Genomic DNA, 57,448 nt, shown 5'->3' with positions numbered 1-57,448 from the left:
ATCACGTATTACGTGTAAAGCCTTATTCATATGGCTTTTTACCGTATGCCTGGAAATGTGGAGCGTGGCCGCTATTTCTTCCTGGCTCAAACCATGATACCGGCTTAGTGAATAAATAGTACGTTGTTGTTGGGAGAGATGTTCAACGGCGCTGGCCACCTGTCTTTCCAGTTCATTGCACAGCAAATGCCTGTCAGGGGTATCCGTTGTGGCGATGGTATCCTGTGCATAGTCTAACAAATGCTCGGTAAAAGCCGCTGTTTTGATTTTTTTCCGGAAGGCATTAAATATATGATTGCGGGCGATGGTAAACAGGTATCCTTCAAAATTTTCAACACCGGCCAGTTTTTCCCGTTTCAGCCATAGCTTTACAAAAACGTCCTGTGCCATCTCTTCAGCCATACCGGTGGATTTAGTGAGTGCCAGGGCTACCCCGTACACCGTGTCCCAGTATTGGTCAAAGAGGATCCTGAAGGCTGCTTCGTCGCCCTCCGCCACTTTCTTAAAAATGGACATTTCATCGTATAGCCGAATAACTGACAATAAGTCTGAGTAATTTTTTATGGAATCAGTTGGATGCGCAATCGTTTTGGTTGTGTTTATGCCGTGGCCCTAAATGTAAGCGTAAATAGAAGGGGTGGCTTTGCAAAAATTATCCTTTTATCATCAGATATTAACCGTGTAGGTAAATTAGAGAAAGCCAATTCACCCCAATTGAGCCAATTACTTCGTTATTCCGGCGGCTGCTAATATCATCGCTCCCATATTTTTCTTATCAGCTTCAATACTTGAGGCACTTTCTTTTCAGTGTGGTTATCTAATGTTGTTTCATTGTCGTTAGCCGGTACGGCACCAGTTGCGTCAGTGTCTTGCTTTTCCTCATACTCCTTCATTTCCAATTCAAATTGTTCATTATCGTCTAGCGGTTGTTTTAAGTCGCTTCCTCCTTTATGCAGAATCTGAACATAATTTTCTGGCGGCTTAGGCAATTGGTTTTCGCAATTCTTTGAACAGAGGTTTGCTAGCAATGGCAGCACATCAGTCCCAACCCATAGTGAGATCCAGCGTTGATTTGTTTCGTCATAATTCATTGGTTTGCCACAAACACTACATTTAACGGTTTCTCCGGGATATCTCACTGGATTGTGATCCAAACGAGGAAATCCCATTCTGTTTTTTTTATTGCCATACAAAGCCCTGGTGCTTACTCTGCTGCTTTTAAGATTTTTGCACTTGGTGATTTCGTAGGGAAACCAATGTAAATCATATGAAGTGTAGGGATCAAAGAATTCAAGCGCTTCCATCTCTCCTATTTCCGGAGGAATCCGTTTTAACTTGCTTCCGTAGAGCCAAACTTTCTTAACTTTTTTCAGTTTTGAAATACTCTCCGGTAGCGTATGTATTTGTGCAAATAGTTCCCAGCCAAGCTCCTCTGCAGGCGAGAATTCTTCACGATTTTCTGCGGCAACTTTCTCAATATAATCACATAATTTTCTCCAGGCCACTGTGTTCCTGTCCTGTACCTCGTTTTCTATTTTAGAAATTCGGTTGTTCATACTTTGGTTGTTGATATAGTCTATTTATTTGTCGGATAAACAAAACCCGTTTCAGCTTCTTTTGTCTTCACTGGTCGTACTTCAATGGTGGCGGAGGCAACATATTCAAACTCAGGATTGTCTTTCGCAATTTTAATGGCTTCATCCATGTCATTCGCTAAAATGTGATAGTAGCCAACCTGGGTTTCTTTGTCGGTATTAATGTCTTTTTCTATCCAACCGTCATTGTCTTTTTTAAGCACTACGCCTTCTCTTACAATGGGCTGCGCCGCAATTAGTTTATTTTCACCTTTGAGTTTGCTGATGTAAACTTCACATTGTTTTATAAATGCGAGGTGTTGCACTGCTGTCAGGGAATTTTTTGCATCCCTTTCGTTCCGGATGTAAAACATAAATTCTTTCATGGCTGTTTATTTTCATTGTCAATTACATTTCCTGTTGCCTTTATATTCAGGCATTTTACAATCATCGCTGGCTTATAAATATACGTAACATCTGGTTGTCATCTCTCTAAATTATAATGATCGGGTTAAATCCGCCGGCTTGCCTATTTTAATATGTATATACATATGTCTGGTGAGGAATTATATTAATAAGCGCCTGGTATTCTTTCCTCCAAAATTCGTTTTTAATCCACTGCTTTCCTTTGTTTATCATCTTTTAGCGTATGTATCCTGTTTTTGTTAGTGATTGTATTCCGGTCCCCGGCTGCCGGAGAGAAAAAAGTTGCAACTTTCCCTAAATAGTCATATGTTTGAACATATTACCGAGTGTTTATCCACCCCGGAATAGATGGAGCAGAACAGTGAACAATGGAAATAAGTAGTGAAAGCATTGTAAACTTATCCTTAACAGGATTTACTTAACGTATTAAATATATGATCAACAAAAAAAACCTTTCCCTTATTTCCTGCCTGCTTTTCCTTGGATGCTCAGGCAGTGTTCCTTTATTGGCACAGGGTAAGCGGAAAGTGCCCGTCCGGGTGGTGGCTGCAGGGGCGCAATTTCCTGATGCAATAGACTATAGAGTACAATCATTTTACCGTCACCGCCCCGATGGAACACCTGGCAGGGAAGTGATGCTATACTTCAAAGGCGCCGCCTTCACCGGGAACGGAACGGTAAACATAGTATGCGACGGGAAGAAAGAAACAGTACCGGTGGTTGCCAACAGTGGGATGGACAGCCTGGCGGTTTTACTGCCTGATGGCGCCGGCGTAAAATCAGCCGCTGAAGCAACGCTGACTTTCCGCAGTGGAAAAAAGGAATTAACGAAAGTGATCATGGTACCGGCGCTTCGCCAGTGGACTGTATATATCTATCCGCACTCGCATGTAGATATTGGTTATACCAACACACAGGAAAATGTGGAGTTGATACATAAACGGAATTTGATCAATGGTATTAACCTGGCAAAGGAAACGGTGAATTACCCTGCCGGAGCGCGTTACACCTGGAATCCGGAGGTGTTGTGGCCGGTGGAAAGATATCTCAGGAAGGCTACATCTGCTGAAAAGAATACGATTATAGATGCGGTGCAGAAAGGATACCTGCACCTGGATGCCAGCTACGTAAACACCAACACCAGTGTGGCAGCAGATGAAGAGATGTTTGCGTTCTTCGGACATTGCCGGGAAATGGAGCAGTTAACCGGAACAAAAATATCCACCATGGTGCAGGTAGATGTTCCGGGAATGTCGTGGGGAATAGTACCGGTAGCGGCAGCACAAGGGATCAGGTATATTTTTGCAATGAACAATGGATCCGACAGGGTAGGACGATCCACTGAGCTAAGTTTCAAACCATTTTGGTGGAAGAGCCCGGACGGAAAATCAAAGGTGCTTTTCTTTCAGCCCGGCGCCTACACCCCCGGCGAAAATGCCAAAGGGCATGACTACTGGCCCAGAATGGCGGGACAAACGGATACTTCCAAATTGTTGCAGATCGTAAAAACAAATGCCCCGCGCGAGCATTTTGTAGATAAGTACCTGGCTAAAACATTACCTGCACTGGAGAAAGCGAGCTATTATCCGTATGATATTTTTGCTATGTCCTGGGCCATGGCAGACAATACGCCTATCGATGCAGATTTGCCGGACGCTGTTAAAAGCTGGAACGAGGACTACGCCTTTCCTCACCTGGTTATTTCCGGCGCAACTGAGTTTATGTCCACATTTGAAAAGAAATATGGCGATCAGCTGCCGGTATTGTCAGGCGATTTTACAGAGTATTGGACAGATGGCCTGGGCGCAGCCGCTAAGCAAACCGGCATGAACCGCTCTACCAAAGAACGGCTGATACAAACAGAAACCCTGTGGACCATGCTGCATCCGGGAGAACCGGCGCCACGCGCTGCCATTAAGGAAGCCTGGAGAAATGTAAGTATGGGTACAGAACATACCTGGTGTTATATGGATCCCTCCAAACAACCTATCACCAATAATATCTTACAGGTTAAATTCGGTTATTTCCAACATGGAGCAGATATAAGCGATTCCTTACGGACATTGGAATTGTCGCCGGTTGTTCAAAATGCCAATTCAACAGTCGCCGTTTTCAATACCCTTTCATGGGAACGCTCGGGGTTAGTACTGCTTTCCAAAGAGCAAAGCGAAAAGTTCAACAGCATTAGTGATAACAAAGGTAAGGCGGTATCATCGCAGCGCCTTTCAACAGGGGAGCTGGTGTTTGTTGCGAAAGATATTCCAGCCTTAGGTCAGCGGAATTATTTCCTCAAAAAAGGAAAAAGTAATACTTCAGGAACATTCCTCCACGACAACATATTGGATAATGGATTGGTTAAGGTGGTGATTGATCCGCAAACGGGGGACATCTCCAGCTTAATAAGCGGTGCAAAAGAATTTGCGAATGCAGCATCCCCCGGGAAGTTAAACAGCTATAGATATCTGCATGGAGACGAAAGCCCGGAAAAAGCAAGCGGTACTTCGAATGCGAAGATTTCCGTTAAAGAGAACGGCCCGCTGGTAGCCACCATTGCAGTGGAATCATCTGCCGAAGGCTGTAATAGCTTAACGAGGGAGATCACCGTTATTGCCGGACAGCCATATGTTGACATAAAAAATATTATAGACAAACAACCAGTTCTTAAGAAAGAAGGTATTCATTTCGGATTTGCATTTAACATCGACAATCCTGCTACCCATATGGATATTCCGTGGGGAATTGTGAAAATAGACAATGATCAGCTCAGCGGCGCAAACCGCAACTGGATAGGATTCCAGAGATGGCTGGATGTTTCTGGCCAGGACAAGGGAGTTACCTGGTGCTCGCTGGATGCACCTGTTTTTGAAGCAGGCAGTATGACGGCTAATATTATCGGTAGCGCCACCAATTCGGAAAAGTGGATGAAGAAAATTGAACCAAGCGCCACTATTTACTCATGGGCACTGAACAATCACTGGCATACCAATTTCCCATTGAGCCAGGATGGGAAAATCTCCTTCCGCTACCGGTTGCTTCCACACAATACCGGCTATGATGCAGGACAGGCCAATCGTTTCGGACTTGAACAGTTGCAGCCGCTAATTGTTAGCCCGGTGAAAGATAATAAGGAAACTGCGCCGCTCCTGTCTTTAGCGGGAAGCCAAAAAGTAACGGTTTCTATCCTTCAAACAAACAGCACCGGCGATGCTGTTCAAATAAGACTTCGCTCGGTATCCGACAAAGATGAAAACGTAAAACTGAATTGGCTGAGCCGCAAACCTGCATCTGTAGCTTTGTTGGGCGATAACACAACCGCGGATAGAAATCTTCAGCAGGAAATACTCGTGCCTGCAATGGGATTTGTAACATTGGAGGCGAAGTTTGTGAAGTGATCCCGGTATGAGTAGCTAATCCGACAGATCCACCTGATGGGCCAAACCGGTGTGTGCCGGCTGTTTCATAATCCACTGCTGCAGCATTGTTGCCAGGATGCCACCTGATATATCATTCAGGTGAATGCCATCCGTCAGTATATGTAACCGGTTGGCCCCGGAGATCTTATTATAGCTTTGCCCGAGATAATATTTTTTGAAAGCGGCCATGAGCAACCGGGAAATCCGCATGGAAAATTCGCTGTCATCACTTTGTGGCTTGTCGCTTAAATAAGCTTTCAATGTTTCATTGAACGGGAGGTAGGATATCTTAAACGCTGCTGCCAGCTCTGACAGTACCTGGTTGAAACGGTCTACCTCCGCGTTTCTCCGGCTGCGCAGGTTTTCACCCAATGGCGGAAACGATACCAGCGCGATGGGAATATCTTTCAGGGCTTTGACTTGCTGAATGATTTCCGATAAATAACTGGAATAGTTTTTCAGTGTAGTTTTCTGAAGCACATCGTTGGTGCCTGCATAAATAATCAGCAGATCCGGCCGGCAGGGCAAAACATCCCTTTTCAACCGATGCAGTAAACCTAAGGCGGTGTCACCGTTTTTACCTGCATTAATTACATGAACAGGCGTTTTGTTCAGCACCGACCGTAGCATGGAGGCATAATCGCTGCTGAGCGTACTGTGGGTTTGACTATCTCCAAACAAGACTAAACGTTTCCCGGGAACATCAGTTGCTTTTTTCAAGAAGCTTTTGGGGTTATTAATGGCTTTACGGCGAAAACCAAGGTAAATCAGCAGTCCAAAAGCGATCAGTAACAAGGCGGATATAAAGGTGAGCAGGGCCATTTTATTTTTTTATAAAATTGTCCCTTTATTTGTAAACGCTTCCGTGATAATCGTCACAAAATCATGACCGCCCTCTTTTGTTGCGCATCCGGGAAAGTGTTTCCCGGGATACGCCCAGATAAGAAGATAATTGTGTTAACGATACCCTTTGCAACAGCCCCGGCATATTTTCTTCCAGGTATTCATATCGTTTCTGAACGGTTAACAGCCGGAAAAACCTGATCTGTTCTTCCTGTTTGGTGGCTACCAGCTGCATTAGTTTTTTGCCAACAGCTTCACTCTCCGGCGATAAACGATTGATGACGGCCAGCGCTGGTTTGTCGAACCGGATCACTGTTAGCGCTTCACAAGCCTGGATGCTTAATGTGGCCGGTTCATTTTTATGAAAGCTATTGATGTCAGTAACAATATCACATTCAAAATAGAAACCGGTGTTAATATCCTGTCCGTCCTGGTCGTAGGATGTTTTACAATAGCCTTTACTAATAAAGAACAAGCTGTTACAAACTTTCCCTGGTTTGAGCAGGTAGGCTCTTTTACCAAATTCCTGTTGGGTTACATGAGCGCTCAGCATCTCCCAGCTTTGGTCGGAGAAGGGCGCTAATGAACGGATATAGGCTAGAAGGTTAGTCATGTGATGATATTGAGATAAATTTATCCCTTTTACCGGTACTTTATCTCAAAAAAACTAAATGCTGCCTCTTCTTTACCAATTAAGCTCAATCCCGGTCTGGGGCTCCGGTCCCAGGGAGGTAAGAAGTTAATGGTATAGGGTTGTTTTTCAGGACTGAGTTCTTCCCACTCCTTTTGTTGTTTCCAGTATACCCTACAGGTGAAATCCGGGAATACGGACAACTTCAGGTATACCGGCAAGCGGGTGTCGGATATTGTTTGTTCATTCAGCACGCTGCGTTTTCCATCTTTCGACATCCAGCATACTACTTTATTACCGCAAACGGCAATCCCGGTGGCGGCGCCGGCATCGCCATAAACTACCAGTCCTTTGGACGATTTGTTATGATTGACCACTGCTGTGCTGATATCGTATGCTGCTGAGTAAGGCCGCAGGGTGAGTGCAATACCGGAAGGGTTTTGCATGCTGTATTTACCGGATAAATACAATTTCCCGTTGGCATAACGATAAAGCGGCTGCATATTCCTGAAATCCCATTGCCAGAAAATATCATTGTTTACCCGGGCAAAATCATAATGATACCGCATAAGGGGCGACCGATTCTCCAGCGCGGTGGAATGGCTGAATACGGGCCACTGATCTGTATTCCACGATAGAGCGGATATCAGGCCTTCCCTCCCGGTAAAAACATGACTGTTTTTATTATAGGCATGGTAGAGGTAGAATGCAGCGCCCTGCGTATCCTGCACAAAAGTACCGTGGCCGGGACATTTCCAGTTCCCTTCATCTGTCAGCACCGGGTTGTTGCTATAATGGGTATATGGCCCGGTGATGGCGGTAGCGCGGGTTACATTTACATGGTAACTGCATTCGGCGCCGCAACAGGCGCCGGCGGAGTAAAAGAGATAGTAATATTGCCCTTTCTTTAGGATGCTTTGTCCCTCCATCCCTTTCCCGTCGTTGTCTTTGAGCAGGGTAAAAGGTTGGCCGGTGAGGGAAAGGCCGTCGTCGGCGAGTTTACTGCCCAGGAGCTCAATGGGTCTTTTATCAAGACCATACGCCTTCCAGGTAATATATAGTTGCCCGTTATCGTTGAACACAAACGCGTCGATGGCTTCTTTGCCGTGTTCGATGAGAATGCCATGGTCTTTAAATCCATGATCCGGAAAAGCAGAGGTGGCCACGCCTATGCAGGATACGCCATCGCTTTTTCTCCTGGCAGTATAATAAACAAAGTAGGTATGATGGTGATAAAAAAATTCAGGCGCCCAGAAAGATCCGGAAGCCCAGGCCGGTGAGTGATCAAATAAAAATCCCGTTTGCTCCCAGTGCCGGAGATCAGTGGAACGGAAAATGGGAAATTGAGGCCCCCATTCGCTGGAGGTACCAATGGCATAATACTGATCGCCCTGGCGTATAACAGACGGATCGGCAAAGTCGCCGGGAATATTGGCTGGTTGCTGTTGAGCCAGCAGCGGAAAGATTCCTGAGAGTATCAGGGAAAGTATGACAACGATAGATTTCATTTACCGGAATTTTTAAATGTACTGCGGTCGGTGTGTCGATGCCGCCGCATGAGCCGGCAAAAATACTGGTTCATCTGCGTCTCCGGTCGCTGTAATGTCTCATAAATTCTCTAATTAGTCTCACCAGTGGAATATTCCCGCCGGATTATCTGTTTATTGCCGGTGAAAATTGCTGTCTCCTCCCTTTTTAGATATGTTATGTATTGTTTTTATAATGTGCCAGCAATCCTTACCTGTAGTGGGTTTCTATATTGACAACGATCAGCGGTTGTTAAAAAACAACTACAAGTAGTGTAGTTACAACCAGGAGTATAGGCCCTTTTGCCGATGCTGAAAATGAATTCGAATACCTTTGGACTATCAATAAAAAACGACCGAAGTATGCTAAATACGAAGACGATCGGTAATAAAATTGCCGAAGCACGAAAGAGGATAAATATCTCCCAGGCGCAGCTTGCTCAGCGCTTGTTCATCAGTTCCCAGGCAGTGGGAAAATGGGAGCGGGGAGAGTCCATGCCGGACATCACCACTTTTAACCGGCTGGCGGAGGTCCTGGGTGTGGATCTTAATTACTTTTCAGAGAGCTTCTCCTCTGAGGTTACCGGGATGGCCCCGGCTGAACCTATGGCCGTTCAACCGGATGAATTACCCGCCGGAAAGCAGGAGAAAAAGCTGAACTGGGATATGTCGCGCGGAAATTGGGTAGACGCTGATTTTTCCGGGTTAAAAAACCTGCATGAAAAGTTCAGCTTCTCTCACCTGCAGCGCAGCCAGTTTGTTGGCTCGGATCTGTCGGGGCTCTTGTTGAAAAGCAACCATGTCGATAGCTGCAACTTCTCCGGTTCCGATATGGGCAACAGTCATTTTCAGCGTTCCCATCTCGACAACAACCTGTTTAAAGACAGTTCCCTGAAAGATGCGGAATTTTCAGAAAGCCATATCAGGGGTTGCGATTTTTCCGGCGCCGACTTTACCGGGACGGCGTTTAAATCCAGCTCTTTCGTAAAGAACATCCTTGCGAACGCTGTATGGAATAGCACCTCTTTTGTAGGGACCCAGCTGGAAGACGTAATTTTCGATGGCACCATCGCCGATTGCTATTTTGAAAACTGCGCATTTGACAAGGTCGTCTTCCAGCAGGCCACACTGATGAATACTTTCTTTAAAAACAAAAGTCTGAAACGGATACGGTTTGTTGACTGTCATGCCGATCGTATGACCTACGAATTCCTGAAAAGCGGGAAGGCAGATCTGACTGGTATCACATTATTAACAGCATAAAGAAATAATAACAATGTCGCATAATGAATTCGCCATCTCGGTGCAAGGCTTAAAGAAATCCTATAAAAACGTTCCTGTCCTGGAAGGAGTAGACTTCCAGGTAAAGGCCGGCAGCATTTTCGCCCTGCTCGGCTCTAATGGTGCAGGTAAAACAACGATTGTTAAAATCCTTACCACGCTGTTGAAACAAGACAGCGGACATGCTACGGTAAACGGATTCGATGTTATATCGAAACCTGATAACGTGCGGCAGTCGATCAGTCTGACGGGGCAATTTGCAGCCGTGGATGAGATTTTAACCGGACGGGAAAATCTTATCATGATTGCCAGGCTGCGGCATTTGAATCATCCGCATGAGATTGCAGCTGGTTTGCTGGAGCGTTTCGGTTTAACCGATGCCGCCGATCGCAGGGCTGCCACTTATTCCGGAGGGATGCGCCGCCGGCTTGATATCGCCATGAGCCTTGTGGGAAACTCACGGGTTATTTTTCTGGATGAACCTACCACAGGCCTGGATCCGGAGGCCCGGATGGAAGTTTGGAAAATTATTAAAGAGCGGGCCGGCAGTGGCACCACGGTATTCCTTACCACGCAATACCTCGAGGAAGCGGAACAACTGGCCGATAAAATTGCTATTCTTCACAATGGCAGGATCATCGTGAACGGTACGCTTGCGGAACTGAAACAGCTGTTCCCGCCCGCAAAAGTGGAGTACATTGAAAAACAGCCCAGCCTGGAAGATATATTTCTTACTATCATCAACAAAAAAACACACGCATAAATGGAAACGATCAAAAATCATTTTTTCATGGATACCCGGGTGATGCTGGGACGTTCCATGCGCCATATTTTTCGTAGCATGGATACCATTATCACTGTTACCATCATGCCCATAGCGATGATGCTGTTGTTTGTGTATGTGCTGGGCGGTGCCATTCAAACCGGCACGCCTAACTATGTGAATTACCTGTTGCCAGGCATATTATTAATTGCTGTTGCCAATAGTGTAGGCTACGTTTCTTTCCGCCTGTTTACCGATGTGCAGCGGGGAATATTTGAAAGGTTCAATTCCATGCCGGTTGCGCGTTCGGCCGCGTTGTGGGGCCATGTGCTGACCGCGCTGGTGTCTAACGTTATGTCGCTTACCGTTATCGTTCTGGTGGCGCTGATCATGGGCTTTCGCTCACCGGCAGGCGTGTTATCATGGCTTGCGGTGGCCGGTATACTCGCGATGTTTACCCTGGTACTCACATGGATCGCGGCGATAGCCGGGTTGTCTGCCAAAACGATAGATGGCGCCAGTGCTATTGCCTATCCTATTCACTTCCTGCCGCTCATCAGCTCTGCGTTTGTGCCCACCAGTTCAATGCCTTCGGGTGTTCGCGCCTTTGCTGAAAACCAGCCGGTCACAGCGTTTGTAGAAGCAATACGGGCGTTGCTGTCGGGGCAGCCTGTTGGTAACAACATCTGGGTTGCGCTTTCATGGAGTATCGGGATTACGGTGCTGGCTTATATCTTAGCGATGAGGGCCTATAAGAGGCGGGGGTGATATATTGTTTGGCCGGCTTGCTGCAAGGCGTTACACACATACTGGCGACATGGAAAATATATGCGCCGGCGCTCCTGTGAATGGAAGCCGTGCGGCAAAGAGCGAACCGCTGTCAGGATACACCTGTAATTGCCGTGGTGTTAGCTCCTCTTTTGCGGTGGTAATGAAAAGCTGGTTCATGTTACGGCCACCAAATGTACAGGATGTTACATGCGGTGCATCTACCCATACTTTGCCTGTCAGCTCACCGGTGTAAGGATGATAGCGGTGAACCGCATTACCTCCCCACATGGCTACCCATAGCATTCCTTCGTTATCAATACACATACCGTCCGGAAGATCTTTTGTATTGATAACGATGCGGTGCTTTCCCGGCGTACCGGATAACAGGTCAAACTCATAAGCCCGGATGTTGCGTTCAGCGCTATCAATATGGTACATGATTTTATTGTCTGCCGACCAGCATAAGCCGTTAGAAATGCTGATGCCGTCCAATACTTTTCTCAACGTTCCATCATAACAATACAATGCGCCTTTGCCGGGAAGTGCATCGGTATGCATGGTACCGAACCAAAGGCGCCCCAATGCATCGCATTTGCCATCGTTGCAGCGATGCTGCGGGGATTCCGGCTCCACGGGTATCAGCGTTGTTGGCGTTGTGCCGTTTAATGCCGACATCGCCAGGCTTCCCTGCATCCCCAACAGGAATTGCCCGTTGCTGGCAGGAATAACCAGGCTGGTTTTGCTACCGGTTTTCCACTGACGGAAAGTCTGTGAAACAGGATCAAAACTATGTACCCGTCTTGCCGGTATATCTGTAAAGTACAGCTGCTGGCGCCGGTGATCCCATACAGGACCTTCACCAAGCATGGTATTGGCCGGACAAACTACCTGCGCTCTCCACTCACGATACATTCTATGCATAAAGAATCTGCTTTTACCGCCTTGTTGTTTACTGGCGCTGATTTCAGCTGCAAAATAGCGGTGGCAGAAAGATTGTTTAATAACGATCCTAACCAATATATTAACGATATTACCCGTTTTGAATACCTTTTTTATGAAATGGGTAAGAATAGTTATCTTCAGGCCATGAAAGCAAGATTGATGGATACGGGCCTGGGGGGCAACCGGCAATTCCGCGTGAAGCAGGTGGACGAGTATTTTTTAAACGCGCCTTTTCATTTCCATGAAAGTTGTGAGATAGTCCTGATAGAAGAAGGATATGGGAAACGTATTGTCGGAGACCATGTCGATGATTTTGAAAAAAACGACCTGGTGTTGATGGGGCCCAACCTGCCGCATATCTGGCAGAATGATAACATTTACTTCAAGAAACGGAAGCAGCTCCGGGTAAAGGCGACGGTGTTGTACTTCGAACCGGCAATGGTGCTGGGATTGGTGGAGGGTACGGAGGCGGCTGCAGCAGTGCAATCTCTTTTCTCAAAAGCATGCAGGGGCCTGGCAATTAAAAGCGGGACCCATGCATACCTGTTGGAAAGATTTGCCGACATACGCGCCAGCGACGGACTAAAAAGGTTGGCTGTGTTCCTGGATATTATTGATATCCTTTCTAAAACCAATGATTATGAATTTCTCGCCAGCGATAACTACCGCAACGCGATAAAAATAAAAGATGCCGGCCGGTTCAATGATGTTTACCAGTTTCTCATGACTAATTTTCATCGTGAAATTCCCCTCGAGGAAATTGCCGGTGTTGCAAAGATGTCGCCTACGGCGTTTTGCCGCTACTTCAAGACCAGAACGCAGAAATCATTTATTACTTTTTTGCAGGAGATCCGCGTTTCCCATGCCTGCAAATTGCTGCGCCAGGATAAGCTGTCGATAACGGATATCGCACTGGAAAGCGGCTACAATAACCTGGTCAATTTCAACAAATATTTCAAGGGGATCACGGCATTGAGTCCATCCGAATACCGGAAGAAAACACGGCGCGACATACCGGCTGCATAACACCTGCTTTCTCTGCTAATGCAGCAGGAACTATTTTGCCCCGGCCCTTTTCTCAATTTCTTTAATACTGATGGTAATCATTTTCCCAACTGGCTGGTTGTTGCGGTAGGTGATCATCCGGAAGGTGTCGGCGCCTTTGGGAATATTAAGGGCATCCGTATACTTCGGAGAAAAGCGATCCGGGAATGTACCATCAAACGTATAGTAAATATCGAGGTCGTCGAGTTCTTTGTCCAGCGCAACCCGCAGAGGTTGTGTTGCATCCGCTTTTACAGGCCTGATACTCGCATCATATACAGACCTGGCGTAGTTCACATTCGCTACATCATACCGGGCGAAGTGATCCTCCATGCGATGAACAAAACTATTCCAGTTCCTGGCTGTTTTGGGCGACCAGAATACTTCTGCCAGCGCAAAAGCACGGGGCCAGGTCATATACTCGGCATGACGATAGGTAGGTACTGATTCTGTCCACAGGTTGCCCTGTCCGCCCAGAATTAATGAGTGATCCGTTATTTCGTCAGGAAGCGGTTCGTAGTTATAGGAGGTGCGTAAGGTAAGCTTGGAGTAGGTAGGTGGTTCGCCTGCGGGATCTCCCTGGTAAAGATCCAGGTAGCAAAAATCATCCGGGGTCATTATGACCGCATGATTCATGTTGGCAGCTTTGACACCGCCTTTAATACCCCGCCACGACATCACAGTAGCCTCCGGAGCTAAACCGCCTTCCAGTATTTCATCCCAGCCGATCATCTTTTTTCCTTTGGAGATAATTATCTTCTCCATGCGCTTGATAAAATAACTCTGCAGTTCTTCCGCTGTTTTAAGTTTTTCAACGGCCATTCTTTTTTTGCACTTGTCGCATTTTTTCCAGAAGCCTTTATAGCACTCATCTCCCCCGATATGAATATAGGGTGCGGGAAACAGTGTAGCCAACTCCGTTATCACCTTATCCATAAACTCAAAGCTCTGTTCATTGCCGGGGCATAACGCATTGTCTTCTTTTGCATAGAAAACATTACCAACATTTACGTTGAATGGTCCGCCGGTGCAGGACAGGTTAGGGTAGGCAGCCAGGGCCGCCAAACTATGGCCTGGCACATCAATTTCCGGTATAATGGTCACAAATCTTTCCTGTGCATATTTCACAATTTCTTTCACATCATCCTGCGTATAATAGCCGCCATAACTGGCTGGTTCATTTTTTGCCCTCGGCTGGCGAGTCCACCACAATCCCATCCTGGGTGCGCGCCAGGCCCCGATGCTGGTTAATTCCGGCAAACTTTTAATTTCGATTCTCCAGCCCTGGTCATCCGTCAGATGCCAGTGGAAAACATTCATTTTGTATTTGGCCAGCTGATCGATGTATTTTTTTACCGACTCCTTTGGGAAATAATGCCGGCTTACATCCAGCATTAATCCACGCCATCCGAAGCGGGGATAGTCAGTAATCTTTACGCAGGGAACCACCCAGTTTTCCTGCGCAGCCTTTGTGCCGCTTTCAATTTCTTTAGGCAACAGTTGTATCAGCGACTGCATCGCATAAAAAAGGCCCGCAGGCTTGTTGGCGGAAATGTCGATCCTGGCGGGGGTTACATCCAGTATATATCCTTCATTACCCAGCGTTTCGTTGTAGGTATCATTGATCGTAAAATGAATACAGTTGTTATCATTTTTTTCCGGGAGCAACTGGTACCCGGTGGGCGTATTGATAATACTGGCAAACAGATCGGTAATATCTTTAAGAGCCGCATCGGCTACCAGCCTGGTGGTGGGGGAGAGCGTAAAAAATCCGCTCCGGGTTTCAACTTTAACAGGCAGAGGAATCAGGCTGATTTCCGTGGAATTTCCATTTTGTGCGCTGACAGGGAACGAAGAAAGCAATGGTAACAGGAATCCCATTGCAATGAATAACATTTTTTTTATCATGACTGCGTATTGTTCAATGTTCTGGATAGCAGCAGGTGCCGGTCTTTTTGTACCTGCCAGCCGATAAAATACGAGTTTTTTTAACATTTTGAAAACCGTTTCTCATTTATGCCTTTCCTAATACAGCAGGAGACTTCATATAGAAGTCTCCTGCTGTGTATCCTCATCTTCCACGGAATAATCATTTAACCTTAAGAAATGCCAGCGTTTCTCCTTTGGGAAGCTCCCGCGATGCGTAATGAAGACTAAGATCACGGGCAGCATGATCCTTTTCCAACCGCAGCAGTTCTTTTACCGGTATCGTCATACTTACATCTGTATCATGGGCATTCGCAAAGGTCCATTTCTTTAATGTATTTCCATTTTCATCCTGTACAACAATGCTCCTGTCGGTGCCGGTATTGGGGGTGTGGCAGTGTTTGTAAGTGATCCGCAACAGATCAGTGGGAGCGGCGCTTCCCAGTTGTAATACCCTTAAATTCAGCGGTTGATTCACTGATTGTTTTAGTACCAATTTGTTGTTAAGATAAATTTCGTAGCTGTCCAATCCTACATAGTTGGTGAAACCAAATGCAGTGAAGCACAGCATGATCAGCGCAAATAACCTGGTATATGCCTGATGGAATGTTGTTGATTTCATGGTGTAAATTTTAGATGAAAAGTATTTGAAACAATATTATGGGAAAAGAAAGGGAGACAAAAAAATAGTAGAGCAGTAAACGGAATAATCGACGAACGGGCCGGCCCATGGAGATCAGCTTTTTTATTGTTATCTTCCTCTACTATTTGTGCAGTTGGTCGATATAATTTTGCAGGATCATCGTTTTAGGTTTCTTTTATCATGAACGACAGATAAAAATGGATTTCCCGGATAAAACGCTAAAGCTGCCATTTTCGCAACGCCGTGTATCGCTGAAGTACGCCCTGGCCCATGGTTTGTACTGGGTGCTGATTACGGGATTCTTTCTCTATGAGAAACGCTATCTCATCTATAAAGCCAGCATGCCCTATTTTGCAACCTGTGTGGCCGTAAGGATACTTTTGCTGATAGTGATCGCCTATCTTAACCTGCACTGGTTTTTACCCCGGTACCTGCTGCAGAAGCGTTACCTGGCTTATTCTACGGCAATTCTACTTTCCGTTGCCGGCTACCTGGTCGCCCAAAGTCTTTTTGATTATTACCTGTATGGTTTTGTGATAGGGCCTATGCGCAATAGTACCTTAATGGAATCTTTATCTTACAATTTTTTCAGCACCTTATGGTATCTTGGTTTAATGCTGGCGCTTAAATTAAGCATGGACTGGTATGGGCAACAACTCACCATTCAAAAGATAACAGTAGAAAAATTGCATGCGGAAGTTAATTTTCTGCGTGCGCAGATCAACCCGCATTTCCTGTTCAATATATTAAACAACCTGTACGCGCTTACGTTAAAGCAATCGTCGCTGGCCCCGGATATCGTGTTGAAGCTGTCGGAGATGATGGAGTATATGCTGTACGACAGCAACGATGAGAAGGTGCTGCTGGAAAAAGAAATTGCCTATCTTAATAATTATATTGAACTGGAGCGGCTCCGGTTAAGCGCCGATGCGGTGATTACGCAGGATATTGATGCAGACCTGAACGGATACGAGATTGCTCCCCTGCTATTATTGCCGCTGCTGGAAAATGCTTTTAAACACGGGCTCACCCGGCAGCTGGAAAACAGCTGGCTGAAAGTACACATTACATTGAATAAAGCAATATTGAAAGTAGTGATCGCAAATTCAAGGCCCGCCGCTGTTGCCCGCAAAAGTAAAGGGGGGATAGGGCTTAGCAATTTACGAAAGCGCCTGGAGCTGTTGTATCCTGACAGGCACCAGCTGGAACTTAACGATGGGGAAGATATTTTTGAAGCCAGGCTGACCATAGCATTGTAAATAAAAGATCATGTTGAAATTTGTTGCAGTAGATGATGAGCCGCTTGCATTGGAAGTATTGGACGGCTATCTGAAAAGAACGGATGGCGTAGATACAGTACACCTGTTTCGCTATGCGGCAGATGCTTTGCAGTACCTGGAGAACCATGCGGCAGATGTGCTGCTGCTTGATATCGAGATGCCGGAAATGACGGGGCTTGAATTTCTTAAAGCATTATCAGACCCGCCGCTGACGGTTTTTACCACTGCCTATCGCAACTATGCATTTGAAGGATATGAACTGGGAGTGGTTGATTTTTTGTTGAAACCCATCTCTTATAACCGTTTTCAGCAGGCTGTCACAAAAGTCAGGGAGCTGCTGGCATTGAAAGCACAACAAACCAACATTGAGGATGCGCCGGGTGGGGGGAACGTCGATTTTATTTTTGTTAAAAGCGGCACCCAACGTATAAAGCTCCGGTTTGACGAGGTAACACATATCCAGGGATTGAAGGACTATGCCATCATTTACACGCATACGGGAAAACTGTTACTGAAAGGGTCCATCAAAGCAATGCTGGATATTTTCCCCCGGGATCGTTTTGTCCGGGTACATAAATCTTTCATTGTAGCTGTTCAAAAGGTTACCCGGCTCGAAAGAAACCGGATTGTGTTAAACAATTACCAGATCCCTATTGGCAGAAACTTTAAAGAGCAGTTGGAAAAAGCGCTCCAAAAGCCATAAGCCCTGCACCATATTTGAATATGGCCGACATTGATTACCTTTAACGCCTCAAATAATTATCAATGGCGGGTACAGCGAAGCTCAATTTAATATGGCAAACATCCAAAGGCGTAGCAACGGAATTTGAATTCGAGTATATCACCGAGGTGTTGTTTAAGGATTTTGATACCCATTTCATATTTGATCATGGTACCTATAACACAGTGGCCGATAATGCAGTGATTATCTATTCCAACGACCAAAAGCATGTTTCCCCTGAGTTTATCCGCTATTTAAATGAATTCGGGAAGAAAAATTTCCGCTTCTTTTTATTGCATCTCTCCAATGAAAATCTGCAGCACGACAGCTGGTATTATGCGAAAGCTAATTATGTTTTCAGAAATTATTATGATCCGGCCATCAACAATAAAAACGTGTTTTATATTCCATTGGGTTTCAAAACCGGATACCTGCGGAAAGACAGACCGCTGGCGGATTGCGGCAACAGAAGTTTGAGTGCTGTTTTTATGGGACACCCCAAATCGGACCGGATTGAATTGATCGAAGAACTGGAGAAGCTGGATGCCTATTACGTGCATAAAACCAATACCTTTAATTGTCCAACGGCATTAACCCAGGAGGAGTGTATTGAGATCTACCAGAGAACAAAGTATGCGCCTTGTCCCATGGGTAATGTACACCCCGATTCTTTCCGGCTCTGTGAATCGCTGGAATGGGGATGTATTCCGGTAGTAAGATATTTTAAAGGAGAAGAATATTTTAAAAACGTATTCGGACAGCATCCGTTCAAAGTGGTGAATAGCTGGAGCGAAATCCACGACATTATAGCAGAGGATAACTACTGTGAGCGCAGCGGGCAGGTGCAAAAATGGTATGCTGACTTTAAAAGGGATTTGAAACTAAAGATCAGGGATATTATTGAAAACAGCACTTTTGTTCCCGACAGAAAGAAACGGCTGTTGCCTTATTTGAATACAGTTGCCTACAATTTTTCTAAGAAAATAAACGCCCTGCGAGGTAAGTGAGCAGTCGCTGCCATTCAACCGGTGTAACCATCCTGTAGTAGAAAATTATATTAATTTACCCCCTGTTTTAAACGATTTACTCCCCCGGTCTCCTAGGGGAACAGCCCTATATTGCCACGGTGATTCCACGACTAAGCTGATCTGATTAACCCTCACCTTTCACGTTTTAAAAAACTATTCATTATGAAACGATTACTATTCTATCTCCCGCTGATCGGAATTTTGTCGGGCTGTTCAAAGAATCTGCAGGAGAACATGTCAGTCAACACAACAAAGGATAAACGCGTAGCCACCACGGAGTTGCTGGAAGCGGTTTCTTCGGATTTCAAAGGGATTAACTGGGCCGATCCGGCCGACAACTTCAAAGATGGCTGGGTGGTACCCACCGGGCTGGTGGGGACAGACAGTTATGCAACCACCCAGGCTAAAGCGGTCAATATCATCAATGCCTTTAAGCAAAGGGGCGCCAACACTGTTCGTATGCCCATCAATCCGTCTTCTGTACTGGAAGCCTGGTGGGGCAGTTATACAGCCGCGATTGACACGGCTGCCAACAGCGGCATGAAAGTGATCCTGGCATACTGGGAGGGCGCCAGTTCCCGCGATGGCGTGGTAGATAATACCACCCAGTTCTGGAATATGTGGCAAACAGTAGTGAACAAGTACGGTACTAACAGCAATGTTTATTTTGAAGTATTCAATGAGCCACATGGATATAGCTTATCCAATCTGAACAACCTGTATGCCGACTGGCTTACGCATTATCCCAGCGTCCCTAAAAACAGGATACTGCTGGATGGAGCCGGGTATGCCTCCGATGTAAATGGCGTAGGCGCCGACAGCCGACTCAATACCTGTTTATTGTCTTACCACGATTATACCTGGTTCGATAATAACAAAACCACGGTAGCTGATTGGGAATCGGCTGTTTCCGCGATTGCCTATCCTGACAGAACGGTGGTAACAGAATTCGGTATCCCCATGACTAACGGGAAGGACTATCTTGGCGCTCCGGGCCAGGACCGGGAAATTGCCTACTTCCAGGGTATTACTAACCGGGTGCGCTCCCGTGGCATCGGCTGTGTATACTGGCCCGGCCTGAGGGAGGGCGACGGTTACAGCCTGTTAACCTTAAGCGGTACAACATTGACCACCAACAATGCTTCCGGGCTTTCCCGCCTGCAATATGCATGGGGCAATGCTTCCATCGCGCAACCCGTTGGGGCATTCGACGGTGCCGCGTGGTATAAGATCGTTTGCCGGCAAAGCAACAAATCGATCGATGTAAACGGCAGCTCTACCGCTAACGGCGGCAGTATCGTACAATGGGATTACTGGGGCGGTACCAATCAGCAGTGGAAGTTCACCAGCCTGGGAGGCGGCGCATTCGCTATTACCAATCGTAACAGTAATAAATCGCTTGATGTGAACGGCAGCTCCACCACCGGAGGCACCGGTATTGTACAGTGGGATTACTGGGGTGGTACCAACCAGCAATGGATAATTGTGGATATGGGTTTCGGTTATTACCAGGTGACCAACGTAAACAGCGGTATTGCCCTCGATGTAAACGGCGCCTCTACTGCCAATGGAGCCGGTATCATTCAATGGTACTGGAGTGGGAACCGTAATCAGCAATGGCAGATTGTAAAATTATAAATTACTGTAGCAGTATCACCTTTCGTGGAAGATCAACAAAGGGCGCTTCATTTTTAATGAAGCGCTTTTTTAATACCATGAAAATATTATAGATATATAAATTTATTGTACATTCATTTAGCACTAAAAACATTCAGTTATGATATGGACATTAATCATTGGTGGTATTGCCGGCTGGCTCGCCGGTAAACTGATGCGGGGAGCAGGATTCGGCATCATCGTAGACATCATTGTTGGTGTAATCGGCGGTTGGCTCGGTGGCTGGCTGTTTGGTAAACTGGGTATCCATATCGGCAGCGGATTAATTGGCTCCCTGGTGGTAGCGCTGATAGGGTCAGTGATCCTGATATGGCTGGTGCATTTAATTAAAGGGAAGTAGCGAACCAGCTGTTAGCTTTTAGCCATTAGTTAAATGCAGCGGATGGTGGATTTTGGTTGTTGTTATCGTTTCAGCATCCGTTGATGGATGATCTTCATCACCATTTCGCGGTAATTACGGCTCATCGGCAGCGCACTGCTGCCGATCCTGATTTCGTTACCTTCAATGGCGTCGATCCTCGCGCAATTGACAAGGTAGGATTGATGGATCTTGATGAAATCGTTTGACGGCAACTGGTTTTCCAGGCTCTTCATGGTGAGGTAAGCGATGATGTTTTTACGTTCTGTATGAATGGTAACATAGTTACCTATGCTTTCTGCATACAGGATGTCGCTGAGTTCAATCTTTTCAATCCGTTTTTCACTTTTAATGAAGATATAGGAGGGAGGCGGTGTGGCGCCGGTGGTGATGGTCTTCATCTGCATATAATCCTTTGCTTTATGCACGGCCTTCAAAAACCTGCTCCAGGCAAAGGGCTTTAACAGGTAGTCGATAATATCCAGTTCATATCCGTCGAGCGCATACTGCGGGAACGCCGTAGTAATAATGACCATCGCATCCACATTCATTTTTTGCAGGAATTGCAGACCCGATACTTTGGGCATTTCGATGTCCAGGAATATAAGATCCGTTGTGTTGTTTTTTAAAAATGCTTCTGCCTTTACTGCATTTTCAAATTTATCCTGCAGGTCCAGGAAAGGTACCTGCTCTACAAATTCCTGGAGAATTTTTCTGGCCACGGGTTCGTCGTCTACAATAATACAACTCAGTTTCTTCATGACGCAAGGGTTAAGTGCACCTGGTACTTATTGTTTTCCTTTTTGATATTCAGCTGGTAGCGGTCTTTATACAACAGCTCCAGGCGGCGAACGGCATTGTTCAGGCCAATACCTCCCGGCGACGATGCTGTTTCATCATATGAGTTATCGCAGGTAAAATCAATTTCGCCGGATTTTTCTGTAAGACTGATCGCGATGCTGTTAACAGCGCTGTCATCTCTCGATACATATTTAAAAGCATTTTCCACAAAAGCCATAAAGATCAGCGGTGCCACTTTCACCATTCCGTTTTGATAATCTATGTGTAACGTTACCTCGAGATTATCATTGCTGCGGGCTTTTTGTAGTGCTACATAGTTCTGCAGGTATTTGATTTCTTTTTCCAGCGCAATCATGTCTACATCGGCCTCATATAAATTGTACCGCAGCAGGTCAGAGAACTGCACCATCATATCCCTTGCCTTGTTATTGCTTCTGTCAATGTATCCGTACACAGTATTTAAACCATTAAACAGGAAATGCGGATTGATTTGTGAGCGAAGGTATTTTAATTCTGTTTGCAGCTGGTTAATCTGGCTGTTCTTCATCTGTTCCTGCTGTTCTGACCACCGCTGGGTAATATACAGCATGGAAGCGATAACGGTGCAACAGAGTGCATATACAAAATTATCCCAGAACCCGGCGCTTGTTTTCACCAGCTGGTCGTGGAAAAGCACTTCATGAATAAATGCGTTGTACCTGTTGATCAGCAGGGTGTATAACCAAACCAGCGAAAGGAGTCCTGCTGCATACCAGCCAAAGCGTTTTTTCTCCAGCAGGTGGGGGATTAAAAGTGCATTATTGCCCACTATCATTAAAGTAAACAAGGAGAAATGCACAAGTATAGTAAACAGGTAAGAGAAACAATCAGGGATGGTTTCACCGGCATAAACCGGCTTTTCAATGATCAGCGCCCCGATGTACGCGACAATGAAAAGTAAATAAGCAGTATGTTTCTTTAAAAACATGATCGGGTGTTTGTTTAAGCCAGCATAAATATATCCGATTGGATTGACAACCAGAAATCTACCTTTGGCCCTGATACCCGTTTTCACGGAAAATGATACATTTACCCGGAAAATGATACCCGTTGTCATATAAATTTTTCCGGGAGATATGTACCGCAGCGTGTTTTTATCGCCTGGAACGTTGAAAAGGTCGCCCATGGAGCTTTTGCAGGTTTTCATGTAAAATGGTCCGGTTGTGTAGAATATAGCGGCAACCGTCATATATGTTTTTTTATTGCATGCCTCGCCTGTACTTTTACACACATACCGCAGGTCCCTGCTCATTGGTCCTGTTGTTTATAAATCATTATACCATATGGAAAAAGTTGTACAATTTGGCGAAAACGTAGCGGGATATGATATTCCTGTTTTAAATGAACGGGAGATAAGGGCCGCAGCCGGGATATTATTTGTAGTGATATACACCTCGCTGATGCTGATCCTGTTCAATGGTGATTTTTTGATGGCGAAGTATGCGATCACCGTATTCCTGGTCGATTTTATAGTCCGGGTTTTTGTGAACCCGAAATACGCTCCCTCGCTGATTATCGGGCGGCTGATTGTGCGCAACCAGGTGCCTGAATATGTGGGCGCCAAACAAAAAAGATTTGCCTGGAGCATTGGGGTATTGCTGTCGGCGCTTATGTTTATTTTCCTGGTGATCGTTAATGCCTATAGCCCTATAACCGGTATCATCTGTTTAATGTGCCTGATATTCCTGTTTTTTGAAGCAGCATTTGGTATTTGTTTAGCCTGTAAGGTATACCGGGTGGTGTATGGAGAAAAAGCCCAGTATTGCCCGGGCGAGGTTTGCGATGTAAAGTCCAGGCAGCCCGTTCAGAAAACATCCCTTCTACAGCTGCTGGTGGTGCTGGCATTTATCGTCTTTTTATTTCTTATTGCGCATTTTTTCAGCGAACAGCTGAGCATTGCTCCTCATAACCTGTTTGGCAAGAGTGCGGTAAAATCCAGGTAACCATGGCTGCTTCAAGTGCATTAGAAAATTACTTTGCCGTGTTCCGGAGGAATATCATCGGACGGCAGCAGACCGCTGATTTCCCTTTTGGGAAGAAGAAAATAGTGTATGCCGACTGGACAGCCAGTGGAAGGGCCTACCGGCCGGTAGAAGCTTCCCTGCAGCAGGATATCCTGCCCTTCTGGGCCAATAGCCATACTGCCACCACCGTTACCGGCACGCTGATGACCCGGGCCTACGAGGAGGCAAAAGAAATTATAAAGAAACACGTACATGCAGGCAATAATGATGTATTACTGTTTTGCGGCAGCGGCATGACAGCTGCGGTAAACAAGCTGCAAAGAATACTGGGATGGAAGATACCGGAGCGGCTAACGGACTATATAGGGAATGATGCTGCATGGCCGGTTATCCCGGAGCACCTAAGACCGGTTGTCTTTATCACCCATATGGAGCATCACAGCAACCAGGTGAGCTGGCTGGAAACCATCGCCACCGTAGAAATTATTAACAGCAATAAAAATGGGCATGTCGACCTGGAGCACTTCCGCAGCCTGTTGGCACAGTACAGACATCGGACATATAAAATAGCAGCAGTTACCGCCTGTTCCAACGTAACCGGTATTCAAACACCCTATCATGAAATCGCCCGCATGATCCATGAATATGATGGCTGGTGTTTTGTTGACTTTGCCTGTTCTGCTCCCTATGTACATATGAATATGCATCCGGAAGAAAAGAACACCCATCTGGATGCTATTTATTTTTCAGTACATAAATTTTTAGGTGGCCCCGGTACCCCCGGCGTACTGATTTTTAATAAACAGCTTTACCATAATACCATTCCGGATCATCCCGGTGGTGGCACTGTCTTGTACAGCAATCCCTGGAAAGCACATGCCTATATCGCCGACATCGAATCGAGAGAAGATGGCGGTACGCCACCGCTGTTGCAGGGAATAAAGGCTGCCATGTGTATCCGGCTGAAGGAAGAAATGGGCGTTGCCAATATCCTGCGCCGGGAGCAGGAATTGTTAGCAATTATTTTTGACCGGCTGTCGAAAATTGAGCATATTGAAATATTGGAGGAGCAGGTGAAGTACAGACTAGGCGTTGTTTCTTTTATTGTTCACGGCGCTCACCATCACATGATCGTTAAGATGCTGAACGACCGGTTCGGCATACAAATGAGAGGAGGATGTTCCTGCGCCGGTACCTATGGACATCAATTGCTGAAGGTAGATGAAACCCGGTCGTATGAAATACTGGAGCAGCTTCGCAAGGGCAATATGCTGGCAAAACCCGGATGGATCAGGTTGTCCGTTCATCCTACCATGACCAATGCAGAAATGGTGTATATCATGGATGCTATTGAGCAAACGGCAGGGAGCTTCAGGGAATGGATGGAAGATTACAGGTATGATGCGGAGGCGGATGAATATGTTTTTAAAAGGGTATCTTTAGATAAACATAACCATCGAGGGCGTCTCATTTTTTGAAACGCCCTCGATGATTTATCATATCGCCTCAATCGAAAACTTTCTCGTCTTTTCTTTCCTGTTATACTCCGACACAAGCACATGTCCTTCTTTGGCAGGGAAAATAAGCGTTTCCACACCACCATCTTTACGCGGAATAGTGCGCAGCACTTTCTTCTGGTCTATACTATAGAAGGTGATATTCTTTGCTTCTGTAATGATCAGGTAGGTGGATTTAGTTTCGGAAGAAGTAACGGTGTAATATGATTTGTTATCCGAGAGCAATGGATAGTACTTGCAGGGAATGCTGCGGCTGCGGGCAACGGGGATGGAGTTGTCGAGCGATAGCGTACCATCCGGCGTTTGTTTGAGTACCATGGCATCACGGATGGTATATTTCCGGGTGCCGTAGGTGCCGAGCAGATACGGCGCCACAACGATAGTGGGAATGGTGGCTACTTCTGCAATCACCATACCTGTGTTAACAGTTCTTTTCAGCGCAGAGCCGGTAAAATAGGTATTGCCTGAATAATCTTTGAATGAGGGGCCAGACAGCAGGAAGGATTTGTTGACCAGCAACCTTCCTTTTGAGTTGGCGATGGGATTTTGTGGATCGAGCCAGTAGTTGTATACGGTTTTGATACTGTCTTTTTTACGTCCGTCGATGTTGATGGTAAACAATCCCAGGTAGTTGCCTTTGCTGATTGATTTGATGGTGGCAAAAGGCCCGTTCCTGCGGGGATTGATGATGTTGCCGGAAACGAAAGGCTTACCTGATACGGGGTCATTCATGAATGACAGTACGTGCAGTGGATTTCCTTTTTTATCTTTCAGGTAGTATTTGGGGATGGAAGTGCTGTCTTCCAGGCCATAGCCAAACACATAAAAATTGCCTCCGTGTTTTTCGTCTTTTTTCTGCAGCAGGAAGTATACATCATGTCCGGACACCAGCATGTTGTAGTCGCCTTCTTCGCCGCCTATTCTTTTTTGCCAGGTTTGTTTACCGGTAACATCGTAAATGTACAGGAACTTTCCGCGGTCGTCACCGAAGAAGCAGGCAAATCCTTTTCCGGCAATGTTGCTTACCCGCAATGGTTCTTTCAGGCCGCCATTGCCGATTTCCAGCTGACCTTTCCTGTATTCTTCTGCAAGGTCCACACCTACTTTGATAGTATTAGACTTTAGTACTTTACCGCTGAGGTCAATAAACTGGGTGAATACGGCCATGTATCCTTTGGAAACGGCTTCGCGGATTTCTTTCTTTTTCTTGATGGCGTGTCCGAGGAGATTACTTTTCATGTAAGAGAGGCAAAGCACTTCCTGTTCAAAAGCTACCGCACGAAGATCCAGTTTCAGCTCCCTGAAGTTCACTACGCCGATGTCATTCAGGTTTTCATCCATGATGTTGATCTTGTAGTTGAAAGAGTCTTTGTTGGCGCGTTCCAGTTCGGTGAACACCAGGTAGCCTACCAGCGTGCCGTCCTGGGTGATGGCTCTCATGCTGGAGGAGATATCTTCTCCTACTTCCCTGAAAATTTTAGTTTGTGCGTGTGTGCCCGTTACTGTCAGTAACAATAAGGCAAATGCTACGAATACATGTTTCATTGCGGTTGTTTATGGGATAAATTGTTGGGTGCTATTTTTTAGAAAATGGTGTTACATACTCGCAGTACAGGCTGCTGGGATAACTGGCAGTAAACGCTTTAGCAGCCTTTTGTTTCTCACTGTCTTCGTTGTTGGTTAACAAAGTATGCATAACAGATTTGAAACCCTGTTCAGGTGCGGTCATATTTCCCCAGAACGCCGCCTGTTGCAGGGTGTTGTAAAATTCTTCCAGCTTCTCCCTGGGCATTTGCTCGAACATGGTTTCCAGTTCGTAATAGTTTTTGGAGATATATTCTTTGGGCCTTACGGTGATGGCGTTAAAGCGACTTAGTTTTTTATCGGCGAAATATAACCCGGACATGACGTTGTTAAACATGAAATCGTACCAGGGATCGGTGTTGCCTTTATCTTTTTCCAGGAGAATGCGATACAGGCAGGCAGTCATGTTGCCACTGCAATAGATACTCCAGATCATCATTTTCATGGATTTATCTTTCAGTGCTGCCGGTACCGGGGTAAATGCGTTGCCTGCTGATTGTTTGTCTTTGGTCTGGTTATATCGTTCCTGGCAGTCGGGATGTGTTTTCAGCGAGTCGGCTAAACCGCTGCTGGTAGTATTAAAGCTGTAGTTTTTGGCGGATAAACCTTTGGTGCGCTTTACCATCCAGGCATCTTCCACGTTGAGGTGATAAGCGGCAAAATAATCTTTAAGCCCCTTTTTTAATGGCTGGCGGTATTGAATGTCTGCGCTGTCGAGCCGCAGGAAGAAGGCCGGATCTATTCCAATATGGCTGTTCCGGAGTAGTACCAGTGCCAGCGAATCGGCATCGCTTTCATGGTAGCGCTGATGCCTGCTTCGGTCGAATGAATAGCCTTCAAATACTTTTTTTAACCTGGTTAACCGTTCATACTTTGAGTCCAGCACGGCATTAAGGGATTGTTTGTATTCGTCGGAACTGAGCCATTCAGCGCGTTTCTTCATACCATTTTCCGGGTGCATCATGATATTATGGGCCAGTTCATGAGCCAGTACCAGTGCCAGTTCTTCCCGGGTTTTTACAAAGGCCAGCAGGCCAATGTTCACCGCTATCATATCGCTGCCGGTGGCATAAGCATTTACAGAAGTGCTGCGATCGATCATCAGGAAAGGTTTCCGGGCAATGAAGGAGTGATTGGATTTTACGATCTGGCTAATCACCCCGTCGAGGTAGTTATAGATTTCGCCTTCGTATACATAGTCGTCATTTTCGATGGCATCGGTAATGAAGTCTGTGCGTCCATCCCATATTTCCCGGTATTTTTTCTGCGTATCTTTCTCTTTATACACGGATGGGCAGTTCCAGGCTTTTTTCAGGGAATCCTTTTGGGGTTGATAATAGAAGTGGGACAGGTCCTGGTAGTTGTACAACAGTTTGCTTTGGGCCAGTACAGCATTGTTCAACAGCATTATTGCTGCGAAGGCAAGGGATCGGTAAAGTGACATATCTATTTTTGGTATGGGCGTCAGCCCCAAATATAATATAGTTTTTATTTGAGTGTATGTTTTTTTGAGGATACTTCCGGCGACTTATCATGTGGGACGCGGCTTCCCGTAGCAACGACCGGTTAAACGTATTACTCAAGCAGCCATAGCGGTTGTGCGTCTCCCTAAATAACCCTAATTTGTAAAATGGCCTGAGTTGAATGGATTTGTGTTTTAGCTAAAAACTATGCTATGGCAAACGTTATTTTAGGAGTTACCATATCGCTCGACGGGTTTGCGGAAGACCAGCAGGGGAGCGTAGGAGCGCTTTACCCGGACTTAGATGTTTTGAGAAACAGTAAGCTGCTCCAGGAATCTATTGAGCACACCGGGGCGGTGGTAATGAGCTGGAAAGAATTTAGCATGGCGGCAGATCCTGATACTATTGCCGATCATTACGAATACCAGGTACCTATTTTTGTTTTTACAAAAGAAGTGCCGGCAAAACATCCTAAAGAGAATAGCCAACTCACCATCACTTTTGTAACAGATGGTATTGAAAGTGCCGTGCAACAGGCAAAAGCCGCCGCAAAAGATAAAGATGTAACCGTTATAGGAAGCGCTGCTACAACCCGGCTGTTTTTAAAAGCAGGTTTGGCTGATATACTGCATGTCGATATTTTCCCCGTATTCCTGCATGCCGGGTTCCGTCCTTTCGAGGATATCGGGACCGTTACACTGAAGAAAATCAAAATACTGGAGGCCGGTGAAAGAACGCATCTGCGTTACGAAATAGTTAAATAATACGGCTCCCATTTCCCTCCATTTCCTCTCCGTTTTCCACAGATAACACGTTTGTGGCAGATGAACAGGCTTGTCAGGATGCTGCCTGGCCAATACTACTGCGCCCCATTATGTACCGGCTGTAATAATAATGCAGCTGGCTGCTCCTTCTATAAAAATAAACGGAATACCGGGTGTCACCTAAAAAATAGTTTGTCCATTTTAGTCAAGTTTTTTTAGATTGTAGCGCATAGAGACAGTATTCCCACGCATACCTTAAAGGACTCACCAAGATATAAAATTATTATATCATATATGCCAGCGCATTTTTATCACTTTTTTATGTAGACGCGAAATTCCTATACCGAATATTACTTGCAGTCCCTTTTTCTTAACAATAAAAACTCACAGTCATGTCAAACAATGTGTACGCCTGTACGTTACCAGGCAATTCTGCCATCAATGCATTCTCTGACGAAGTACAAAGAAACACTTTACGTTGGGTACAAAAATTTGATTTAGCTCCCCAGTTCAAGCCTATGGGCTGGTACACCAAGGCCCAGTTTGGGTTACAGGCCGCCAGGGAATACCCCAACGCGGATTTTAAACAGCTTTGCCTGGCGGGTGACCTGCTCACCTGGTTATTTACGGTAGATGATACCTGCGACAGAGGCTCTGATGGCGCAGAAGCTGCTGTAGCGATGAAAGCGATGTTATATGAATTCATTGATATCCTGGAAGACAAGCGGGAGCCTTCCGAAAATAAACTAAGTAATGGCCTTGTAAATGTACTGGACCGTTTCCGGGCCATCAGTTCACCTTTCCTGTACCGGCAGTTTTGCGGCCACATGATCGATTATCTGAAAGAATGCTTTTTTGAAATCGACATGCAGTTAAATAAATATGTGCCGTCGATCAGGAAATATTTTGAAATGCGTCCTTTCGGAGGTTTTTACATTATGTTTCCACTGGTAGCTATTTTTGAAAGATTTAGCCTGCCGGCAGAAGTTTATGAGCATGAAACCGTCAAAGAAATAGAACTGATCCTGAATTTGCTGGGTTGTTTCTCGAACGACCTGCACTCGGCAGAACGTGAAAGGAAACTCGAAACGATCGGGTTCAACTTAATATTCATCGCGCAAAGGGAACTGCAGATGCCTTATGAGGCTGCAGTTCAGTATGTGGCGGATTACCACGACGATTACCTGCTGAAGCTGGATCAATGCATGAGTAAAATACCCTACTGGAGCAAAAGCATCAATGAGCAGCTGGACCGCTATATACAGGGATTGTATACCATGGTACGAGGCTACGACGACTGGGCAATAATTGATACCGGCCGTTACAAAAGTGCGTGATGTTGAGGTAAGTGCCTGGACAATTCCAGGTGCAATTCCCTGAAGTGGACCGGTTTGGCGATAAACGCGTCTGCGCCGGCCGCCAGCATTTCTTCCTTCACCGAACTAAAGGCATCTCCTGATACTATCAGTACAGGAATGCTCTTTAGTTCGGTGTTATTGCGTATTTGTTGAATCAGCTCTTTGCCACACATACCGGGAATATTCAGATCGGAGATGATCACATCCGGTTTCTCCAGTTTAATGGATGCAGCAGCGCTTTCCCAATCGGCACACAGCACAGGGCGTATGCCCATTTCCGTTAGTATTTTTGTGAGCAGTGTAGCACTCAGCAGTTCATCTTCAATGACCAGCGCAGAAGAACCGGAAAAACAATTTTTTCTGAACTGCTTATTGGCCTGTTCCTGTACTTTTCCTGCGGTAGTTTCCAGTGGCAGGTCTATCACAATGGTAGTATGTAAGCGCGATGCTTCCGGATCAAGCTGAATAGTACCGTTAAAGAGCTCCACCAGGTGTTTGGTGATGCCAAGCCCAAGCCCGGTGCCTTCTACAAACTGGTTCCGGCCGGAAACAAAAGGATCAAACAGGTTATTGCCGATGTTGCTGTCGATAACACCCCGGTTTTGAATTTTGAAAATGAGGCGGTCCTCTTTTTTAATGGAAGTAAAAACTACCTGGCTATCGCCGGAAGCAAATTTTACCGCATTAGACAATACATTGTTAATAATCTTCGTCAGGATTAATTTATCACTGTTAATGATAGCAGGCAGCTGCTCGTCGAATGCATTTTTGATGGTAATACCCCTGGAACCTGCAATATAGCTGTTCATGGAAATGCAATGCGCCACACACTCATTCAGATTAACCGGCTCTTTAATAACATTGTAGAATTTGCCGGAATCGATGCGCGACATGTCAAGCACGTTGTTGACCAGGTTGCGCGCCAAATAACAGGAAGAAAATAATTGCTCTATTTCCAGCTGTTCAGACTCGGTATATTCATCTTTTCTTCTTTCAAATAATTGCGCATTACCAAATATGGCATTCAGCGGGGTTCTTAATTCATGAAATGTTTCTCTCAGGAAAATACTTTTGCGCTCTGAAATCTCCTTCAGCTTTCTTTCCGACATCAGCAGGTACCTGATTTGTGCCACATAGGTCGACATCACAAATACAATCAACATAAACAACGCAGCGGTTGTATATCCCCTCATGGTAAGCGCAATCGCCGGATTTAAATCAAGCGGCTTAACCAGGTGATAATATGCATTTACCAATACACCCGCCATCAATAAAACGGATACCGCCAAACATCCATATATCAGTCCCCGCTCTTTTTGCAGGAATAAAGATCCGCTTAAATGAAATACAATCAGGGAAACAAATACCATCAGCATTTCTGTTGATATCCCTGCGCCCAACACAATGCTCCAGTAAGTAACATACAGCACATTGATGACAAGCATAAATAAGGTAGCCTGAAAATATCTCTTTAAATAATTTAACCTGAGAACTGCAGAAAAGCAAAGTACTTCCAACGGAACACCTACCAGGAAGAATATAGAGTTTTTTAGCAGGTAAAAATAGGATCCAACGCCCAGTACCAGCGAAATCATTAATAAAGCTACCCCATTTACAATGACGACAGGACGTTTTTCTTCCGGTTTTACCAGTCCTTCTGTGCCTGCATATAGAGGGGTCAGCAGTATGTCTTTCAATGCGTAAGCAGTTGTACGGTTATCAGGTTTCATAAACGATTATTACGAGGGTTACTAAGCATTCGGATAAATAAGATACTATAATAAATATACATGGAAAAATTTCACTGAAAACATTTGCTATCACTACAAGTTGCCTTGGTTGATTTTAGGGTACACTTTGCGATACACAATATGCCTGTCGGAGGTCTTCTGTTTAGCAAGATAAGTTCGTCTGTTTCCAGACGTTAAGATAGACAATCTTTATTTAATATTAACCCCTTTGGGGCGCTTCCGTTACATTAATAAACAACTAATATGTAACGTATTATATTACTTTGATGAGTGAAAAAGGGATGGGGGCGAGCTCCACGCTAACGCCGGTACTGATAAAAAATGCCGGTATCAAAAATGGTCCACCGGCAAGCCTTCTGGCCACAACTTTTTAACCCGTTGTTTGCCCAGGTATTGCAGGTATGAAACAGGTTATAACTGCCCCTGCCTTCATAAAAGGCGTCGTTGTTATCATAGTTGGCGTGGGTAACTATATTTACAGGCATGCCATCGGGGCCCGTCCGGAAGCTATTGTTAATATAGGCAATGAGCCTGGCGTATTGTGCTTTATTGATGAGGATGGCCCGGCAGCTTTCACTTTCAGCTAAGCTGCGATAATAGGTGGCGTGAATAGCCGAGGCACTGAGATTAAACGCCGCCTTGAAAGCGGTACTGGCTTTCAGGTCATTCCAGGTGGGCGTTTCCAGGTAAAAGCCTTTATCACCCCAGCCAAAGGCCAGTAAGGTAGCGGTAGTGTCATTGCCTGCGGTATAGTGGAAAGGAATACGGGTACTCCAGTCTATTTGCGTGTTGCGTACCGGCACCACCAGATCAGTATGCACACCATTGGTAAGAATATAAATGGTGATGTCGGCATCGTTTACTTCTTCCCGGCTGGTACTCATACGGGAAAGGGTATACGCTGATAACAGGTATATGCCCGTGAATAGCAGAACACCCAACATGGTATATCCTATGATCTTTAACAATTTCTTCAACGCAGCTGCTTTTAATGAATATCACAAATTAGGATATTTTCTTATTTTGCGATCCAACCAGTTTTTTAACCCTGGTTGAGGGCATTGTTATGTTTCCTTTCTGGAGCGACTATTATTATCTTGTTATTATACTGCAGATTATATGTGTGATTCATGCGCTGAAATCAGGCAGGAGAGAATACCTGTTTTTTATTTTATTTATCCCGTTGATAGGTACAGTGGTTTATATTGTCAGGGAAATATTACCGGATATTAACACCGGCACGTTGGGTGAAAACCTGATGCGTACCTTCTGGCCCAATGGCCGTATCAAAGAGTGGGAACGGAAAGTGCGCATGTCTGATACGGTTACCAACAAGCTGCAACTGGCAGATGCCTATGCGCAGCAAAAGCAATACGATAAAGCCATCGCACTCACACAGGAATGTGCCAACGCTTTTTCAAAGGATCCGGGTATACTGCTGCAGCTTGCCCGCCTGCAATTTCTGAATGGCAACTATGCAGCATGTCTCGCTAATTTTGATAAGGTAAATGCCTCGAAAGGAGTAAGAATGAGCAAGGCGGAAGATGAATTACTGTATGCGCAGGCGCTGGAACATACCGGGCAAAATGAACGGGCGGAAGCCGCCTATCAAAAAGTGATACAGGTGCATCATTCCCTGGAAGCCATGTACTACTACGGATTGCTCCTGAAAAAACAAAACAGAACGGAAGAAGCAAAAGCACAATTCCGCCATACCAGCGAAGAAATAGACCTGCATCCCAGGTATATCCGCCGCACTATCCGCAAATGGGTATGGTTATCAAAGAAAGAACTGGCAGGGATGTAAAAAAAATGCTCCGGTGGATACCGGAGCATGGCAGCTTTTAGCTATTAGCTATTAGCCGTTAGCCTAACACAAAAATAAAATTCAATCTAACTCTAACTCTAACTGACAAAACACCGTCTAAAAGCTAAAAGCTAACCGCCTCTAATTCCAACTAACAAAACACCGTCTAAAAGCTAAAAGCTAAAAGCTAAAAGCTAATAGCTAACCGCCTCTAATTCCAACTAACAAAACACTATCTAAAAGCTAAAAGCTAATAGCTAACCGCTTTACAATATATAGTAGGCGGGTGTTTCCACTGCTTCTTCGGGTGCACTGTATTGTTCCTGTAACATTTGCCGCAGATCTTTTTCAATATTCCGGGCGATGGTCGTTACCGGTGTATCTGTAGGTTTATTTTCAAACGGATCCTGCAGGTTGATCGCCATTTTTTCGATCAGCAGGAAAGAGGAGGCAATGGCTACCACTAAAGGTATTTCCATAAAGCCCAGCACATCTATCAAAGCAAACGGCAATAACAGTATAAAAAAGATCACGGTGAAATGTGTATACAGGCTATATGTAGCCGGAAACACGGTGTTTTTGATACGTTCACATTTGCCCATGGAATCGCAGAGGCGGGACAGTGTCTGATCCAGCGCTACCTGCTGGTATTGATTAATCCAACCCTGATCCAATGCATATTTCAGGTCTTTTCCATGTAAGAGCAACAAGGCAGCAGGCACGTTATCATACTTCATCACATAGCTTAGTTCCCGTCGTGATAATAACCTGTCTAAACCTTTGAGCGGATCTGTCTTTCGTAGCGATTGTCCCAAACTATGGCACCACGCTGCCTGTCGCTTTACAAAACGCTCCTGGAAAAGAGTCAGGTCTTCCGACTGATAAGTTGCATCCATCAAGCTTAATACCTGTCTTGTCAGTGAGCGTGAATCATTTACAATGGCCCCCCATATGGTTCTGGCTTCCCACCAGCGGTCATAAGCCTGGTTGGAGCGGAACGCGAGCAGTAACGATAGTACTGTTCCCAGTACCATAGGCACTGAAATGGGGATCACCATGTTGGTGAAATCATATTGGTAATAGAGAATGTTGATAGATAGTGAATAGATGGTCACCAATAATATCTCGACCCTGATTTTACCAAATACATATTTTAAGGGGATATTTTTCTTTAGTAGCATAAAATTGCTTTTATTCTGTGGCCTGCAAAAGTGCGGATATGGTGGATTTGTCTGCAGTAAACTTCCTCCGCTGTAGCTGTATTTTCATTTTGGGATAGTTGCATTTGCTGATCAGTTTTTCCGGATCGTAACTTCTTTTGGAAGGAGCGTTGTATTCATGATCGGCGGGTTGAATGATCAGGTCTATGTTCTGTGCCAGCAGGAAGTTGCGCAGCGCGGCACGGGTGCTGCCATGAAAGAATTCAATTCTCAGCTGGTTAATAGCGGTAGAATACTTGTTGCGGATAATTTCGCATCCATCCTGGAAATCGTTTGATATCAGTTCCAGGTGCCTGCTGTTGCGGGTGTAGGTGATCAGGTCAAATAATGAATCCGGCATCTGCAATGCGTGCATCAATATAATATTAACCGGCTCATACGGATGTTGTGCAATGATGTTGTGCACATAACTGAGAGAGCGGAGAGAAAAGTCTGTTGGTATGAGTATATTTTTCATATCTGGTATCTTTTATAACAACAAAATTATTGCTGCCAGATAAGTAACCAGTAAGAGCGGGGTTAAAAGGTAGTAAGAATGTGGTAAGAATTTGGTAAGAAAGCAATCGCTACAGTGGTAACTCCACCCTGATCTCGGTTCCGTGGTTTACCTGGCTGTTTACAATGATGTCTCCTTTATGCATACGGATAATATTCATGGCCAGTGGCAACCCGATACCATAGCCTTTAAAGCGGGCGGTATTAGAGGCGCGGAAGAAAGGGGAGAAGATGTAGGGAAGGTCTTCGGGAGGAATTCCAATGCCCTGGTCCTTCACGATAATAATATTTTTTTTGGCGGTAGCAGCGAGGGCAATCGATACCGGTTGGTTATTGGAATACTTTACGGCATTGATCACAATGTTGCTGAGCGCGAGTTCCAGGAGCTGTTCGTTACCCGGTATCACCAGTTTTTCTTCTTCTTCCGGAAAAAGACTATAATCTATTTCCACTTTATTACCCGGGTGAAGTTTATCGATGGTATGTTTTACGGTAAATAACAATTCATCGCTGCGCAGCTGTTGCCATTCCTGTTTCTTACCATCAAAGCCGGTTTGCGCCAGGTGCAGCAGGCTTTTGGTAATATGTTCCAGCCTGCCGGCTTCGTGCAGGATATTTTTCAGGGAGTAAATATATTTTTCAGCGGTTCGTTCTTTGTTAAGGGCCAGTTCCGCTTCGCCTATAATAGCGGTGAGCGGTGTACTCAGCTCATGGGAGGCGTTGCTGACAAAATTATTCTGTGTTTCAAATGCCGTTTCCAGCCGGTCGAGCATATTGTTGAAGGTACCGGCGAGGTCGTTGATTTCATCGCCGCTGTTGTCTACATTTAGCCGCAGGTGTAAGTTCCGTGAACTGATACTTTTTACCTGCACCATCATATGGCGGATGGGTTTGAGTATATATTTGGAGAAGAAGATGCCGGCGCCTACCAGTATTACGCTGGAAGCCACGGAGCAAAGGATCAGTATTTTGCGCAGCCAACCCAGGTATTCGTCGCTGTATTTATTAATAGCGGATACAATAACGATATAAAGTCCCTGTTTGCTTTTATACAGCACGCCCTCATAGAAGCGGTTACCTTCGCGGTGTGTGGCCTTGCTTTCAAGCCGCACCTGTTCATAAAAGGAGTTAGGGAGATGGAGCTGCTCGTCGGGGTGTACCGTACCATCGTTGGCTACCTTCAGGAAATATTCTTTTTCTGAGGGCAATGTTTCCAGGTGTTCTTCGCGGATTTCATTGTAGATAACGGAGTCGGATTCGTAATAAGGCAGCGCGGCTTTGGCGGTAAGATAGGCCCGTATTTCCAGGCGTTTGTAGAAGTCCTCGAATGAGTGCTGGTTTGCAAAATAGTACACCAGTATACTCATGGTGAGGATAGTGGAAATCGTTAACCCTGCAAATACCAGCAATATCTTAGTACGTATCTTCATCGGCCTTGTTTTCCCGGAGCATGTAACCCAAACCCACTACCGTATGTATCAGTTCTGCGGCGTGAGGTTTGTTAATTTTTTTCCGGAGATAGTTAATATATACATCCACTACTTTGGTGTTCATATTAAATTCGATGCCCCATACCTGTTCCAGTATTTCCAGCCTGGACAATACTTTCCGCGGATTTTTCAGCAGGAATTCCAGCAACCGGTATTCTGTGGCGGTTAATTGTATGCTCTTTCCCTGTCTGCTGGCGGATTTGGTATCCGTGTCCAGCTCCAGGTCGGCCAGGCTCAGCACAGAGGGAGCAGTAACGGGAACGGCTATATCTGTATTTGTTTTCCTGCGTAACAGGCTGCGGATACGGGCTTCCAGCTCCTGCAGCTTAAATGGCTTTACAAGGTAGTCGTCGGCGCCGCTGTCGAGGCCCATCACAATATTTTCTGTAGTACCCAGGGCGGTGAGCATGAGTATAGGCACTTCCTGTTTCGCATTGCGCAGGGAGCGGCATACTTCTATCCCATTCATTCCGGGGAGCATCACGTCCAGTATAATGAGCCTGAACGTGGGGTTATTGAGCGCCATTTGCAGCCCGCTATTACCATCCGGCGCCACGCTTACTTCGTAGCCCGCTTCGCTCAAACCGCGGGTGATAACAGATACTACAGCTGGTTCATCTTCTATGAGTAATAGCTTCATGAACAACAAATATAGGTACGAATTCCTAACTGCCAACAGCTAATAGCTAACTACTCTAAGTGGCTCACGCAGTTAAACAGCTCACAATGCCAGTTTTCGTTGGAGAACTGCAGCCTTGTGATGGAAGTATTTTTCATGGCGGGGGTAGGATGCATGGCGGGTAATAAGGCGTCCAGTAATTGCCGGATAAAGCTGCCATGGCTTACCAGCAAAATCTTTTTACCGCTGTTTTCTGTCAGCAGATCCTGCATAAAAGAGAGGCCACGGCCTACCACTGATTCACCGGGTTCCATGCCCAGGTCCATCAGCTTCCAGGCTTCGCCCCATTTCCGGATCCGCTCTTCTTCGGTGGTACCTTCAATAAGACCGCCACCGGCTTCTCCCAGTCTTTTGTCTTCTATTACGGATGCTATTTGCAGCTCCTGTGCTATTACCGCGGCTGTTTGCCGGGCACGGAGCAGGTGGCTGGAATAGATGAGGTCCCAGGGTTCGCCGGAAAGCCGCAACCCCAGCTTCAGTGCCTGTTGCACGCCTTCTTCATCCAGCGGGATGTCTGAATGGCCCTGCAGTTTGCCGGCTTTGTTCCAGGAAGTGGTACCGTGACGGATAATAGCGATCTGGGTCATATTGATTCTTTTAGTCATTCCGGGGGACAAATATATACAAATCGCGCCGGGGTTAATAGCAATTCCCGGTTTACAGGATATCTGTACCTTTGTTGGTATGGAAAAAAATATTAATCCCAACGAAGAAAAGCCGGTCAGAAAAGAAGGAGAGGTGAAAGAAGAACCTGTTATCCATGATGGCTCCGGCGGCGCATTTGAAGGTACGGAAATGGTAACGGAGGAGCGGGAAGATAAACCCCGTCCAAAAGGTCCTACACCGTACTAGCAGGATAACTTTGTCTGCTCCGGTGAGTGCGGTATTAAATCCTTAAATTAGTTGTACCAAAAAACGCGATGCTTATGTTATCCTTGGAAAAAATCAGCGAATTATTAGGAAAAGATAGTGATACCCTGCTGCAACATCAGAGCAAAACGATCAGTAAAGATCTCCTGCATCTGCCGGGACCGGATACCGTCAATAAAATCTATCTGCCCTCCAGCCGTAACGCCCAGGTACTGCGTAGTTTGGGGCAGCTGTTTAACCACGGGCGACTGGCAGGAACCGGTTATATGTCCATCCTTCCGGTAGACCAGGGTGTAGAACACAGCGCCGGCGCTTCTTTTGCCAAATACCCAGCCTACTTCGATCCTGAAAATATTGTGAAACTGGCCGTAGAAGGAGGTTGTAATGCTGTTGCGTCTACTTTTGGCGTGTTATCGGCCGTATCCCGCAATTATGCGCACCGCATCCCCTTTATTGTAAAACTGAATCATAACGAATTGCTCACCTATCCCAACCGGGCCGACCAGGTGATGTACGGTACGGTGGAGGAAGCCTGGAACATAGGTGCGGTGGCCGTAGGCGCCACTATTTATTTTGGATCCGAACAGTCGGACCGGCAACTGGTGGAGGTATCGCAGGCGTTTGAACGCGCGCATGAGCTGGGGATGGCCACCATTCTCTGGTGCTACCTGCGGAATGATGCATTTAAAAAAGATGCAGACTACCACCTGGCTGCCGATCTTACCGGCCAGGCCAATCACCTCGGCGTTACCATACAGGCGGATATTATCAAACAAAAACTGCCGGTGGTGAATGGGGGCTATAAGGCATTAAATACAGGCAGTTCTTCCTATGGTAAACTGGACGAACGCATTTATACACAGCTCACATCCGACAATCCGATCGACCTTTGCCGTTACCAGGTAGCCAATTGCTATATGGGCCGTATGGGACTCATTAATTCCGGCGGAGCCTCTGAAGGAGCAGCTGATCTGGCAGAAGCGGTGCGCACTGCCGTTATCAATAAAAGAGCGGGTGGCATGGGGTTAATTTCCGGCCGCAAAGCTTTCCAGCGCCCCATGGCGGAAGGCGCTGCGCTGCTTCACGCTATCCAGGATGTATACCTGAATGAACAGATCACGGTGGCATAGTTAGCCCCTGACCTGTCCATCGCCATGGATAAACCACTTTTCTGTTACCAGTTTTTCCAGCGCAAATGGTCCGCGGGCATGTAATTTCTGGGTAGAAATACCTATTTCCGCACCGAGGCCAAATACGCCTCCGTCAGTAAACCTGGTGGAGGCGTTTACGTATACGGCGGCTGCATCAACTTCGTTGAGGAAACGCTCACTCACCGCCGTGTCGCGGGAAATGATCGCTTCAGAGTGGCGGGAGGAAAACCGCTGTATATGCGAGAGCGCTTCCGCAGGGCCGGATACTACTTTCACAGAGCATTTGAGCGACAGGAACTCACGGCCAAAATCTTCCGGTTGTGCCGCAAAGAGATGCGGATACTGTTGTTGCTGCAGTAATTTCAGCGCTAACGGGTCCGCATATACGTCTACCGCATACGGCAGCAACTGCGGCGCCAGCAGGGCCAGGAAATCCGCTGCCACGGCTTCATCTACCAGTACGGTATCCAGTGCGTTGCAAACAGAGGGGCGGGATACCTTGGCGTTGGTAACAATAGCGGCGGCCTGCAACAGGTCGGCTGTTTTTTCCACATAGGTATGACATACGCCTGCACCGGTTTCAATGACCGGTACCCGCGAATTGGCCCGCACAAATTCGATCAGTTGTTCAGAGCCACGGGGAATAATGATATCGATATATTTTACCGCAGTGAGCATTTCCGTTACCAGGTTACGGTCCGTAGGAAGCAGCTGTACCGCGTGTTCGTCTACCCCAAACTCCTTTAACACACCCTGTATCAGCGTTACCAGGATAGTATTGGTATGAAATGCATCGGTACCGCCACGCAGTACGCATACGTTGCCCGAGCGGATACAGAGGGCTGCCACATCTACGGTTACGTTGGGTCTGGATTCATAAATAACACCTACCACGCCCAGGGGCACGGTTTTCTTTTGTACGAGCAAACCGTTGTCCAGCCGCCTTTCCAGCATCAGTACATTGGCAGGGTCCGGGAGACCGGCAATATCTTCCAGGCTGGAGGCCAGGTCGCGGATACGCGCAGGCGTAAGCAGCAACCTGTCTTTTTTCGGATCTTCATCCGGCATCCGGTCCAGGTCTTTTTTGTTTTCTGCGCTGATATTATCGGACTGGATCAGGATAACCGCTGCCAGCTTCCGCAGCAGGCCCTGTTTCTCTGTGTCCGGCAGGGTTCTGATGGATACGCCTGCCTGTTGCGCCTGTTCCAGTAAAGGTTGTATAGTTTGCATGATATGTGTTACGTTAAAAAGCATTTACAACAGCACGATGTCGTCGGCATGGGCTACTTCCGTATTCTGTGCTTTTTGTTTGGCATCCAGCACATCCGAAGAAATTTTTGCCCTGCCTACAGCGATGGCGGTATTTTCTTCGTTGACGATTTCAATCACTTCCCCGCATTCAAATTTTTCGAGCACGGCCTGCACACCTACGGCCAGGAGGCTGTGACGCTTCTCCAGGGCTTTCTGGGCGCCGGCATCGATCTGTATCCTGCCGGTTACCAGGCTGCCGCTGGCCAGCCACTTCTTACGGGCAGGCATGCTGCAGGGCTGCGGCAAACACAAGGTACCCGTTTTGCCTGCAATGGCATTGAGGATACCGTCTTCTGTACGGATACCAAAAATCACCACGCGGATTCCCATTCTGGTGGCCAATCGGGCGAAAGTAAGTTTAGACACCATGCCGCCCAGTCCCAGGCTGGATTTCTCTTTGTCGGCCAGTCCCAGCGCTGCCTTGTCAATAACATCGATCTGCGGTACTACCTGCCCGGTCCTGTCCAATACGCCTGCTACAGAGGTGCTGAACAACAGGAGAGAGGCGCCAAAGCCTACGGCAATGAGGGTAGCCAGTTCGTCGTTGTCTGAAAATTTCAGCTCCAGGCTGCTTACCACATCATTTTCGTTGGCGATAGGAATGATATTGCTGGCCCACAGCTCTTCGTAGGTACGCTTTAGCTGCAGGAACTGGTCCCTGTCGGAAAAGTGCTGTCGTTCACATAAGCTCTGTGCTACGGCAATATTGTAGGGGGCAAAATAGCGGCTGTATTTATTCAGCAGCAAAGGATTACCCACGGCTGCCGCGGCTTTTCGCTCGCTGATGGTGCCGTTGTAATGGCGTAAAAACTGTTTACCCGCAGCTACCGCTCCGGATGATACCAGCACAATATGATGATCTTCGTGTAAAGCTGCTACCTGCCGCGCAATGCCGGCAATCACCGTTTCATCCAGGTCACCGTTCTGGTGGGTGATGGACGCCGTTCCAAATTTTATTACAAGTATCGGTTTGCTCAATTTCGTCTCTAATTTGGAGCCTAAAATAATATTAAGGAGGCGAAATTCTAAATGGAAAATTACCGGCAGCTGCGGAATTAAGGTTTATATTGAACATTATATTTTTATTACGCATCATATGATAAACAGGAAACTATTGCTTACTTGGTCCATAGTAGCGGTTTTGGGCTTTGCTGCGGGTAGCGTTTCCGCCCAGGAAACCCTCCGGCAAAAGGTAGCCGGTATCGCCGGAAAAATTTCAGGAAAAGTTGGCGTTTATGCCCGCTTACTGGAAACCGGCGATACGGTATCCTTTAATCGCGATGAACATTTTCCCATGCAAAGCGTATACAAATTCCCGATCAGCATGGCCGTACTCCGGCAGGTAGACCAGCACAAACTGCGCCTGGATCAACCAATAAAGATCGTTAAAGCAGATCTTACCACCGCTGGCCACAGCCCTATCCGCGAAAAATACCCGGAAGGCAATGTCAGTTTAACGATCGATGAGCTGATCACCTACAATATATGTGAAAGTGATGGCACGGCCTGTGATGTGTTGCTGAAATTACTCGGCGGCCCTGCCAGGGCAAATGCGTATATCCATGGACTGGGCGTAAAACAGATCGCTATTGCCACCACGGAAGAAGAACAGGTGCAGAAGACCAAACTGCTGGTACAGTACCGGAACCGGGCCACACCACAGGGAATGACGCAGCTGCTGGGAACATTTTATCAACAACCCGTTTTATCCGACAGCAGCAGGAAATATTTGTTGCACCTGATGACTATTTCCGGTCCGGGCGCCAAAAGACTCAAAGGATTGTTGCCTGCCGGCACTGCGGTAGCACATAAAACAGGTACTTCCTGGACGATCAATGGCGTAACAGCAGCGCATAATGATGTAGGGATTATAACGCTGCCCAATGGAAATCATATAGCCATTACCGTATTTGTTTCTGATACATGGGCAACAGCATCGGAACGGGATGCCACCATCGCAAAAATTGCAAGGGCCATATGGGAGCATTATGCCCGCTAAAAAATGATCCGGTAATACTTGCTGGTTTGTTAACAATTCCGGAATATTGCAATTGATTGTAATGCCCTTTTTAACCCGGCTGTAGCTGTATTGTAGCCTTCCAGGTAAAACTGTATAGAAAGACCGTAGAAAACAAACCCGCAGACTTATGTTTATTATTTACCAGATCAGATCACTTGAGCATACCAGGAAACATTACCCCGGATTGGCCTGTCCGTTGGCAAACGGTGGTGGCAATGGGGTTACCATTGTTGTATTGCAGCGTTATGTATGGTGGCTGGGACCTATGATGCCTTCGATGAAATATGGCGTGGCTTTTTGCGACAATGGAGATAAAATCCCCGTAGCGAAATGGACGCCCGAAATTACAGCGAAATATAAAGAGCTGAAAGCAACTACCAAAACGCCGCTCCGGTTGTGGAGAGGAATGATCGTTATCCCGGCCATTTTCCTGGTGCTGGTGCTAGTGGCCCAGATTGCCAAACGTACTAAAGCAAATGATGATAAGGAATTCACGGAATATGTGAATCATCCGCAGGCGGGCGATATTTTTTATGCTAACACCGGCGGTACACTGGTACGCAGTGAAAACAGCGCCACTACTACCAACGATGTATATGCATTGTTTAAGGTGATAAAAATTGATGGCGACAGTATCTTCCTGGCGCAGGGTAACGCCAGTAGGGTAGGTACTGCCGAAAAACCGATCAATGAATATAAATCCGGTTTCTGGGACGATCTGAAAAAAGAGACCACCGGCTTCAGCGCAATACCGGTAATTATTTCATTTCAGCGTCTTATACAGTATCGCTTCTTTTCTGTATTACCTCCCCAAACAGACAATTCTCCCGGCAGGATATCCAAAATTGTACGACCTGATAAATAATCACGAATATGGAAGATGAAAAACAACCTCAGAAGAAAACCAGGTGGACAAACCCGCATCATGAGGGCGACTACGAATATGTAAACAGTATGTCGAAAAGCCCCTGGCCCGTACTGTTGTGGACGATCCTGCTCAGCGGCGGATTTTACATTTTTGCTTTTTTCAGGTACAGGGAAATGGTGGCCTGGGAAAAAAGCGGTGGTACCATACGTATGGCCAGCCTGGAAAAGCTTAGTTATGATATTGGCGGCACCTGGTTGTTTCCCCTGCTGGTAGCGCTGCTGGCCACTATATTACTGATAGCGGGTATCAGAACATTCCGGCACCGGTGGCGGTTAACGCATGATGATGATGCCAAATAATTGAGCTGCAGCATCGTTTATTGTGCTAACTTACAGTTAACCTCATGAAGCAGCCAAAACGATATCAGCGTTATAGCGGCATGCTGCTGTTGGCGGTACTGCTCCCGGCAAAATCACTGTTTGCTCAAAAAGCACATATGGATAAAAGCATTACTGTTGTAACAGGCTGTTACAATGCCAGCCAGATGGAAATGGCGGAGGAGTTATGTCTTTTCGATAACCACCGGTTTATTTATTCGATGAGCTATGGCGCGCTGGATCAGTTTACCAAAGGCACCTGGCATCAGCGGCACGATACATTATACCTGGATTCAGATAAGCCTGCTCCGAAGTTTATGGTACAGGCTTCGCAGGATACAACTGTGGCAGCAGGAAAAATGCTGCTGGTATTTGCGTTTAATTACCAGCATGCACCATACCTGGTGTTTGAATTTTCGGAGCATCCCTCACCCGATTCTTCGCTGCCGCTAACGGAAACACCGAACGGCATCGAAGCATTGGTGGATCAGCCGTTTTACCGGCACCTGAAAATACTGCACAGTATGTACGACAACACATTTTTTGATTACCCGCTTCCGGCGGGAGTAAATAAGCTGGTGATATCGCCCGGAAAAGGACTGGGCAGGCTGCAGTTCACAAAGGAAGCATTCCTGGTAAGAAAGGACATCCTCGAGGATGTTAACAGTAAAGATCATTTATTCCATTTTTCGGGAAAGCCCCCGGAGGCTGCGTTGCAGTATGCAATGCCCGATGAATGATGTGGAGGGAGCGCCTTCGGCGCTTGTCCTAGATCAGGATTAATATGATTATAATGATTGTCCTGATTTTAGCTTTTTCTCTTACAGGCTTTTATGTTGTTGAAGAATACTTTCATAAAAGAAGCTGGCATCTTTCAAAATAAGAAAATGAAATCAGTATAATCATTATAATCATATTAATCCTGGTCTAAGACAAGCGCCGAAGGCGCTCCCCTAAGCGCTTATTTCATATATTGTTTATATGCTTTCTCAATATCTGTCATATCTATTTTGTGTAGTTTGTTTCCATCGTACCACCAGCTTTCCCAGCTGTATTTTGGATCGTTCAGGTCAAGCATGGCGGCCTGTCCGCTTTTGGATTGAAAGCTGATTTTTCCTTTGCCGGGTTCTATTATTTTTATGCCTTTTCCTTCGAGGAAAGCACGGGCATCAGCCATATAGTTTTGGTTGTCGTCGGCGAGGGTATAAAAAGCTTCTTCTCCGTTTTCTTTTTTTAATTTTTCCAGTTGAATGCTGTCAGGTGAATAGAAAACAACACAGGGATGTGAAATTTTTGTGGCGGCTTCGTGTTCCCCTGTATTTTGCAGAGGCGGAGCGGAGGCCGTTTGCTCTTGTTCTTCCGGTGCTTTGCCGTTGTGACAGCCAGCTAATGTAAGAAATGCTACAGGTAATACCAGGTGTTTTTTCATGGATTTCATGGCGATCGTTTGTATGGCATATTTGAGTACACGATTGTTGGTTGCCCAGCAATGGTAAGCGCCTAAAGATAGTATAAAAATGTGCGCAGTACAACTATTAAGAAACGTTCACGAAAGGATAAAATTGCCCGGCACATAAGAGATGAGGCAGGTAGCATCCGGGATGATTACTGCAATTTTACAGGCTATGGGAGAAAGAAATTTATATACACCGTTTGCGTTGCTATCAGCAGATCTGTTGGCGTGCTATTCGCGTCCGCAGATGCATTTCTTTTTTGAGATCATCCGGATACAGGAGGGACGGGCTTCCGGACGGTAAACAACAACCGGTTCCCCGCAGGTTACCGGAAGAAGCGGCCGGGTGGGCTGAAAACCGGGCTTCAAAAAAAAATTCATTGAAATATTTCGATATTTGGAAAATAGTATTACTTTTGTTCTATGGATTTAGCACTGATAGAAAAAGCAGCAAATGCCATCGCCGACAAACACCGATTATCTATCATAATGGAGGTTGTTAAGAAGGGAAAGCTGATTTGTGGTGATGTATGTGAGTTTACGTGCTTGTCACAACCCACGGTATCGCACCATGTGAAGATCCTGGTGGACAGTGGGGTGTTACATTCTTCGAAAAACGGCAGAATTGTGGAGTTAACGCTCAATAAAGAGATGATGAAGCAATTGTCGATGTTCTTTTTACAATTAAGCTGAGGGACTACCGGGCGGGTTTACCAACAGCTTTTTTTATAGTATAATACATTGAAATGTTTAAATTAATGGATTTATAGAGAAATTATTTCTCTTTTTTTTAAACTTATTACATCGATAAACTTAAATAAATCAATAGAATGGCACTCTTACAAAATAAAACAGCTGTCATCACGGGCGGTAACAGCGGTATAGGATATGCAACAGCAGCAGACTTTTTGGCGAAAGGCGCAAAGGTATTGATCACAGGACGTAAGCCGGATGCCGTACAGCAGGCAGTGGCTACGCTTGGACAGGAAACAGATAGTTTTATTGCAGACCAGGGAAAGATAGAAGATTCAAAAAAATTAGCGGAGTATGTGCGTGACCGTTATGGCAAAATTGACATCCTGTTTGTAAACGCCGGTGTAGGCACTTTTGCAAACGTAACGGATGTAACAGAAGAGGCTTTTGACAACATCATGGACATTAATCTGAAGGGCGCATTTTTTACGGTGCAGCACTTACTCCCACTAATTAACGATGGCGGCACTATTATCCTGTTGTCTTCCGTAAACGCTCATTCAGGCATGCCGGGAGCATCCGTTTACAGTGCCAGCAAGGCCGGTCTGAATTCATTGGGACGTACTTTATCGAGGGAATTATCTGCCCGCAGGATCCGGGTGAATATTGTAAACCCCGGACCGGTAGATACGCCTATCCTGGAAAAGGCCGGCGTACCTAAGGAAGCGATCAACCCGGAACATATTGCCAGCAGGTTGCCGTTGGGCAGAATAGGACAACCGCTGGAAATAGCCCGGCTGGTATCTTTCCTGGCCTCCGATGAAGCCTCCTTTATTACAGGCGCCGAATATAATGTAGACGGTGGTCTGAGCGTACATCCATTAATCGGCTAATTTCTCAAACAGTTCTTCATGTCATCATTGAAAGATAAGATAGTTGTTATCACAGGCGGTAACAGCGGTATAGGCTACGCAACAGCAGCGTCGTTTTTAGCAAAAGGAGCAAAGGTATTGATAACAGGTCGTAACCCGGGCGCCATACAGGAAGCTGTATATGCGCTGGGACATCCTGCAGAAGGTTTTAAGGCGGATCAGTCAGATCTGAATGATGCAAAGCGGTTGGCGGAGTATGTACAGGGACGTTTTGGGAAAATTGATGCCTTATTTATAAATGCGGGTGTGGCGAAACTGGCACCTTTTGAAACAGTTACAACAGACTTGTACGATGAATTAATGAATGTGAATTTCAAAGGCGCCTTTTTCACCATACAGCAACTATTGCCGCTCATCAGCGATGGCGGCTCCATTACCCTGCTGTCGGCCCTGAATGCTTACGCAGGAACACCTAATGCAGCAGTGCTATCGGCCAGCAAAGCAGCACTGAATTCACTCGGCAGAACATTATCGAGGGAACTGGCCAGCCGGAGGATACGGGTCAATACCGTGAACCCCGGCATCATCACCACCCCATTGCTGGAAAAAGTAGGCATGCCCGACGTATTGAAAACACACCTGGGCAGTATTACACCACTGGGCAGGTTAGGGAAAGCGGAAGATATCGCTAAAATGGTGACCTTCCTGGCTTCAGATGAAGCATCGTTTATTACTGGTGCAGAATATAATGTAGACGGTGGACTTATGGTACATCCGTTGATCGGTTGATAAATGATCCTGGGCGTTGCGGTGTGCAGCATTGTGCAAATGCTGCACCGGCAGCAGGGACTTTAAAAGATTTTCTTTGTTGATTTACAGTTAACGGTTGTTTAGGATGTTTGTGAATCCCATTATTGGTTGCCCGCCGGATGCCGCTTGCTATACAGGTATCCGGCAGCAACTTCTAAAAAATATTTAAGTTGTAGGTATAACAGCGGCCGGAATATTCTTATTCCGGCTTTTCTATGCATTCATTTTGCGGATCAGCTTTCCCAACGTTTTTAATCCCTCATCCACCTGTTTGCTCCAGGCATTGCCGAAGCTGATACGCATGCAGTTGTTGTATTTATTCTGTAAGGAGAAAATTCTGCCCGGACAAAAGCTGATCTTATGTTTGAGCGCCTGGTGAAACAGATCAAAAGTATTGATCGACTCATCCAGCTCTACCCATAATACACAACCACCCTGTGGCCGTGAAATGCGCGTGCCTTCCGGAAAGTATTCGCTGATTGCCTGGGAGTACCGCAAACACTGGGTGTGCAACATCTTCCTTAAATTCCGTAAATGAAATTCATAACGGCCAATTTCCAGGAAATGACCTACTGCCGCCTGTGGCAGCGAAGCGCAGGCAATGGAGTGATTTTGTTTCATCATCAGCACTTTTTCCTTGTATTTTCCCGGCATGGTCCAGCCCACACGGTAGCCTGGCGCCAGTGATTTTGAGAAGGAATTACAAAGCAATACATGCCCATATTTATCGAACGTTTTACAGTTGGCCGGGCGTTGTTTGGAGAAATACAGATCCCCGTATATATCATCTTCTATCAGGGCAATATCATACTTCACTACCATATCCACCAGCGCCTTTTTGTTTTGATCCGGCATACAGGAACCCAAGGGGTTGTTGTAGTTGGTCACAAAAAGACAAGCCTTGATTTTATGCCGGGGAATGGCTTTGTCGAGGTACTCCAGGTCTACGCCGGAAACCGGGTGGGTAGGCACTTCCAGCACTTTTAATCCCAGGCTTTCGGCCAGCTGCATGGAGCCGTAATAGGCAGGACTTTCAATGGCGATAGTATCGCCGGGTTGTGTAACGGCGGACAAGCACAGCGTGAGCGCATCCATACAGCCGCTGCTGGTGACCACATCATCTGCTGTAAAGGCGCCGCCCCAGGCGAGCGACATACGGGCTATTTGTCCGCGTAGCAAGGGATTGCCCTGCAACTCTTCATACGCGATACCATTATTGGGCAGGTTGCGCAGCGCATGTACCACCGCCTTCGCCATTTTAGCCGCCGGCAGCAGGTCGGGAGGAGGCGTGGCTACAGAAAGGTTCAGCAAATTTGGGTTCCGGATCTGGCTGAATACTTCCATCACCATATCACTCACCGTGGCTTCACTGGCTTTTTTTACCGGCAAACAGGTGCCCGGCATAGCGGGCATGCGCCTGGACCGGAAGCGGATATAGTACCCGGATTTGGGCCTGGACTCAATCAGCCCCTTCGATTCCAGGTGGTAATATGCCTGGAATGCAGTGGTTAAACTGATGCCCTGTTGCTTGCTGAGCATGCGCACAGAAGGGAGCTTTTCCCCTATTTTCATCACTTCTTTTTCTATCAGCTGCTCAATATTATCAGCTACCTGCAGGTACAGGTGATCGGCGGTTTTTATCATGGTAATGCTAATCTGATCTGGTCAAAAATACAAAAATAGCATCTGTTTTATTTTTATTTTTTCGGGAGAAGTTATTACAGCTGTTTACCTATCAGGCGTCCAAGTGTCTGGATCGCCCATTCCTGGTCATCATTCCAGGGGTTGGCATTGGTGAGCCGGATACACTCGTGGTATCGCGGCTGACTGGAAAACAGGGAGCCGGGTGTAAAGGTGATGCCTTGTTCCACAGCTGCTTCATGCAGCTTCCAGGTATCCACCCGGGGCGGCAGTACCACCCACAAACTGATGCCCCCGTTAGGCCGGGTCAGTTGCGTATCTACCGGAAAATATTCCTGTATAGCCTTTGTCATCTGCATGGTTTGCATGTTGAGCGTTTGCCGCAATGATTTCAGGTGCAGGTCCAGTCGTTGCTGATCGAGGAATTTGGTGAGCACCAGCTGTGGTAACAGGCCGGTACTGGCGGAAGACATAAATTTCAGCTGCGCAATTTTTTCATGGTACCGGCCGCCGATCACCCATCCGATACGCAAACCCGCCGCAATGGATTTGGACCAGGAAGAGCAGTATAATACCAGTCCTTCTTCATCATAAGACTTAACGGTGCGGGGACGCTCCGGCGCAAAATGCAGATCTCCGTATACATCGTCTTCTATCAGCGGCACCTGGTATTGCTGAAGCAGCTTTGCCAGCTGTTCCTTGCTGTTGTCGGGCATACAGCTGCCCAGCGGGTTATTGTAGTTGGTAACGAACAGGCAGGCCTGCACCTTTTTTTGTTTAAACGCGGCTTCGAGTTTATCCAGACTTACCCCGGTAACCGGGTCAGTAGGTATTTCCAGTGCTTTCATGCCCAAACTTTCAATAGCCAGCAAGAGGCCAAAAAAGGTAGGGGATTCTATAGCAATAGTATCACCGGCTTTGGCCACCGCCCGCAAACATAGCGTGGTAGCCTCGATGGCGCCGTTGGTGACAATGATCTCATTGGGCGAAACAGCCCTGCCCCAGTTAAGACAATGACGCGCAATATGCCGCCGGAAGGGCTCATGACCCGTAATATCACCGTAAGGGATATACGAAGTGTCGAGCTCCCGCGCACAGAGCTGCAAAGCCTTTTTAAGCTTTACGGAAGGCAACAGGGAGGTATCGGGCGCAGCGCCAATCAGTGAAATGGTTTTCTGCGACTGGCTGGTTTTTCTGAACATAGCCAGCTTTTCGTTGATCTGTACTTTTCCCGGGGTAGGCAGCGGATCTGTTACGGGCGGCAGCTGTGGGCGCACGTTGTGAGAGTAGTGCACAAAGTAACCCGATTTTTCCCTGGCTTCTACCCAACCCTTTTTTTCCAGGTGCGTGTATACCTGTAAAGCTGTACTGATGCTGATGCCGTGATCCTGGTGCAGGGAGCGGACAGAAGGGAGTTTGTCGCCCACCGCATAAACGCCACCGGCGATCATCTGCTGGATCTTTTCGGCCAGCTGAAGATAAATAAACCCGTTATTTTTTTTCATCTCCCTAAAGGTAATCTGTTATGGTTGATAATTGATAATTCTGTATCTGTTTTGGCGGTTGTTTTTGCTGTTATTTTGTACCCACAAATCGATACCATGACGGTTGTTAAACAAGTAGCTTATACACTGGTACAACTTTGCCGGGAGTGGAAATTTCCGGAGGCGCAGGCCGCCCTTTTTCGTGACGATGTTGTAAACATTGAGCCCGACGGCCGCATCACTAGCGGGTTAGCGGCCATTATGAACAAAGAACGCATGTTCCTTGACAGTATACAAACGCGCCATCTGCTGGAAATATCCGATCCGATAGTAGCCGATGATTATTTCGCCGTTCAGCTGTTGATGGATGTTACCATCGCCAATACCGGCCGCCGCACAAGAAACGAACTATGTGTGTATCATGTAGAGAACGGTAAAATTATCCGTGAACAATTTTTCTATTAAGATTATTAACTAATAAAAACAGATATTATGATGGAAGCAAGAATGGACGTATACAAGCTGGTACCGGGCGCATTAAAGGCCCTGATGGGATTACAGGACTTTGTTAATGGACTGGGTATTGACAAAACCTTATCAGAGCTGGTTAAGATCCGCGCCTCCCAGATCAACGGCTGTGCGTTTTGTTTAAACATGCATACCAAGGATGCCCGTAAAATGGGCGAAACAGAACAGCGTATATACGGCCTCAACGCCTGGCATGAAGCGCCTTATTATACCGATAAGGAACGTGCCGCGCTGGCGCTCACAGAGGCAGTTACGCTGGTTAGCACCTCCCACGTGCCTGACGACGTATACAACGCCGCCCTCGCCGTATTTACGCCTGAAGAAGTAGCGCAGATCACCCTGGCTATTGGAATGATCAATACCTGGAACAGGATTGCGATCACATCCAGGACACAGCCGGTAGGTTGATTTTTTGCCAGGATTTTTTTGCCCAGGATTAGATTGATTTTTGATGATTTAAAGGATTTTTTTTTGATTAACAGATTTAAAAAGATTTTTGGAGATATTGGCGGATATATATCCTCTATATCTCCAAAAATCTTTTTAAAATCCCCCAAAAAAATCTTTTAAATCATCAAAAATCAATCTAATCCTGGGCAAAAAAATCCGCAAGAATCCGTAAGGCCATCAGCGCCGTATTGCGTAATTTTGCTGATGGCTTTGCAGAAAATAATAATTCCTGTTAATGATGCAGCGCACTTTTCATTTGAAGAGTGCCTGCGTTTTTTGGGACGGTCGGATAAAGAATGTTTGCATTACCTGCGTGAGGGCAGGGTGCAGCGCATGTTGCTGTCGGATGGAGAGCCTGTTGTGATAGAGATTGCCCCGGGTAAAAAAAGGGATTGCCTGGAAGTATCGGTACTGGCGCCCCTGGGCGTGGAAGTGGCAGCAGCACCCATCGTAAAATACATTACGCACTGGTGGCACCTGGATGCTGATCTGCAACCGTTTTACGATTATGCGGAAAAAGACCCGCTGTTAAAAGGCCTGCCCGGCCGGTATAACGGTCTGCGGTTGATAGGAATGCCTGATTTGTTTGAAGCCATCACCTGGCCTATTATAGGACAGCAAATTAACCTGTCTTTTGCTTATACCCTGCGTCAGCGGTTTATTACCCAATTTGGATATCATGCGGTGGTGAATGACACAGATTTCTATTTATACCCTCAACCTGCGGTGATAGCGGCATTAACGCCGGAGCAGCTTACTCCCATGCAGTTTTCCCGGAGCAAGGCACTATACCTTGTGGAAACCGCCAGGCAAATGGCGGATGGCCGCTTAAATGAAACGTCACTGGGGGAAATGGGTTATGAAGCGGCGCTGGCCAGCCTGGTGTCGATGAAAGGTATCGGCAACTGGTCAGCCAATTATGCGCTGATGAAATACCGTCGTTTTCCGCAATCTGTTTTACTGGAAGATGTTGGTTTGCAGAATGCTATAAAAAATAGACTAAATTTGGAAAGTAAACCTTCCATGTCGGCATTGCAGGCATATACAAAGTCGTGGAAGGAACATGCAGCGTACGCCACATTTTACCTGTGGAGGTCTTTATTACCCCAATAGATTAATCATGGAATCAGCAGTATATCATTTACGTATAGACACTCCCGTTGGACCGTTACTGATCAGCGGCACTGCCCAGTTTATTAATGCGGTTTCGTTTACAGAAGAACCGCCGGTTGATTTTCCGCAGGCGCCTTCTTTATTGCTCGATTGTGCGCAACAGCTGTACGAATACTTTGCAGGCGAGCGCAAAGTATTTGACCTGCCATTATACCAGGAAGGCACCGCGTTTCAGCAATCGGTGTGGCAACAGTTATTGGCCATTCCTTTCGGGCAAACTATTTCTTATCATACACTGGCCCACCGTATTCACAATCCCCGGAGCATCCGCGCTGTAGGCACCACCAACGGAAAAAACCGGCTTGCTATCATCGTTCCCTGTCACCGGGTAATAGGCAGCAACGGCACGCTCACCGGCTATGCCGGCGGGTTGTGGCGTAAGCGCTGGCTATTGGAACATGAACGAATGGACTTGTTTACCGGGCTGCTTTAGCAGAATTTGTCTTGCCCGGGATTAAACTGATTTTGATGATTAGCAGGATTTTTTTCCTGATTTCAAAAGATTATATTTCTTGATTTTAAAAGATTTTTGGGAATAAAAGACAATATGCGCTTACATCTCCCCAAAATCTTTTAAAATCAGAAAAGCCAATCCTGCTAATCATCAAAATCAGTTTAATCCTGGGCAAGACAAAACCCGCTGCATTTACTAAAAGCTAAAAGCTAACAGCTAATCGCTGTCTCATCTGATCTGCTCCAAATTTACAAAACTGCATCTGTTTTGGCATCTGTAATTGTCGCAATTTTGTTCCTGAATTACAACCCATCCATCTCATCAACATTGTGTAATCATGGATTTGAAATTGCAGGACGATTTAAAGCATACGGATCAGTTATTACAGTTGACCAAAGACTTCAGCAGTAAATTTTTATCAGCAATAGATAAGCTGGCAGCAGATAAACAGGTAGAGATCAATTGTCGTGTAGCCATGCCCGATAAGGGAATGGGCGGCGCCGCTGCCCTGGAAATGTTCCGGCAACAGTATGGTAACAGTCTCACTGCCGCTGCAGGTCCCCGCTATTGGGGCTTTGTTACTGGCGGTGTTACACCGGCGGCATTGATGGGCGACTGGCTTACCTCCGCCATGGACCTGAACTCATCCGATAAAAGTTCCGCTGCTTATTATGTAGAAACGGAAACCATTGCTTTATTAAAAGAATTGTTCGGATTACCTGCTGAGTTCCTGGGCTGTTTTGTTTCCGGCGCTACCATGTCTAATTTCACCGGTTTGGCCGTAGGCCGCCAGTGGGTAGGGCAACAGCAGGGAGTGGATATTGCGGCAGAGGGTATGGCGGCTTTGCCCGGTTTAAAGGTATTATCAGGTACCCCGCATTCCAGTATCAGCAAAGCCATGTCTATGCTTGGTTTGGGAAGGAATAGCCTGGTGAAGCTCCCTGTATTGGAGAACCGGGAATGTGTTGATATCAGCGCATTAAAACAATACCTGCAGCTTAACAAAGGTCCATTTATTTACGTGGCCAATGCAGGTACGGTGAATACGGTTGATTTTGATGATATCGCCGAGCTGGTAAAGCTGCGTGATGAATATGGCTTCTGGCTGCATGTGGACGCTGCTTTTGGTGGATTTGCCGCCTGCAGCGATCAGTGGAAGTTTTTGCTGAAAGGGTGGGAAAAGGCCGATAGTATTACCATCGATGCGCATAAATGGCTGAACGTACCCTATGATGCCGCGATGATATTTTGCCGGCATCCGCAGTTGCAGACAGCCGTATTTCAGAATGCCGGTGCAGCTTATCTCGGGGATCCTGCAGCGCGGTTCAATTTTATCAATAATATACCCGAAAACTCACGCCGGCAGCGTGCTTTGCCGGCATGGTTTTCCTTGCTGGCCTATGGAAAAGAAGGTTACCGCTGGCTGGTAGAAAATAATATTGCGTTGGCCAAACAGCTGGGGAATGTGCTGGAAGATGATCCGAATTTTATTTTACTGGCGCCGGTAAGACTTTGTGTGGTTTGCTTTACGCTGAATATAGCCGGTGAGGATGCTGATGCGGCAGTCAATGAATACCTGGAGGCGGTGAACGCCAGTGGCGTGGTATGTATGACGGCAACGGTATATGCCGGCAAACCGGCCATCCGCGCTGCATTGGTAAACTGGAGAACGAGCGAAAAAGATGTGACGATGGCATATGAAACGATGAAAGCGCTGGCGGAAAAAATAGTGAATAAATATACTTATGCGTAAATCAAATACAAATGCTTACATCGCGCTGGCTATTGTAAGTATTTTCTGGGGAACCACCTATCTGGCGTCCAGTGTGGGCGTACGGCATATGCATGGGGTGATGCTGGCGGGCATAAGACAGGCCGTAGCCGGTTTTTTAATTACCGGGTTCTTTTTATTGAGAGGATATAAGCTACCGGAGAAGATGGTGTTATCGAAGTTATTTGTGATAGGTACGCTGATGCTTTGTGGTGGTAACGGCCTGCTCACCTGGGCCATGAAATTTATTCCCAGCGGACTGGGGGCCATCATTGCGGCTACCATTCCTATCTGGATCACCATTGCCAGTTATTTCCTGGTACAGCGCACCCGGCTTAGCCTGCAGCTGATCATCGGCATGATCCTGGGCTTTGGTGGGGTAGCAGGTATCTTTTACAATTACCTGTCGAGTTTAATGAACCCGGATTTCCAGTTTGGGATTCTCATCGCTTTCGGATCCTGTATATTCTGGGCGCTGGGTTCGGTGCTTACCGCCAAGTGGGCGCTGGGTGTGAACTACCTGTATGGCGCCGGTTTCCAGATGTTTTTCAGCGGCATCATTATGTTAATTGTAGCGACCCTGTTTTTAGGGCAGCACGTGGAAGTCAGTACATTCACCACGGAGTTATGGGAAAGCCTGTTGTACCTGGTGTTGGTAGGATCGGTGTTTTCTTACTCTGCTTATGTATTTGCGTTGAATAACCTGCCGCCTGCGCAGGTATCCATCTATGCTTATATTAACCCGGTAGTAGCCGTATTGTTAGGTTGGTTGATATTACATGAGCAGCTTACCTGGCTTACAGGCGTTTGTTCACTGGTTACTATCGGCGGGGTTTACCTGGTCAATAACGCTATCAATAAAAATAAGAAAAGGCTTGCCACAAGCATAAAATAGTAATAGCTATATTTTTTAAGGTAGAAGTTAATAGTCAGATGTTCACCCCGGTTTTTACCGGACAGGACATCTTTTCTTTTGTTAGCGAAATGCGTTAAATTGAGCGGGCATTCATCTAAACGATTATCTTATGGAAGTTATTCAGGCAACGGAATTACACCTCAACGAAGTGGCGGTATTGTTTGATGCTTACCGCAGTTACTACGATCAGGCGCCGGATTTCAAAGGAGCGCTCGCCTTTATCACCGACAGGATTACAAAACAGGATAGTAAAATATTTGTGGCATTGGAGGGAGAAGAGATTGTAGGTTTCACACAGCTCTATCCCATATTTACCTCTGTGGGTATGAAAAGAGGCTGGTTGTTAAATGATCTTTATGTGTTGGACGAGCATCGCGGGAAAGGCGCCGGCAAAGCGCTGATAGCAGCTGCAACGGACCATGGTAAACAAACAGACGCCGCCTGGCTGATGTTGCAAACCTATATTGCCAATACAAACGCGCAGGCGCTGTACGAAAAAGTAGGGTTTAAAAAAGATACCAATTCTTACTATTACTATAAGCCGCTTTAGCAAGAAGAATTACGAATTATGATTTTGTGGGGAGATCTTCACGTTTACCGTCTTCGCATTAATTCGTAATTCGTAATTCATCATTCGTAATTCTCAATTCTTTCCTTAATGGACACAACAAAAAATCCCTGGACCATACACTCCAGGGAAATCCGCTACGACAATAACTGGATCAGCGTATGGCATCATGAAGGATTAAACCCGGTGGGTAGTGCCGGGATCTATGGTGTTGTACATTTTAAAAATCTGGCTATTGGCGTGGTGGCGCTGGACGATG

Annotated in this window: 57 protein-coding genes (2 of these 57 running past the window's edge); 32 read left to right on the top strand and 25 right to left on the bottom strand. The window is 46.3% G+C overall.

The window, feature by feature from the left end; all coding sequences use genetic code 11:
• The 3 genes from KE626_RS07655 to KE626_RS07645 form a co-directional block, all read right to left on the bottom strand.
• Positions 1–516: the 5' portion of an RNA polymerase sigma factor gene (locus KE626_RS07655; RefSeq protein ID WP_211972285.1), read on the bottom strand. Its footprint begins 75 nt before the window's first position; 516 of the gene's 591 nt are visible here — the first part of the coding sequence; the start codon lies at positions 514–516; the stop codon falls past the left edge of the window.
• A gap of 236 nt (positions 517–752) precedes the next feature.
• Positions 753–1,556, bottom strand: coding sequence for a hypothetical protein (locus KE626_RS07650; RefSeq protein ID WP_211972284.1), 804 nt, complete (start codon positions 1,554–1,556; stop codon positions 753–755).
• A 20-nt stretch (positions 1,557–1,576) separates the two neighbouring features.
• Complete coding sequence (locus KE626_RS07645) at positions 1,577–1,960, bottom strand: YciI family protein (protein WP_211972283.1); 384 nt, start codon at positions 1,958–1,960, stop codon at positions 1,577–1,579.
• Positions 1,961–2,434: 474 nt separating this feature from the next.
• Here KE626_RS07645 and KE626_RS07640 point away from each other — a divergent pair, with 474 nt between their 5' ends.
• A complete protein-coding gene (locus KE626_RS07640; protein WP_211972282.1) occupies positions 2,435–5,392 on the top strand; it encodes a glycoside hydrolase family 38 N-terminal domain-containing protein in 2,958 nt (985 codons plus the stop codon).
• A gap of 15 nt (positions 5,393–5,407) precedes the next feature.
• Here the strand turns inward: KE626_RS07640 and KE626_RS07635 are convergent, their stop codons facing one another.
• From KE626_RS07635 to KE626_RS07625, 3 genes are all read right to left on the bottom strand, one after another.
• On the bottom strand, positions 5,408–6,235 hold the full coding sequence (locus tag KE626_RS07635; protein ID WP_211972281.1) for an SGNH/GDSL hydrolase family protein: 828 nt from the start codon (positions 6,233–6,235) through the stop codon (positions 5,408–5,410).
• Between the two features lie 61 nt (positions 6,236–6,296).
• On the bottom strand, positions 6,297–6,869 hold the full coding sequence (locus tag KE626_RS07630; protein WP_211972280.1) for a Crp/Fnr family transcriptional regulator: 573 nt from the start codon (positions 6,867–6,869) through the stop codon (positions 6,297–6,299).
• Positions 6,870–6,898: 29 nt separating this feature from the next.
• A complete protein-coding gene (locus tag KE626_RS07625; RefSeq protein WP_211972279.1) occupies positions 6,899–8,395 on the bottom strand; it encodes a glycoside hydrolase family 43 protein in 1,497 nt (498 codons plus the stop codon).
• Between the two features lie 381 nt (positions 8,396–8,776).
• On the opposite strand from KE626_RS07625, the gene KE626_RS07620 reads away from it, so the two are divergent.
• The 3 genes from KE626_RS07620 to KE626_RS07610 are packed head-to-tail and all read left to right on the top strand — an operon-like array spanning position 8,777 to position 11,225.
• Positions 8,777–9,676, top strand: a complete 900-nt coding sequence (locus KE626_RS07620) for a helix-turn-helix domain-containing protein (RefSeq protein ID WP_211972278.1) — start codon at positions 8,777–8,779, stop codon at positions 9,674–9,676.
• 13 nt (positions 9,677–9,689) lie between these two features.
• A complete protein-coding gene (locus tag KE626_RS07615) occupies positions 9,690–10,457 on the top strand; it encodes an ABC transporter ATP-binding protein (protein WP_211972277.1) in 768 nt (255 codons plus the stop codon).
• Complete coding sequence (locus KE626_RS07610) at positions 10,458–11,225, top strand: ABC transporter permease (RefSeq protein WP_211972276.1); 768 nt, start codon at positions 10,458–10,460, stop codon at positions 11,223–11,225.
• A 30-nt stretch (positions 11,226–11,255) separates the two neighbouring features.
• Here the strand turns inward: KE626_RS07610 and KE626_RS07605 are convergent, their stop codons facing one another.
• Complete coding sequence (locus KE626_RS07605; protein WP_211972275.1) at positions 11,256–12,149, bottom strand: SMP-30/gluconolactonase/LRE family protein; 894 nt, start codon at positions 12,147–12,149, stop codon at positions 11,256–11,258.
• On the opposite strand from KE626_RS07605, the gene KE626_RS07600 reads away from it, so the two are divergent.
• On the top strand, positions 12,144–13,196 hold the full coding sequence (locus KE626_RS07600) for an AraC family transcriptional regulator (protein WP_211972274.1): 1,053 nt from the start codon (positions 12,144–12,146) through the stop codon (positions 13,194–13,196). The two genes, KE626_RS07605 and KE626_RS07600, sit on opposite strands and share 6 nt — an antisense overlap.
• A gap of 30 nt (positions 13,197–13,226) precedes the next feature.
• On the opposite strand, the gene KE626_RS07595 is transcribed toward KE626_RS07600, so the two are convergent.
• Together KE626_RS07595 and KE626_RS07590 are read right to left on the bottom strand one after the other, a co-directional pair.
• Complete coding sequence (locus KE626_RS07595; protein WP_249207346.1) at positions 13,227–15,209, bottom strand: beta-N-acetylhexosaminidase; 1,983 nt, start codon at positions 15,207–15,209, stop codon at positions 13,227–13,229.
• A gap of 94 nt (positions 15,210–15,303) precedes the next feature.
• Positions 15,304–15,762: a hypothetical protein gene (locus KE626_RS07590; protein ID WP_211972273.1), complete on the bottom strand. Its 459-nt coding sequence runs from the start codon at positions 15,760–15,762 to the stop codon at positions 15,304–15,306.
• A 218-nt stretch (positions 15,763–15,980) separates the two neighbouring features.
• Here KE626_RS07590 and KE626_RS07585 point away from each other — a divergent pair, with 218 nt between their 5' ends.
• The 5 genes from KE626_RS07585 to KE626_RS07565 all read left to right on the top strand — a co-directional run bounded on the left by KE626_RS07585 (position 15,981) and on the right by KE626_RS07565 (position 20,829).
• Positions 15,981–17,042, top strand: coding sequence for a sensor histidine kinase (locus KE626_RS07585; RefSeq protein WP_249207343.1), 1,062 nt, complete (start codon positions 15,981–15,983; stop codon positions 17,040–17,042).
• A gap of 10 nt (positions 17,043–17,052) precedes the next feature.
• Entirely contained in the window at positions 17,053–17,766 is a 714-nt protein-coding gene (locus KE626_RS07580; RefSeq protein ID WP_211972272.1) for a LytR/AlgR family response regulator transcription factor, read from the top strand.
• Positions 17,767–17,828: 62 nt separating this feature from the next.
• The gene (locus KE626_RS07575; RefSeq protein ID WP_211972271.1) at positions 17,829–18,791 is read left to right on the top strand and encodes a glycosyltransferase family 47 protein; all 963 of its coding nucleotides are present in this window, start codon (positions 17,829–17,831) and stop codon (positions 18,789–18,791) included.
• 183 nt (positions 18,792–18,974) lie between these two features.
• On the top strand, positions 18,975–20,450 hold the full coding sequence (locus KE626_RS07570) for an RICIN domain-containing protein (RefSeq protein ID WP_211972270.1): 1,476 nt from the start codon (positions 18,975–18,977) through the stop codon (positions 20,448–20,450).
• 139 nt (positions 20,451–20,589) lie between these two features.
• Entirely contained in the window at positions 20,590–20,829 is a 240-nt protein-coding gene (locus KE626_RS07565) for a GlsB/YeaQ/YmgE family stress response membrane protein (RefSeq protein ID WP_211972269.1), read from the top strand.
• A gap of 62 nt (positions 20,830–20,891) precedes the next feature.
• Here the strand turns inward: KE626_RS07565 and KE626_RS07560 are convergent, their stop codons facing one another.
• Together KE626_RS07560 and KE626_RS07555 are read right to left on the bottom strand one after the other, a co-directional pair.
• Positions 20,892–21,608 (bottom strand): LytR/AlgR family response regulator transcription factor, encoded by a 717-nt coding sequence (locus KE626_RS07560; protein ID WP_211972268.1) that lies wholly within the window; start codon positions 21,606–21,608, stop codon positions 20,892–20,894.
• Positions 21,605–22,834, bottom strand: coding sequence for a sensor histidine kinase (locus tag KE626_RS07555; RefSeq protein WP_211972267.1), 1,230 nt, complete (start codon positions 22,832–22,834; stop codon positions 21,605–21,607). The genes KE626_RS07560 and KE626_RS07555 overlap by 4 nt, the downstream gene beginning before the upstream one ends.
• A gap of 136 nt (positions 22,835–22,970) precedes the next feature.
• On the opposite strand from KE626_RS07555, the gene KE626_RS07550 reads away from it, so the two are divergent.
• Entirely contained in the window at positions 22,971–23,630 is a 660-nt protein-coding gene (locus tag KE626_RS07550; protein WP_211972266.1) for a DUF4395 domain-containing protein, read from the top strand.
• 2 nt (positions 23,631–23,632) lie between these two features.
• Positions 23,633–25,129, top strand: coding sequence for an aminotransferase class V-fold PLP-dependent enzyme (locus KE626_RS07545; protein ID WP_211972265.1), 1,497 nt, complete (start codon positions 23,633–23,635; stop codon positions 25,127–25,129).
• A gap of 18 nt (positions 25,130–25,147) precedes the next feature.
• Here KE626_RS07545 and KE626_RS07540 read toward each other — a convergent pair whose 3' ends face one another.
• Both KE626_RS07540 and KE626_RS07535 read right to left on the bottom strand, forming a co-directional pair.
• Positions 25,148–26,713: a DUF6770 family protein gene (locus KE626_RS07540; RefSeq protein ID WP_211972264.1), complete on the bottom strand. Its 1,566-nt coding sequence runs from the start codon at positions 26,711–26,713 to the stop codon at positions 25,148–25,150.
• Between the two features lie 31 nt (positions 26,714–26,744).
• The gene (locus KE626_RS07535; protein WP_211972263.1) at positions 26,745–28,196 is read right to left on the bottom strand and encodes a M48 family metalloprotease; all 1,452 of its coding nucleotides are present in this window, start codon (positions 28,194–28,196) and stop codon (positions 26,745–26,747) included.
• Positions 28,197–28,427: 231 nt separating this feature from the next.
• On the opposite strand from KE626_RS07535, the gene KE626_RS07530 reads away from it, so the two are divergent.
• On the top strand, positions 28,428–28,979 hold the full coding sequence (locus KE626_RS07530; RefSeq protein WP_211972262.1) for a dihydrofolate reductase family protein: 552 nt from the start codon (positions 28,428–28,430) through the stop codon (positions 28,977–28,979).
• A gap of 392 nt (positions 28,980–29,371) precedes the next feature.
• Complete coding sequence (locus KE626_RS07525; protein WP_211972261.1) at positions 29,372–30,316, top strand: terpene synthase family protein; 945 nt, start codon at positions 29,372–29,374, stop codon at positions 30,314–30,316.
• Here KE626_RS07525 and KE626_RS07520 read toward each other — a convergent pair.
• Both KE626_RS07520 and KE626_RS07515 read right to left on the bottom strand, forming a co-directional pair.
• Positions 30,301–32,067 (bottom strand): hybrid sensor histidine kinase/response regulator, encoded by a 1,767-nt coding sequence (locus KE626_RS07520; protein ID WP_211972260.1) that lies wholly within the window; start codon positions 32,065–32,067, stop codon positions 30,301–30,303. The two genes, KE626_RS07525 and KE626_RS07520, sit on opposite strands and share 16 nt — an antisense overlap.
• 320 nt (positions 32,068–32,387) lie before the next feature.
• Positions 32,388–33,065 (bottom strand): TIGR02117 family protein, encoded by a 678-nt coding sequence (locus KE626_RS07515; RefSeq protein WP_249207342.1) that lies wholly within the window; start codon positions 33,063–33,065, stop codon positions 32,388–32,390.
• A gap of 89 nt (positions 33,066–33,154) precedes the next feature.
• Here KE626_RS07515 and KE626_RS07510 point away from each other — a divergent pair, with 89 nt between their 5' ends.
• The gene (locus KE626_RS07510; RefSeq protein ID WP_211972259.1) at positions 33,155–33,895 is read left to right on the top strand and encodes a tetratricopeptide repeat protein; all 741 of its coding nucleotides are present in this window, start codon (positions 33,155–33,157) and stop codon (positions 33,893–33,895) included.
• Between the two features lie 266 nt (positions 33,896–34,161).
• On the opposite strand, the gene KE626_RS07505 is transcribed toward KE626_RS07510, so the two are convergent.
• The 5 genes from KE626_RS07505 to KE626_RS07485 form a co-directional block, all read right to left on the bottom strand.
• Complete coding sequence (locus KE626_RS07505; protein ID WP_211972258.1) at positions 34,162–35,076, bottom strand: bestrophin family protein; 915 nt, start codon at positions 35,074–35,076, stop codon at positions 34,162–34,164.
• Between the two features lie 10 nt (positions 35,077–35,086).
• The gene (locus tag KE626_RS07500; RefSeq protein WP_211972257.1) at positions 35,087–35,572 is read right to left on the bottom strand and encodes a hypothetical protein; all 486 of its coding nucleotides are present in this window, start codon (positions 35,570–35,572) and stop codon (positions 35,087–35,089) included.
• A 109-nt stretch (positions 35,573–35,681) separates the two neighbouring features.
• Positions 35,682–37,040: a HAMP domain-containing sensor histidine kinase gene (locus KE626_RS07495; protein ID WP_211972256.1), complete on the bottom strand. Its 1,359-nt coding sequence runs from the start codon at positions 37,038–37,040 to the stop codon at positions 35,682–35,684.
• Positions 37,024–37,740, bottom strand: a complete 717-nt coding sequence (locus KE626_RS07490) for a response regulator transcription factor (protein WP_211972255.1) — start codon at positions 37,738–37,740, stop codon at positions 37,024–37,026. Before KE626_RS07490 ends, KE626_RS07495 begins: the two co-directional genes overlap by 17 nt.
• Before the next feature lie 50 nt (positions 37,741–37,790).
• Positions 37,791–38,384, bottom strand: coding sequence for a histidine phosphatase family protein (locus KE626_RS07485; protein WP_249207341.1), 594 nt, complete (start codon positions 38,382–38,384; stop codon positions 37,791–37,793).
• A 79-nt stretch (positions 38,385–38,463) separates the two neighbouring features.
• Between KE626_RS07485 and KE626_RS07480 the strand changes: the two genes are divergently transcribed.
• Both KE626_RS07480 and KE626_RS07475 read left to right on the top strand, forming a co-directional pair.
• On the top strand, positions 38,464–38,631 hold the full coding sequence (locus tag KE626_RS07480) for a hypothetical protein (protein WP_211972254.1): 168 nt from the start codon (positions 38,464–38,466) through the stop codon (positions 38,629–38,631).
• Between the two features lie 74 nt (positions 38,632–38,705).
• A complete protein-coding gene (locus tag KE626_RS07475) occupies positions 38,706–39,779 on the top strand; it encodes a class I fructose-bisphosphate aldolase (RefSeq protein WP_211972253.1) in 1,074 nt (357 codons plus the stop codon).
• Here KE626_RS07475 and KE626_RS07470 read toward each other — a convergent pair whose 3' ends face one another.
• On the bottom strand, positions 39,780–41,030 hold the full coding sequence (locus KE626_RS07470) for a glutamate-5-semialdehyde dehydrogenase (RefSeq protein WP_211972252.1): 1,251 nt from the start codon (positions 41,028–41,030) through the stop codon (positions 39,780–39,782).
• Positions 41,031–41,054: 24 nt separating this feature from the next.
• Complete coding sequence (gene proB / locus KE626_RS07465) at positions 41,055–42,089, bottom strand: glutamate 5-kinase (protein ID WP_211972251.1); 1,035 nt, start codon at positions 42,087–42,089, stop codon at positions 41,055–41,057.
• Between the two features lie 136 nt (positions 42,090–42,225).
• Between proB and bla the strand changes: the two genes are divergently transcribed.
• The 4 genes from bla to KE626_RS07445 all read left to right on the top strand — a co-directional run bounded on the left by bla (position 42,226) and on the right by KE626_RS07445 (position 45,116).
• Positions 42,226–43,110, top strand: coding sequence for a class A beta-lactamase (gene bla / locus KE626_RS07460; RefSeq protein WP_211972250.1), 885 nt, complete (start codon positions 42,226–42,228; stop codon positions 43,108–43,110).
• 148 nt (positions 43,111–43,258) lie between these two features.
• On the top strand, positions 43,259–43,996 hold the full coding sequence (locus KE626_RS07455; protein ID WP_211972249.1) for a hypothetical protein: 738 nt from the start codon (positions 43,259–43,261) through the stop codon (positions 43,994–43,996).
• A gap of 8 nt (positions 43,997–44,004) precedes the next feature.
• The gene (locus KE626_RS07450) at positions 44,005–44,358 is read left to right on the top strand and encodes a hypothetical protein (protein WP_211972248.1); all 354 of its coding nucleotides are present in this window, start codon (positions 44,005–44,007) and stop codon (positions 44,356–44,358) included.
• A 44-nt stretch (positions 44,359–44,402) separates the two neighbouring features.
• Positions 44,403–45,116, top strand: coding sequence for a hypothetical protein (locus KE626_RS07445; RefSeq protein WP_211972247.1), 714 nt, complete (start codon positions 44,403–44,405; stop codon positions 45,114–45,116).
• A gap of 221 nt (positions 45,117–45,337) precedes the next feature.
• Here KE626_RS07445 and KE626_RS07440 read toward each other — a convergent pair whose 3' ends face one another.
• Entirely contained in the window at positions 45,338–45,814 is a 477-nt protein-coding gene (locus KE626_RS07440) for a hypothetical protein (RefSeq protein WP_211972246.1), read from the bottom strand.
• A 438-nt stretch (positions 45,815–46,252) separates the two neighbouring features.
• On the opposite strand from KE626_RS07440, the gene KE626_RS07435 reads away from it, so the two are divergent.
• The 3 genes from KE626_RS07435 (at position 46,253) to KE626_RS07425 (ending at position 48,183) form a co-directional block, all read left to right on the top strand.
• Entirely contained in the window at positions 46,253–46,522 is a 270-nt protein-coding gene (locus KE626_RS07435) for an ArsR/SmtB family transcription factor (protein WP_211972245.1), read from the top strand.
• 137 nt (positions 46,523–46,659) lie between these two features.
• Positions 46,660–47,415: a glucose 1-dehydrogenase gene (locus tag KE626_RS07430; protein WP_211972244.1), complete on the top strand. Its 756-nt coding sequence runs from the start codon at positions 46,660–46,662 to the stop codon at positions 47,413–47,415.
• An 18-nt stretch (positions 47,416–47,433) separates the two neighbouring features.
• Positions 47,434–48,183 carry an SDR family oxidoreductase gene (locus KE626_RS07425; protein ID WP_211972243.1) on the top strand — a complete coding sequence of 250 codons (750 nt, stop codon included), beginning with the start codon at positions 47,434–47,436 and terminating at the stop codon, positions 48,181–48,183.
• A gap of 234 nt (positions 48,184–48,417) precedes the next feature.
• Here KE626_RS07425 and KE626_RS07420 read toward each other — a convergent pair whose 3' ends face one another.
• Entirely contained in the window at positions 48,418–49,848 is a 1,431-nt protein-coding gene (locus KE626_RS07420) for an aminotransferase-like domain-containing protein (RefSeq protein WP_211972242.1), read from the bottom strand.
• Between the two features lie 74 nt (positions 49,849–49,922).
• Positions 49,923–51,350 (bottom strand): aminotransferase-like domain-containing protein, encoded by a 1,428-nt coding sequence (locus tag KE626_RS07415; protein ID WP_211972241.1) that lies wholly within the window; start codon positions 51,348–51,350, stop codon positions 49,923–49,925.
• A gap of 96 nt (positions 51,351–51,446) precedes the next feature.
• Here KE626_RS07415 and KE626_RS07410 point away from each other — a divergent pair, with 96 nt between their 5' ends.
• The 8 genes from KE626_RS07410 to KE626_RS07375 form a co-directional block, all read left to right on the top strand.
• Positions 51,447–51,794: a nuclear transport factor 2 family protein gene (locus tag KE626_RS07410; protein WP_211972240.1), complete on the top strand. Its 348-nt coding sequence runs from the start codon at positions 51,447–51,449 to the stop codon at positions 51,792–51,794.
• 27 nt (positions 51,795–51,821) lie between these two features.
• Positions 51,822–52,265, top strand: a complete 444-nt coding sequence (locus KE626_RS07405) for a carboxymuconolactone decarboxylase family protein (RefSeq protein WP_249207340.1) — start codon at positions 51,822–51,824, stop codon at positions 52,263–52,265.
• A 252-nt stretch (positions 52,266–52,517) separates the two neighbouring features.
• Entirely contained in the window at positions 52,518–53,420 is a 903-nt protein-coding gene (locus KE626_RS07400; protein WP_211972239.1) for a DNA-3-methyladenine glycosylase family protein, read from the top strand.
• A 7-nt stretch (positions 53,421–53,427) separates the two neighbouring features.
• Complete coding sequence (locus KE626_RS07395; RefSeq protein WP_211972238.1) at positions 53,428–53,913, top strand: methylated-DNA--[protein]-cysteine S-methyltransferase; 486 nt, start codon at positions 53,428–53,430, stop codon at positions 53,911–53,913.
• A 358-nt stretch (positions 53,914–54,271) separates the two neighbouring features.
• Positions 54,272–55,687 (top strand): pyridoxal phosphate-dependent decarboxylase family protein, encoded by a 1,416-nt coding sequence (locus tag KE626_RS07390; protein ID WP_211972237.1) that lies wholly within the window; start codon positions 54,272–54,274, stop codon positions 55,685–55,687.
• A complete protein-coding gene (locus KE626_RS07385) occupies positions 55,680–56,600 on the top strand; it encodes an EamA family transporter (RefSeq protein WP_211972236.1) in 921 nt (306 codons plus the stop codon). The genes KE626_RS07390 and KE626_RS07385 overlap by 8 nt, the downstream gene beginning before the upstream one ends.
• Before the next feature lie 130 nt (positions 56,601–56,730).
• Positions 56,731–57,171 (top strand): GNAT family N-acetyltransferase, encoded by a 441-nt coding sequence (locus tag KE626_RS07380; protein ID WP_211972235.1) that lies wholly within the window; start codon positions 56,731–56,733, stop codon positions 57,169–57,171.
• Between the two features lie 108 nt (positions 57,172–57,279).
• A protein-coding gene (locus KE626_RS07375; protein WP_211972234.1) for an NUDIX domain-containing protein crosses the window boundary here: on the top strand, positions 57,280–57,448 show its start. Its footprint extends 395 nt past the window's final position; only the first 169 of its 564 coding nucleotides appear in the window; it begins with the start codon at positions 57,280–57,282; the stop codon falls past the right edge of the window.

The sequence above is a fragment of the Chitinophaga hostae genome (assembly GCF_018224885.1).
In the GTDB taxonomy this organism is placed as follows: domain Bacteria; phylum Bacteroidota; class Bacteroidia; order Chitinophagales; family Chitinophagaceae; genus Chitinophaga; species Chitinophaga hostae.
Note: the sequence above shows the minus strand (reverse complement) of the source record. Positions and strands in the feature narration are given on the sequence as shown.

Bases quoted from the DNA above. Each gene is read 5' to 3' on its own strand.
- KE626_RS07645 (WP_211972283.1), bottom strand. From the start codon at position 1,960: ATGAAAGAATTTATGTTTTACATCCGGAACGAAAGGGATGCAAAAAAT.
- KE626_RS07505 (WP_211972258.1), bottom strand. From the start codon at position 35,076: ATGCTACTAAAGAAAAATATCCCCTTAAAATATGTATTTGGTAAAATC.
- KE626_RS07490 (WP_211972255.1), bottom strand. From the start codon at position 37,740: ATGAAGCTATTACTCATAGAAGATGAACCAGCTGTAGTATCTGTTATC.
- KE626_RS07440 (WP_211972246.1), bottom strand. From the start codon at position 45,814: ATGAAATCCATGAAAAAACACCTGGTATTACCTGTAGCATTTCTTACA.
- KE626_RS07600 (WP_211972274.1), top strand. From the start codon at position 12,144: ATGCATAAAGAATCTGCTTTTACCGCCTTGTTGTTTACTGGCGCTGAT.
- KE626_RS07410 (WP_211972240.1), top strand. From the start codon at position 51,447: ATGACGGTTGTTAAACAAGTAGCTTATACACTGGTACAACTTTGCCGG.
- KE626_RS07525 (WP_211972261.1), top strand. From the start codon at position 29,372: ATGTCAAACAATGTGTACGCCTGTACGTTACCAGGCAATTCTGCCATC.
- KE626_RS07445 (WP_211972247.1), top strand. From the start codon at position 44,403: ATGAAGCAGCCAAAACGATATCAGCGTTATAGCGGCATGCTGCTGTTG.
- KE626_RS07545 (WP_211972265.1), top strand. From the start codon at position 23,633: ATGGCTGCTTCAAGTGCATTAGAAAATTACTTTGCCGTGTTCCGGAGG.
- KE626_RS07610 (WP_211972276.1), top strand. From the start codon at position 10,458: ATGGAAACGATCAAAAATCATTTTTTCATGGATACCCGGGTGATGCTG.
- KE626_RS07625 (WP_211972279.1), bottom strand. From the start codon at position 8,395: ATGAAATCTATCGTTGTCATACTTTCCCTGATACTCTCAGGAATCTTT.
- KE626_RS07650 (WP_211972284.1), bottom strand. From the start codon at position 1,556: ATGAACAACCGAATTTCTAAAATAGAAAACGAGGTACAGGACAGGAAC.
- KE626_RS07595 (WP_249207346.1), bottom strand. From the start codon at position 15,209: ATGTTAAAAAAACTCGTATTTTATCGGCTGGCAGGTACAAAAAGACCG.
- KE626_RS07605 (WP_211972275.1), bottom strand. From the start codon at position 12,149: ATGCATAGAATGTATCGTGAGTGGAGAGCGCAGGTAGTTTGTCCGGCC.
- KE626_RS07425 (WP_211972243.1), top strand. From the start codon at position 47,434: ATGTCATCATTGAAAGATAAGATAGTTGTTATCACAGGCGGTAACAGC.
- KE626_RS07535 (WP_211972263.1), bottom strand. From the start codon at position 28,196: ATGTCACTTTACCGATCCCTTGCCTTCGCAGCAATAATGCTGTTGAAC.
- KE626_RS07430 (WP_211972244.1), top strand. From the start codon at position 46,660: ATGGCACTCTTACAAAATAAAACAGCTGTCATCACGGGCGGTAACAGC.
- KE626_RS07585 (WP_249207343.1), top strand. From the start codon at position 15,981: ATGGATTTCCCGGATAAAACGCTAAAGCTGCCATTTTCGCAACGCCGT.
- KE626_RS07640 (WP_211972282.1), top strand. From the start codon at position 2,435: ATGATCAACAAAAAAAACCTTTCCCTTATTTCCTGCCTGCTTTTCCTT.
- KE626_RS07475 (WP_211972253.1), top strand. From the start codon at position 38,706: ATGTTATCCTTGGAAAAAATCAGCGAATTATTAGGAAAAGATAGTGAT.
- KE626_RS07480 (WP_211972254.1), top strand. From the start codon at position 38,464: ATGGAAAAAAATATTAATCCCAACGAAGAAAAGCCGGTCAGAAAAGAA.
- KE626_RS07570 (WP_211972270.1), top strand. From the start codon at position 18,975: ATGAAACGATTACTATTCTATCTCCCGCTGATCGGAATTTTGTCGGGC.
- KE626_RS07550 (WP_211972266.1), top strand. From the start codon at position 22,971: ATGGAAAAAGTTGTACAATTTGGCGAAAACGTAGCGGGATATGATATT.
- KE626_RS07635 (WP_211972281.1), bottom strand. From the start codon at position 6,235: ATGGCCCTGCTCACCTTTATATCCGCCTTGTTACTGATCGCTTTTGGA.
- KE626_RS07510 (WP_211972259.1), top strand. From the start codon at position 33,155: ATGTTTCCTTTCTGGAGCGACTATTATTATCTTGTTATTATACTGCAG.
- KE626_RS07405 (WP_249207340.1), top strand. From the start codon at position 51,822: ATGATGGAAGCAAGAATGGACGTATACAAGCTGGTACCGGGCGCATTA.
- KE626_RS07495 (WP_211972256.1), bottom strand. From the start codon at position 37,040: ATGAAGATACGTACTAAGATATTGCTGGTATTTGCAGGGTTAACGATT.
- KE626_RS07580 (WP_211972272.1), top strand. From the start codon at position 17,053: ATGTTGAAATTTGTTGCAGTAGATGATGAGCCGCTTGCATTGGAAGTA.
- KE626_RS07470 (WP_211972252.1), bottom strand. From the start codon at position 41,030: ATGCAAACTATACAACCTTTACTGGAACAGGCGCAACAGGCAGGCGTA.
- KE626_RS07485 (WP_249207341.1), bottom strand. From the start codon at position 38,384: ATGACTAAAAGAATCAATATGACCCAGATCGCTATTATCCGTCACGGT.
- KE626_RS07560 (WP_211972268.1), bottom strand. From the start codon at position 21,608: ATGAAGAAACTGAGTTGTATTATTGTAGACGACGAACCCGTGGCCAGA.
- KE626_RS07420 (WP_211972242.1), bottom strand. From the start codon at position 49,848: ATGATAAAAACCGCCGATCACCTGTACCTGCAGGTAGCTGATAATATT.
- KE626_RS07555 (WP_211972267.1), bottom strand. From the start codon at position 22,834: ATGAAAACCTGCAAAAGCTCCATGGGCGACCTTTTCAACGTTCCAGGC.
- KE626_RS07450 (WP_211972248.1), top strand. From the start codon at position 44,005: ATGGAAGATGAAAAACAACCTCAGAAGAAAACCAGGTGGACAAACCCG.
- KE626_RS07435 (WP_211972245.1), top strand. From the start codon at position 46,253: ATGGATTTAGCACTGATAGAAAAAGCAGCAAATGCCATCGCCGACAAA.
- KE626_RS07500 (WP_211972257.1), bottom strand. From the start codon at position 35,572: ATGAAAAATATACTCATACCAACAGACTTTTCTCTCCGCTCTCTCAGT.
- KE626_RS07455 (WP_211972249.1), top strand. From the start codon at position 43,259: ATGTTTATTATTTACCAGATCAGATCACTTGAGCATACCAGGAAACAT.
- KE626_RS07530 (WP_211972262.1), top strand. From the start codon at position 28,428: ATGGCAAACGTTATTTTAGGAGTTACCATATCGCTCGACGGGTTTGCG.
- KE626_RS07390 (WP_211972237.1), top strand. From the start codon at position 54,272: ATGGATTTGAAATTGCAGGACGATTTAAAGCATACGGATCAGTTATTA.
- KE626_RS07415 (WP_211972241.1), bottom strand. From the start codon at position 51,350: ATGAAAAAAAATAACGGGTTTATTTATCTTCAGCTGGCCGAAAAGATC.
- KE626_RS07540 (WP_211972264.1), bottom strand. From the start codon at position 26,713: ATGAAACATGTATTCGTAGCATTTGCCTTATTGTTACTGACAGTAACG.
- KE626_RS07630 (WP_211972280.1), bottom strand. From the start codon at position 6,869: ATGACTAACCTTCTAGCCTATATCCGTTCATTAGCGCCCTTCTCCGAC.
- KE626_RS07565 (WP_211972269.1), top strand. From the start codon at position 20,590: ATGATATGGACATTAATCATTGGTGGTATTGCCGGCTGGCTCGCCGGT.
- KE626_RS07615 (WP_211972277.1), top strand. From the start codon at position 9,690: ATGTCGCATAATGAATTCGCCATCTCGGTGCAAGGCTTAAAGAAATCC.
- KE626_RS07380 (WP_211972235.1), top strand. From the start codon at position 56,731: ATGGAAGTTATTCAGGCAACGGAATTACACCTCAACGAAGTGGCGGTA.
- KE626_RS07575 (WP_211972271.1), top strand. From the start codon at position 17,829: ATGGCGGGTACAGCGAAGCTCAATTTAATATGGCAAACATCCAAAGGC.
- KE626_RS07590 (WP_211972273.1), bottom strand. From the start codon at position 15,762: ATGAAATCAACAACATTCCATCAGGCATATACCAGGTTATTTGCGCTG.
- KE626_RS07520 (WP_211972260.1), bottom strand. From the start codon at position 32,067: ATGAAACCTGATAACCGTACAACTGCTTACGCATTGAAAGACATACTG.
- KE626_RS07395 (WP_211972238.1), top strand. From the start codon at position 53,428: ATGGAATCAGCAGTATATCATTTACGTATAGACACTCCCGTTGGACCG.
- KE626_RS07385 (WP_211972236.1), top strand. From the start codon at position 55,680: ATGCGTAAATCAAATACAAATGCTTACATCGCGCTGGCTATTGTAAGT.
- KE626_RS07620 (WP_211972278.1), top strand. From the start codon at position 8,777: ATGCTAAATACGAAGACGATCGGTAATAAAATTGCCGAAGCACGAAAG.